The following is a 54,596-nucleotide window of genomic DNA, read 5'->3' as shown; positions in this document are numbered from 1 at the left end:
ACCGTCCGGCCCGATCAGCCCCACACGGCAGCCTGCGGGCAGGTCCAGCGTGATGTTCGCCAGCGCCTGGGTGTTGCCCAGCTTCAGGCTGACCTTGCTCAGGCGGGCGCAGGCGCCAGCCGGAATCGTTGCAGTCACTGAGGCACCTTCACCGCCAGCTCAGTGGGCCAGGCGGCCTGCGGGTCGAGCTTGAGCCATGCCACGCCGGGCAGGCCGGTCTTGACCTGGGTGAGGTACTTGCGCAGCAGCTCGCGGTCTATCTGCGCCTTGACCTTGAACATCAGCTTCTGGCGTTCGCTGGCGGTCTCCACCGTCTTGGGGGTGAACTGCGCGGTAGACGCCACATACGACACCTTGGCCGGAATCACGTACTGCGGCGCGGCGTCCAGCACCACATGCACCTCGCTGCCCATGGCCAGTTTGCCGGCCACGGTTTCGGGCACAAAGAAGTCCATGCTCACATCCGACAGGTCCACCAGATTCAGCACCTTGCCGCCACCGCCCAGCACCTCACCCGGCTGGGCCACGCGGTACTGCACACGGCCACTGCGCGGCGCCTTGAGCGTGCCGTCGTCAATCTCCACCTGGATGCGCGCCACGGTGGCGTCGCCCGCCAGGGCCACGGCGCGGGCACTGGCCACCTGGGCACGGGCTGCGGCAATGGCGCTGATGGCAGCAGCCTCCTGTGCGCGCGCTGCCGCTGTGGCGGCACTGGCGCTGCGCACGCGGGCACGGTCATCGTCCAGCTCCTGTTGCGAGGCGGCGCCGTCGCGGCTGAGGTCGTCGGATCGGGCCAGGCGCCGTTGGGCGGAATCCAGCTCGGCCTCACGCGCGCTCACCACCGCATGGGCGGCAGCGGCATCGCTCTCGCGCACGGCCACCTGCGCCTCGGCGCTGGCTATGGCGGTTTCGGCCTGGCGCTGGTGGGCGCGGGCTTCATCGCGCTGGGCTTCCAGGCTCTGGATCTGCATGTGGGCCAGGGTCTGGCCTTCGGTGACCAGGTCGCCTTCGCCCACCAGGATATCGACCACGCGCCCTGGCGACTTGGTGGCGATGTCGATCTCGGTGGCTTCGATGCGGCCGTTGCCGCTGGCAAAGCCCGGGCCGGGGCCGGTGTTGCGCCAATGGGTCCAGCCATAGCCCGCGATGGCAACGCCGACGGCCAGGGCCAATGCAATGGGGATGAGGTATTTGGGTTTGTTCATGGTGCTATCTGATCCATGGGACTGCGCGCATCAGGGCTGAGCGCCGCTGCTCTGCGCTTGCGAAAGGGGAGAGGTGTTGGCAGCCAGCGAGCCGCCGCCCAGTGCCGCATACAGCGTCACCCGGCTGGCCAGCACGGCGCGGCGCACCTGCACCAGCTGCTGGGTTGCGGCGAGCAGGTCGCGCTGGGCGTCCAGCACTTCCAGAAAGGCGGCAGAGCCGGCCTCAAAGCGGCGCTCGGACAGGCGTGCCCGCTCGGACTGCGCCCGCACGGCGGCTTCGGCAATGCCTTGCTGCACTTCCAGCCAGTGGCCGTCGCTCAGCGCGTCGTTCACTTCGCGGAAGGCGGTCTGAATGCTTTTTTCATACTGGGCCACGGCCTCATTGCGGCGGGCCTCTTGCAGGTCCAGATTGTTCTGGCGGCGCCCGCCATCAAAGATCGGCAGGTTGATGCTGGGCGAGAACAGCCAGGCCCGGCTGTCGCTCTTGAAGAGCTTGTCCAGGTCTTCGCTGGTATTGCCCAGCACCGTGGTCAGCGTGATGCTGGGGAAGAAGGCTGCACGTGCCGCGCCCACCTGCGCATGGGCCGCGCGCAGCTGGTGCTCGGCTGCCACGATGTCCGGGCGCGCCTGCAAAAGCTCCGAGGGCAAGCCGCTACGCAGCCGTGCAATCGGGGGCTGGATGCTCAGGGCATTGGCGCGCTCGGGCAAGTCCAGCGAAGTGCCCACCAGCAGCGTCAAGGTCTGTACCAGGGTGGCGCGCGCCTGCTGCAACTGCGCCACCAGGCTTTGCGCCTGCGTCAGCAGCGTCTGCACCTGCGTGAGCTGCAAGCGCGAGCTGGAGCCCACCTCCACCCGCCGGGTGAAGATGCGCGTGCTCTCCACGCGGCTGGCCTCGGTCTGGCGCGCCAGTGCCAGGCGCTCATCCAGTTCACACAGCGCCAGGTAAGCCTGCGCCACCGCAGTCGTCAGGCTCAGCGTGGCTGCGCGGCGCGACTCTTCGCCAGCCTGCGCCGTCTCAAACGCTGCATCCTGCAACTGGCCCAGCCGGTTCCAGAGGTCAATCTCCCAGCTCACAAACCCCAGGCCCACGTTGTAGCCCGTGCCCTGTATGGGCGCGCCCAGGGGGTTGATGTTGGCCGGCAGATGCGCCCGCGAGGCACCCAGTTGGCCGGACACCGAGGGCAGCGTAGCCGCATGCTGCAAGCCCAGGGCGGCCTGCGCCTGCTGCACCCGCGCTGCGGCAATGCGCAGGTCGCGGTTGTTGGCCAGTGCCTGGTCAATCAGGCGCTGCAGGGCTGGGTCGGTAAAGAAGTCACGCCAGGCCAACGCAGCAGCGCCTGGCCCATCCGCACTGCGGCCTTCCGCATAGGCATTGGCAATGGGCGGCGTGGGAAGCTCCACCGTGGTGGGCTGGTGCGCACAAGCGGCTAGCAGCAGCGAGACGGCCAGCGGCATGGCTGCAAGACGGCCACGTACTGAGCAGGGAGTGCCCGCTGAAGCGGGAACATGCGAAATCATAGGGGGCGCCATCTGAAGTTCGGGTCGATGGCTTCACTCTACGTGGGGGCGAGCAAGAAAGTATTGATCTAAGTCACGATGGGAGGTACTTTAACAACCGGTGGGTCAGTAAAGTGTTTTTGGAGTGGTTTGCTATCGGCTGCGCTTGAATCGAAGCGGAATTCGGTGGGCATAGACTCATTGCCATATAGCGGGAAAGTGTGAAAGCCTTGGTTGAGCGCTTGACCAGCCAACCAATCTGAGGGTGCTTTCATCGGCTTCACTGGATTGAACCAGTAAAGCACCCCTGGCTTGGGGCCTCACCTACGCGTCAAAGTACGGGAATCAAGTCCGCACCTATCAGCGATCTCATCCTGAAGAGTTGCATCCAACGGACAGCTACGTGAGCATTGCGTATTTCTTTCGTCAGTCTATTGGCAGCAGCAAAGTTTTCCGTTCGCCAGCGAACATTGGCCGAGGCAAGTTCTTTAATTTCATGGATTCCCGGAGGGGCCAGTCCCCATTCCACCGGGTCCTGGACCAGGTCCCTTACCTTTACCCATGGCTGGAGGTAATTCAGGCAAGGTAAGGCCTTTTTCACGTGCACGCTCCTGCATGAGCTTGTGGTGCTCGAGTCGGTATGCTTCGCGTTCCTGCTTGGTCTTTAGACTGCGCATATGAATGCGGTATTCGTTGCGCTCGGCATTGGTCATCAATTGCGATCCGTAGATGGCGTACGTCGAGCTATCTTTGGCACGCATTTGCCCCGGTGTTTTGCTTTGAACATTGTCTTGTGCAAGTACGCTGCCTCCAGCAAATGCAAATGCTGCAATTGCCATGGCAATTGCAGAAATTCGTGGAAACTGAAATTTAATTGTTTTCATTTTGAAATCCTTTGGCAATCGGTTGGAATTTTGAAATGGCCACCGCGATCAAGTTGCGCAATCAATTCTTTCTTTGATGCACGCAATGACCCGCTTCGAATACTCCGCCCAAGTGAAATAGAACCCATTGATTCATCTCAATGCGTGCAAGTATTTATTTTCATGGGGTTGGCAATTGACATAGTCGGCTTGGGGCTTAAATGTCCGGCACAAGGTTAAGCATTGCTTAAGCGTGATGACTGATCACTCAAAACATGACGGGTGTCAAGATGTGACTCAGGCTTTAGCACCAAACTGGCCTTGTGACTGCTTCCACACTTCTTCTATACATCGGCATGGCCTTGATGGCTCAGATCATGCTGGGCATAGCCTATGCCTTGCTCAAGCGCAGGGCGACGGCACGTTTGCCTGCCCCGTCACCTGCGATATCACAGCCTGGCGTGTCGCCCCTCGCATGGATCGGTCTCAAGGCCTTTCGGGTGGCAAAGCGCAGCTTCGAGGACGCTGCCCAAACCCAGTGTTCGTTCTATCTGGAGCCGGTTGACGGATTGCCACTACCGCCCTTCAAGCCAGGTCAGTACCTCACCTTCAGTTTGCCACTGCCCGCACTGCCCGGCGGTGCAACACGTACCGTCACCCGCTGCTATTCGCTATCGGATAGTCCTGAACCAGGCTATTACCGGGTAACTATCAAGCGTGTACCGGCACCGACGGAGCCCTCAGGGCTTCCGCCTGGATTGGCATCCAATTACTTTCATGACCATATACATACCGGTGACACGCTGCAGCTGCGCGCCCCAGCCGGGCACTTCCATCTGGATACCGCGACACACACACCGGTGGTACTGATTGCTGGTGGCATTGGCATTACGCCCATGCTCAGCATGCTGCGCTGGTGTGCGCAGCATCAACCCGAGCGCGCGGTGCATTTGTATTACGGTGTGCGCAATAGTGCCGAACAAGCCTACAAGGCTCTGCTGGAAGACATGGCTGTCAAATGGCCGCAGTTCACGCTGCATGTGGTCTACAGCAATCCCCTCACGGAAGATCAGCATCGGTTGGACTACCAGCACGCAGGACGCGTCAATCTGGACCTGTTGAAGCTGACGTTGCCCCACGGTCCGCACCAGTTCTACATCTGTGGTCCGACCGCCATGCTGGAAAGCCTAGTGCCAGCACTGGTGGAGTGGGGCGTGGCAACCTCGGATATTCACTTCGAGGCTTTCGGCCCGGCCAGTGTGCGCCTTCCTGCGCAAGAGGCCATGGAGAAGGCCACCTTGCCGGTCGATGGGCTGCAGATCCAGTTCACACGCAGTGGCCGTAGCCTTGCTTGGAATGCAAAGTATTCCAATTTGCTGGACTTTGCCGAGGCGCACGGCATTCAGATTGAATCCGGCTGCCGCTCTGGTAGTTGTGGCAGTTGTGTGACTACGCTGGCCGAAGGTTCGGTGGACTATGCCAACCCTCCAGACTATGAAGTTGCACCTGGGCACTGTCTGCTCTGCGTGGCAAAGCCCCGCACACCTCTGACATTGGAAGCATGAGCACTATGAAACCCCGGCTCATTACGCGCGAAATCATCCCGTTCCTGCTGTCGTTTGCGACCCTGGTGGGGGGAACATTGTTGCTGGATGCCCTGCTGCATTGGCTTGGACTGGTGTGGATTGGTCGCTACCTGGGCATTGTCGGCTTGTTGCTGGTCCTGTACTCCTTCCGCTATTCGCTGCGCAAGAGAAAAATAATTTCCGGAGGGAGTCCCCTGGCGCTGCTGCGCTGGCATGAGTACCAGGCCTGGCTGGGCTCTTTGCTGATCCTGGTACATGCCGGAATCCACTTCAATGCAATCCTGGGCTGGCTGGCCGTAGGCGCCATGCTGGTCAATGTCGGCAGTGGCTTGGCAGGCAAGTTTCTGCTGGATCGTGCACGCAAGCGCATGCTGGAGGCGCGCCAGACGATGTTGCGCCGGGGTGTGCCGGAAGCGGAGCTGGACGAGCAAGTCTATGTGGATAGCCTGACCTTCGATGTGGTCAAACAGTGGCGTGCAGTGCATTTCCCCATCACTCTGGCGTTTGGCGTGCTGGCACTGGCGCACATCGTCGCCGTCTTTCTTTTCTGGGGTTGGAAATGACGCGCCGTTGGGTCCTGGCTTTGGTCAGTCTGAACCTGTTGCTGCTACTGGCGCTGGTGTTCGTCTACCCGCACCTGATGGTGAGCCCCGGCCCGCTGATCGCGGGACACGCCAACATTGCCACCGACTGCTTTGCCTGCCATGCACCCCTGCGCGGGGCCGCATCCAGCCGTTGCATCGCATGCCACGCCCTGCCTGACATTGGCTTGCGCAACACACAGGGAAAGCCAATTGCGCGCAAGACCTTGAAAGTCTCCTTCCACCAGGATTTGCTGGAACAAAACTGCATGACATGCCACAGCGACCACGCTGGCCCCAAGCTGACGCAACGCAGCCGCAAGCCGTTCTCCCATGGACTGTTGCGCAGCAACGTACGCGAGCAATGCCAGACCTGCCACCGCGCGCCTGCCGACAAGCTGCACACCAAGATCACCGGCAACTGCAGCCAATGCCATGCACAAACCGCCTGGAAGCCAGCCAGCTTCGACCACGACAAATCGTTCGTGCTGGACCGGGACCACAATGTGGAGTGCGTCACCTGCCACGTGGGCAATGACTACAGTCGCTACACCTGCTATGGCTGCCACGAGCACACGGTGCAAAACGTTTTGCGGGAGCATCGCGACGAGGGCATACGTGATCTGGACAACTGTGTGCGTTGTCACCGTAGCGCCGATGGTGAAGGAGGCGAGGGCGGAGGGGACGATGACTGACGGAGGAGGCTGAACCATGAGAAAGCATGTGCCGCCTGTGCACCAGATTGAATTGCGGATTGACAAGCTCTCGGAGCTCTTCAACTCGATGGACCCGACGCCGTTTCACCACTGCGATCTGGACCGCGATGCGCAGGAATACCTCGAGAGTTGGGCCATGGAATTTCCGTCCGACAGCCATTTCCGCATCATCGTGCACATGGAACAGATGCCGGATCAAGACCCCACGCCTCTGGTGGCAGAAGCGATTCACAACTTCTTTGACTACAAGACCACCATCACCAAACGCCAGTTGGGGCTGCTGCTGCGTGAGGGGCGCGTCAGTTTGTTGATCGGGTTGGCTTTCCTGTTGCTTTGTCTGCTGGGTGCAGATCTGCTGTCCGGCAATGTGGGCAACACCTTTTTGCGGGTCCTGCGGGAGAGCTTGATCATTGGCGGCTGGGTGGCCATGTGGCGCCCATTGCAGATATTCTTGTATGAGTGGTGGCCGTCGGTTCGACACGGAAGAATCTATCGCAACCTGGCCAAGGCGCTGGTGCATGTGACACCTGCAACGCCCAAGTAATGAACTGACATTTCAACAGGGACTTAATCAATGTACACACAAGACTTTCTGATCATGACCATACCGGCAGTGGTTGCACTGCTGGGCGGCATATTGGCCGCAGTCTGGACGCCAAGCCATCAGGCACGCAGTCTGATCCAGCACTTTGCTGCGGGTGTGGTGCTGGCGGCGCTTGCCGTAGAACTGTTGCCCGAGATTGAGCGCGAGCATGCTCCCAGCCTGGTACTGATTGCATGCTTTGCGTTGGGTAGTCTGTTCATGTACGGCATCAAGCTCTGGACAATGCGGCTGGAGCACCAAGCCCAGTTGATGGGGGCTGCTGCTGGCGTGGGGAGTGGCCTGTTGCTGGCCACATTTATAGATGTGGCAACCGATGGCTTCATCATTGGCGCCGGCTTTGCGGCTGGCGGCCAGACCGGCACCATACTGGCGCTAGGCCTATCCGTGGAGTTGCTGTTCCTGGGGTTGGCGTTGGCATCTGGCGCCACGTCGGGACGGCGCATCATCATCCTGTCCGGCGCACTGGGCGTTACTGTGTTGCTGTTTGCACTGTTGGGCACCGTATTGTTGAGCGGCGCCTCGCACGCGGTTATCGGAGGGACGCTGGCATTCAGTGCAGCAGCCCTGTTGTACTTGGTGACGGAAGAGTTGTTGATTGAAGCCCACGAAGTGCAAGAAAAGCCCGTTGCTACCCTGGTCTTGTTTGGCGGATTTCTGGCTTTTTGGAGTATCCAACTGCTGGGAAGATGAGTGCTTCAGCGCACCTTAATTTGAGCACCCTAGGATTGGCATATTCAATTGAATCAATGGAGTATGCAATGAATACAGATCTCAAAAATTTTGTTGTCGCCTACCTTCGCGTGGTGGTGATGGCTTTGGTTCCCATGGTGCTCACTGCATTTTTGAGCATTCCGTACAGCCTGGGCGGGAATCCTGGAGATATATATGCACGAGAACAGACTTCCGATCAGCACATGACGTGACCAAGCATATCCCTAGGAAAGCCCGGACTCCATGACGGATCGCCTCCGTGTTGAAATGGACTACTGCCCTCAGTGCAGGGGAGTCTGGCTTGACCGGCGTGAACTCGACAAAATGCAGGAACTCTTTGACTGAACCAGTTGACAATGCGAGCAATTTGATTGGAATGGTGTGCCTACAGAATCACTCACCGGGTTGACCCAAGCTGAGGCACTGAATCGCCTGAAAAGCGAGGGGCCCAATGAACTGGGTGTGAACCAGAGCAGAACGCTTCTGGACATCACGGGTGAAGTCATGCGCGAGCCGATGTTCCTGCTTCTTATTGGAGCCGGACTTATCTATTTGGCCATGGGTGATCCTCATGAGGCATTGATCCTCCTCGGATTTGTCGTCGTCATCATTGCAGTGACGGTTCTACAGGAGAGGCGCACCGAGAACGCACTCGAGGCATTGCGCGATCTCTCCAGTCCCCGCGCACTGGCCATACGGGATGGTGCACCATCCCGAATTGCTGGGCGCGAAGTGGTTCGGGACGATGTGCTGATTCTCTCGGAGGGCGATCGCATCCCGGCCGATGGTTGGGTATTGCAGGCGCACGAACTGGCAGTGGATGAGTCCATGCTGACAGGTGAATCTGAAGCAGTGGCAAAGTTTGAAGGCCCGGACAAGGTCTTCGCAGGAACCATGGTGGTGCGTGGTCAGGGCGTGATGCGCGTTACGGCAATTGGCCAATCCACCGAATTGGGTCACATTGGCAAGTCGCTGCAAGACATCCATCTGGAGTCTTCTCCATTGCGCGATGAAATTGGTCTTTTGACACGGCGCCTGGCTGTCATAGGCGTCATTGTCAGCGTGGTTTTCGCATTGCTCTATTGGAGTTTGCGCAGCAGTTGGCTTGATGCACTACTGGCTGGCATTACGCTAGCAATGGGACTCCTGCCGCAGGAATTCCCCGTCATCATGATTATTTTCTTGGCACTGGGCGCACGCCGCATTGCAAGAAAGCGGGTATTGACGCGCCGACTCAATGCCATCGAGACGCTTGGTGAAACGACGGTTCTTTGCGTCGACAAAACCGGTACGCTGACAGAGAACCGAATGACAGTTGCAGCGTTGTCCGTACAGGGCGTTCTTCTGGATACGGTGAGTCTTTCCGACGGCGAATTGCCAGACTCATTCCATGAGCTGCTTGAGTACGTGGTTTTGGCCAGCGAGATTGAACCGCACGACCCGATGGAAGTTGCGTTTCATAGCATGGCCCGGAATATGTTGGCCAATACCCACCATTTGCACCCGAACTGGTCTTTGGCACGGGAATATGAGTTGTCTTCCGCCTTGTTGGCCATGACACATCTTTGGCGACATGACACGTTGAATTACGACGTTGTTGCGACAAAGGGGTCTCCAGAAGCGATTGCTGAGCTCTGCCATTTGGATGAGGAGCAACGCAGGAAGTTGGCCCAGGACACATTGGCGATGGCTGACAAGGGCTTGCGGGTGCTGGCGGTTGGGAAAGCCCAGCACAACGCACAGACGACTTGGCCCGACGCACAGCATGGCTTCGACTTTGAATTTGTGGGGCTGATTGGATTGGCTGATCCGCTGAGGCCAGAAGTACCCAGTGCTGTGGCGGAGTGTTTAAAGGCTGGCATCCGCGTAGTGATGATTACTGGTGATCACCCTCGCACGGCGCGTGCCATTGCATCTGGAGCTGGTATTGACAGCAAGGAAGTGATTACGGGGGCGGAACTGGATGAGTTGGACGGCACGTCCCGTAGTGAAAGACTTAGCAGAACAAACGTCTTTGCGCGCGTTTTGCCTCATCAAAAGCTTGCAATAGTTGAAGCGTTGAAAGGGCAACACGAAGTCGTTGCGATGACAGGGGACGGTGTCAACGATGCTCCGGCCCTCAAGGCCGCGCATATTGGCATCGCAATGGGCAAACGAGGCACGGACGTGGCGCGTGAGGCTGCTTCATTGGTTCTGCTAGATGATGACTTCAAAGCGATTGTTTCTGCCATTCGCCTGGGACGCCGCATTTTTGCAAATCTCCGCCAGGCATTGGTCTACACGCTTGCCGTACACATTCCCATCATTGGACTTTCCATCTTGCCACTTCTGTTTGGTTTGCCACTCGTACTTGCACCCATTCATATTGCCTTCCTGGAGCTGGTCATTGATCCGGCGTGTTCCGTTGTCTTTGAAGCCGAATCGGGTAGCACACGATTGATGGAACAACCACCACGTTCGTCCAAAGAACACCTTATTTCTGCACGGCAACTGGTACTGAGTTTGCTGCAAGGGTCCATAGTGACTGCTTTGGTACTGGCTTGCTATAGCTGGTCTTTGCGTGCTGGTGTTGATATCGGTGAAGCTCGCGGAATGGCTTTTATTGTGCTGGTTGTAGCAAATGCTGCGCTCATCTTCCCTTCACGTTCTTCGGACTTTGGATGGCGCCAGATGTTCACAGGTTTGAAGCCCATAGTGGGCTGGATTCTGCTTGCAACCCTGGTCGGGCTGTTGTCGATTGTTTATTTGCCATTTGCTTCATCTGCTTTTTCTTTCAGACCGCCCGCAGCGTTGTTAGGTACCGCAGCGTTCATGGTCGGCATCGGTTCAATTGTCTTTTCCCAGATGGCGAAGCTGGCAATAGGTAGGACATCGAAGGTGTACTGATGAATGCGTAGCTCAGCCTTTCCTAAATGATTACTCACTCGGGGTCTTGCGGTAGAAGGCTGGTCTTGGAGCTTCGACTCAATCCTGAAACGCTGGGTGTCCGGCAATACGCAAAGGCGACAGTCTCAATGAGCTTTGATGCTTGCGATCTCTGAACATAAGGGCATTGGCCTCGCAGTCTGAGATACTCCGTATAGCACCTCCGTATTTCAACCCAATTCAATAAAATATGGGGAAGTTGCTTAAGGGAGAGGAATATAAAAATGGCAAAGACACCGTGCCAAGTTTTTTCGGTCAGTAGGTCTTTCGCGTTGAAGTTGTGCGCACTTCGTTTCGCTGCACTACTGTCCAGCGTGCTCGTGACTGTGTCACTTGCTGCCTGTGGCGGCGGAGGTGGCGGCGGGAACGTAGGGAGTGGAGCAGGGTCTACCGGTGGCAGCAATCCGACGGTTGCGAGCCTCAGTGGCGTTGTGGCGGTAGGAAATCCGGTTGTCAACGCCGAAGTGCATGTGGTTTGCGCCACAGGTGTTGCCCCACCACCGTCCAGAACCGATGCAAATGGCAACTGGCAAGTCGTATTGAACGGGCAAGGTCTCCCGTGCGCTGCAGAAGCCAGCGGAGGAACGGTAGCTGGGGTGCCCAATTCGAATGTCTACCATTCGGTGACGATCAGTAGCGCAACCGTCAATGTCACACCGCTCACGGATCTGCTGGTTGCCAACATGGTGGGCAATCCAAGTCCTTCCACATGGTTCTCATCTCTGGCTGGAAGTTCTGCCGGACTATCTGCATTGACACAAACCCAAGCGGACACCGCGCTTGCCAATCTCAATGCGGCATTTCCGACGCTCCCCATGTATGCTGATGGCAACAACCCCTTCTTCTCCGTGTTTTCGCCGACTCCGGGCAATCCCCAGGACGACATGCTGGAGGCCCTCCGGGTAGCGATGACCAACTCCGGGGTTTCCCACGCGAGTTTGCTAGGCAGCGCTGCGGCCTCGCAATTCAGTCCACCGGCAGCATTGGTAACTGCTTTGGCAACGGCATACCGCAGCACCGGCAGTGGCAGTACCGCGGTCTACTTTCCGGTGGACCTCGCCTTTACTACGCTTCAAACCAGTGCCCTGACCATCAATATGACAGGCACCTATCAGGGCAACACAATCACGCTGAACCAAACCAATACACCCTTGAACGGTCCGCAGACATTTGCTGGACAGCCGGCCCTTGCGGCCAGCCAGACTGGCTACGTCAGCTATCAGGGCAACACTGTGCAGTTGCAACCCAGCACCTTGTATTTCGGCGTGGCGCCCTACAAGAGTCTGGGGAGCGTGAGCTCCAATTCCTACACGGTGTTCTCGAATCAGATTCCTCTGCCCCGCAACGCAACGGTTGGCTCTTCAGGAAGATTCAGCGTGGGCATCGACTACACGGATGCCACGCGATCCAATTCTGTAGATCAATTCGAGGAGAGTTGGTCTTTGCAGACTGGCACAGCTCCTGGTACGGCCAATCTGTGCATCAGCGTCTCGGCGACTCCAACAGGTGCAACAAAAGGAATCCCAACGACGAACATCACCTGTTTGACCATCGACACCAACGGGAAAATCTTGCGTCTGCAGTCGGTTGGTCCCGTGAATGGAACGACGCTGACACTGACCAGCACTTCAATCACATTCCCTGCGCCCAGTGTGGTGAGCACCACACCACTCAGCGGGGCAACGGGTGTCGCAGTAACAGAACCGATTACGCTTACATTGAGCGTTCCCGTGGATGTGAGCACGGTTACGGGTACAACTTTCACACTCACCTCTGGCGGTACTCCCGTTACGGGAACCGTTTCCGCGTCGGGCTCGACTTTGACGTTCACCCCCTCCGCGCCATTGGCGGCCAACACGTACTACACAGCGACTGTCTCGGGTAATGTGAAAAGCCAATCGGGGGCTTCCTTGGGTAACAACTATTCCTGGTATTTCTATACCAAGAACAGAGTAAGCGTTGCTGCGACCAGTCCGACTCCGTATAGCTATCCGGTTGCACTAAACGCAGTGGTGACCGCCACTTTCAGCGGCACTGTAGACGCCAGTACAGTGAACAACAGCAATTTCACGGTGTCCGACCCTTCGGGGCCCATTTCGGGAACCGTTGGCTATTCCGGCACAACTGCCACCTTCACGCCGACCACACCGTTGACCGTGAATACGGTGTACCGAGCCACCGTCAGCAGCAGTGTCAAAGATGTGGCGGGTGATCCAATTGCGGCTAGCCGCTCCTGGACGTTTCAGACTTTTGCACCTGGAACCGCCACCACACCGCAGCCGTTTACACCCATACCGAGTGGCCTTTGGCAACCAGCGCCTGGTGCGGTACCAAGTTCCGGCAATTTTGTCTATCTGCAGAGTGACTCCGGCGACTACATTGGCCAAGGAAGGGCCTATACATACACTCCACTCAATGCACAACTAGCGCTGCACTCGTCCTCCGGTGGAGTACAGGTCACAATCAATGGAAATGATTGGTGGTCTGGAAATTTCGTCGGCCCGAACTCCATCAGCCAACTGCAAGTTGGCTACTACTCTGGGCTCATACGCTATCCCTTTAACAACCCGGTATTGGGAGGGTTGGATTGGAGCGGGAACGGGAGTGGTTGCAATACATTGCTGGGATGGTTTGCCGTTGACAGCGTGACCTATGCCAACGGTGCGGTAACTGCGTTGGATCTTCGTTTTGAGCAGCAATGCGATGGAAGTCAGAATGCCTTGCATGGATTCATCCATTTTGGCCCGTAAGAAATTGAGAGGGGTTTTCTTGGCGGCCCTTAGCTACTTCGCTGCAAGGCCGCAATCTCTGCTTCCAGCTCGGCGATGCGCTGATCCCGCGCGTCCAAGGCAGCCTGAACTTTGGCTGAATCAAAGCGGGTTGGAATGTGCTGGTTGCAGTTGGCATCCCAGGCCGATACGGAAAAGACAATGGCCTGTTCCGCCTTGGCCTTGTAGCCTGGGGGCATGAGGGCACTGACAAGCGCATCGTCATGCTCGACCACTTTGGCCCGGCCCCATATCTTGACGCGTTGCCTGTGCTCGTAGTCCATGAGGAACAGATGCGCGTTGGGGTTCTCTGACAGGTTGCCCGCAGTGATGTACTGCTTGTTGCCGGCGTAGTCCACAAAGGCCAATGTGTGTTCGTCCAGGACGCGCAGAAAACCTGCTGGCCCTCCGCGGTGCTGGATGTAGGGCTGACCTTGCAGGTTGGCTGTCGCCAGGTAAAAGCTGGTCTGCTCGGCAATGAAAGCCTGAAGCTCTGGGGTGATGGTGGTTTCCCACGACCCGCCGAGCTCCATGCGCGAATAGGCGTGGCGCGACCCCTTGCGGGTCTGGATGGCCTTGACTGCCGGCGTGAAGGCGACATCACTGCTGTACGCGGGTTGTGTCGGCATGGTGCTACAAGCCCATCTCAGAAAGGGACGGCCAGGTGTCCGGCCTACGACCGGCAGGCCACAGCAGCTTGCGATCTGCTTTCGCAATGGGCAGGTCATTGATGCTGGCTAGGCGCGTGCGCATCAAACCGTTGGCATCAAATTCCCAGTTCTCATTGCCATAGCTGCGAAACCATTGACCATGCTGGTCGTGCCACTCGTAACAGAAGCGAGCAGCAATGCGGTTTTCATGAAAGGCCCAAAGTTCCTTCACCAGCCGGTATTCCAGCTCGCGTTCCCATTTGGATGTCAGAAACTTCTGGATCGCTTCGCGGCCTGTGACAAATTCCGAGCGATTGCGCCAACGGCTGTCGGCTGTATAGGCCTGTGCTACACGCACTGGATCGCACGTATTCCATGCGTCCTCCGCCAAGCGTACTTTGGCAATGGCGGTTTCGCGGGTAAATGGTGGTAGCGGCGGGCGCACTGTTTCTGCGGTGGCGTTCATCGTATTTCCTTTCAAGGAGGCCTTCAGACACCGGCCCATGTGTTTGACGGGGGAGCACCGTTTGGTGCTCCAGGGATATCAGGCTGCCATGCGGGCGTGGACAACTGGAAAGTCGATCGTGGTCTGTGCCACGTTGTTGATGTAGTTGGTCAGCACGTTGACGGCCACATTGGCAACGATCTCGATGACGCTGGCTTCGTCAAAGCCGGCCAGACGCAGGGCGGCGATGTCTGCATCGCTCACGCGGCCGCGCGATTGGGCCACGCGCAAGGCAAATTGCAGTGCGGCCTGGACGGTTGCGTCCTCAGAGCGTGCATCCCGTGCGGCGTCCAGCTCTGCGCCGCTGATCTTGGCCACGTTGCGTCCCAGGTAGTCGTGGGCCGAGAGGCAATAGTCGCAGCCGTTGTACTCGGCAATGGCCAGGGCAATGCGTTCACGCAATTGCACGTTGAGCTTCCCCTTGCCCAATGCGCCGTTGAGCGAGAGATACCCTTCCAGGGCGGCTGGGCTGTGGCCCACGAGCTTCATCAGGTTGGGCACAACACCGAGTTGCTTTTGAACGGCAGCCAGCAGAGGCTTTGCGGCTTCAACGGATTGGTCAACGGTGGGGATGCTGATACGGGACATGGTGGTTTCCTTCAATGTAGTGGCGGTTTGGGGTGGTCTTCACCGCAATATGCAGCGAATGGATGAACTGTATTTAGTTCGTTCAACAAAGAGAATGACCGCTACACTCAATTCACTATTCCACTTGGCGGAAGACTATGGACCGATTCCACCTCATCAATGTGTTCGTCGCCGTTGTTGACACCAACGGCTTCGCGGGTGCTGCACGCAAGTTGGGCATGTCGCCGCCAGCCGTGACGCGCGCCGTCAATGAACTGGAGTCCCACCTGGGGCTGCGCCTGCTCACGCGCAACACCCGCACGGTGCGCGTCACGGACGCAGGGGAGCGCTATGTGCAGGACTGCCGACGCATCCTGGCGGATATGTTGGAGGCGGATGAGTCTGTCAGCGGCATGCATGCGTCCGTGCGTGGACGTCTGACGGTCACGGCGCCGGCGCTGTTTGGTGGGAAGTACGTTGCGCCCATCGTCACGGAATACCTGCAGCGCTACCCCGAAGTCAGCGCGTCGTGCCTGTTTCTGGACCGTGTTGTCAACCTGCTGGATGAAGGCGTCGATGTGGCCATCCGCATCGGTGAGCTGGCGGACTCCAGCCTGCAGGCCATACGCGTCGGCAAGGTGCGGCGCGTGATTTGTGCGTCACCCGAATACCTCGCGAGAGCGGGCACGCCGCGTACTCCGCAAGACTTGCAGTCGCACACCGTCGTATCTGCCAGCAGCGTGACACCCAACCCGGAGTGGAAGCTCTTGCGGCAAGGTGAAGCCGTCACGGTGCGTTTGCATGCCCGCATGATTACCAGCACCAACGATTCGGCTGTCACTGCCGCGCTGGGTGGCTTTGGCCTCACCAGGCTGCTGTCCTACCAAGTGGCGGAGCACCTGCAAAGCGGGCTGCTTCAGGCGGTGTTGTCAGACTGTGAGCCCGCACCCTTGCCTATCCATGTGGTGCACCGTGAGGGCCGACAGGCACCGCAGAGAGTGCGGGCCTTTCTGGATCTGGCCATCGATCGTCTGCGCCAGAACCCGCTGCTGCAGTAGGCGCGTGCCAGGCTGCATCAGGAGACCAGCAGGGCACGCGCGGCGGTTCGTACCACGTCGCCAATCACGTCGGGGTCTACCTTGGGCTCCAGGTCAGCAGGGGACCCGTTGCAGCCGGTGGCCGTCAATTGCAAGATGCCACCGGAGCGGCTCGTTTCATATTCCGCAGTGCACGAGGGGCAGTACAGGCGCGTACCCATTTGATGCGAGCGTGGAACGGCAATCGTGGGGCCACACATCAGGCAGGCCTGCAACGGAATTCCGGAATCGCTATGCCCTACGATGTGATCAAGCTCGCCTGCCTTGCCCAGCGCCACAAACCTTTCCCCCATCTCCCGGTCGAACTGCGTTCCCAGGTTCTGCGCAATGATGTCCAGTGCCTGGGGCACGGGCATGCCAGTGCGGTAGGGGCGGGTGCTTGTCATGGCATCAAAGGCGTCGCATATGCCCACAATGCGCGCGTCCACGGGGATGTCCTGGCCAGCGAGCCCTCTGGGGTAGCCCCGTCCATCGGGTGTCTCGTGGTGCGCCCGGATGGCCGCTTCGGCCAATTGCGCCAAGGGGTGACTGGAGAGCATGCGCCAACCCACCTCCGGGTGCGTCTTGATTACCGCGTACTCCTCGTCCGACAGCCGGTCCTTCTTTCCAAGAATGTGGTCCGGAACGCTGATCTTTCCCAGGTCGTGCAAGAAGGCGCCCACGGCAATGCCTGAGACGTCATCGGCATGCAGGCCTGCTCTCGTGGCCAGCAGTTGTGAAAACTGGGAAACGCGCCACAGGTGTCCCCCCGTGTAGGGGTCTCTGGCTTCGACCATCCAGGCCATGACCAACAGAGAAGTCAGCAGATCCTCCTGGTGGCGGATGGGATCTCCGGGTTGCACAGTGGTCAGCAGACCTTTGATGTGGCTTAGCAGGCTCAAGACATTCCTCCGTTCACTAATTCAATGTTCATGCCGTTGGTCTTCAGATTCCGGGATTTCTTACACCGTACAAGAAGATGCTGGCTCCGGTGGGAAATGTGAGGGCAACCACCTTCCTGGCATTCAAATTGCATTTGTTACCATGTAATTTTGAAATGGACCCATCTCCACTGGAATGCATACCGTATGAGCCCTCAGCCTCACATTGGACGAACCCTCCGGAAGGAACTTTCCGACTGGCGGCGTTGGGTCGGGAGGACACTCGTTCTGGTCTTTGCTTCAACCGCCGGACTGACCGTCGTAGCGTTCACCTGGCTTAGCGAGCGGGCCCTTGCTGCTTTTCACGTTTTGCAGAGCACCTATTGGTGGGCACCGTTGCTCTGGACGCCCTTTTGCACCATGGCCATCGCGGCGATCACTAGGCGTTGGCTCCCAGGCATTGCGGGTTCTGGCATACCTCAGGTAATTGCAGCCCTTGAGCCGGAGGCCACGGGCAGCAATCGTGGATATTTTGTTTCGCTACGGCTCTCTATTGCCAAGATCGCCATGACGGCCTGGGGTCTATTGGCGGGACTGTCGTTGGGGCGCGAAGGGCCGTCGGTTCAGATAGCGGCGGGAGTTTTGCACCACGCCAGGCGCTGGATCCCGGAGTCCGCCCGGGTATCCGATCAGGCGCTGCTGATCGCCGGAGGTGCTGCAGGCATTGCTGCCGCCTTCAATACGCCACTAGGAGGGGTGATGTTTGCCATAGAAGAGTTGTCGAGGAGGCCCGAGCAGCGTAGCAATGGTTTGGTCCTTGCCGCTATTGTTTTCAGTGGCCTGATGGCCGTTTCCATCTACGGTAATGCAACTTACTTTGGGGTCATTCGAATTGATGGCTGGAGTACTGCTTTGATCTGGCCAGGACTGGTCATTGCCGTGGTGAGCGGAGTGCTGGGGGGTATCTTTTCCAGACTCATGCTCACCTCCATGACACCGAACGCAAAGGGTTGGTGCATGAATCTACGAAGAAACCGGCCCATTGCCTTTGCCGGTTTGTGTGCGCTGCTGATTGCCCTTATGGGTGTGACCAGCGATGGTTCCATCTTTGGCAGTGGATATATGCACACGCGTCAGCTGTTGGAGTCCGGCACGGAAACCTTCGACTTATTTGTGCCGTTCAAGTTCCTTGCAACTTGGCTGACCACATGGTCAGGTGTTCCGGGGGGGATTTTTGCCCCATCTCTGGCCATTGGAGGCTCCCTTGGACAAGAGGTGTCGCAATGGCTTGGCGTTGCCAGTACGCCCGCATACATTGCGCTGGGCATGGCCGGCTTTCTTGCCGCAGTGACGCAAGCCCCGCTGACTGCTTTCATCATTGTGATGGAAATGGTGGACGGACATGCCTTGGTGCTGAGCCTGATGACCTGTGCATTCGTTGCATGCGGAGTCTCAAGATTCATCAGTGTCCCCTTGTACCCCGGTCTTGCGCTGCTACAACTCAAGCGTTTGCCGGCGCAGAGCCAAGGCATTGATCGCAATTGAGGTGAGCCCTATTGGGGAACCAACACAGGCATATCTCTGTACAGCGACGGGAACGTGCTCTTCAGGTTTTCCACTTTGGGTAGGTCAAAACGCACAATGTACGGCGATTCGGGATGCGCGGTGGCGTAGTTCTGGTGGTAGCGCTCTGCCGGGTAGAACCCGTCCAGCCGGTTTACCGTGGTGACAATCTTTTGCTCAAACACCTTTGCTGAATCAAGCTGGTCGATGTATCGCTGAGCCAGGGATTTCTGCCTGTCATCGCGGTAGAAGATCGCCGACCGGTATTGGCTTCCCACGTCTGGATATTGGCGGTTCCATTGTGTCGGATCGTGGGCCACCGAAAAGTAGATCTGCAGCAGTTGTGCATAGCTCACTTGTTGAGGGTCAAAAGTAACTTGCACGGCTTCGGCGTGACCCGTGCCACCGCCGCTGACTGTTTCATAGTCTGCTTGGGATGCCTTCCCTCCGGCATAGCCCGACACCGCGTTGAGAACGCCTTTGGTGTGCTGGAACACTGCCTGTATTCCCCAAAAGCAACCTCCCGCAAAAACAACCGAGTCCTGCATCGCCCCAGTGCCCACGGGACTGGAAATGATTTCCTGGTTCGGTGGCGGCAGTGACCTGGCCTTATCCGCCTTGGCAGCAGGCCCCAGGTACAGCATGGTCAGCAACAGGAACACGGTAATGGCCAGAAACGGCCAATTGCCCGTTCTAGCTGACTGCGCGGAAGGATTGGGTATTTGCTTCGACATGGCACTTCCTCCTGGATAGGCGTAGGGCGACTGGTGACCCTACAAGGTTTTGGTCGTGAAACTCAGGCGTCTCTTACAGCCTCTTGCATGTTCGCCCTCCAACCTCAGCATAGACAACAAACCATAGAAGCACTCGCAGCGCAGTTTCTGGCGTTCATGCCAGCAAAAAAATCAGAATGCCTGTAAGAAGTCGGCCTCCTGCCGGACTAACGCCCAACAACGCTCGGAACTTACGCAATGACGACAACTTCTACCCAGGCATCCATGAAAGGTCGCCCATGACCCCCGCCACGGAAGTCATCCATCCGGTGTGGCTTCGCGTCACGCACTGGACCAATGCACTTGCCGTGCTGGTACTGGTTGCCAGCGGCTGGAAGATCTACGACGCAACCGCCTTTCTGGGATTTGCGATTCCCGGCACGCTCACGCTGGGTGGCTGGCTGGGCGGCGCACTGCTGTGGCACTTTGCAGCCATGTGGGTTCTGGCCGCAAACGGTGTGGTGTACCTGCTGCTCAACGGCTTTACAAAGCGGTTTGCGCGGCGGTTCTTTCCGCTGTCCTTCTCGGCCCTGCTGGGAGACTTGGCTGCTGCTTTGAGAGGGCAGCTGGTGCACGCAGACCCGCGCCACTACAACACCGTCCAGCGCGTTGCCTACCTGTTTGTGATGCTGGACAGCATGGTGCTGGTGCTATCCGGCCTGGTGCTCTGGAAGTCCGTCCAATTTCCGCTGTTGCGCACCTTGCTCGGCGGTTACGAAGGGGCGCGGCTGGTTCACTTTGTTGCGATGTCCGGCCTCGTATGTTTCATTGTGGTTCATCTGGCGATGGTCGCGCTGGTACCCCGCACCCTGATCGCCATGGTTCGCGGTCGCTAGGAGACAAGCACATGAAAATCCGAGTCCCTTCCGTCTTGTCTGTGGATGGCAAAGCCGCCCTTCAGGAGGCCGTTGATCGACTGGCACACGCCAACCCATCCATGGACGCCTCCAGGCGAAACTTCTTGCGTCGAACCATGACGTTGGGCGGCCTGAGCATGCTCACCGGCTGCACGCTGGTCGACGAGGACAGTGTGGAGACCGCACTCACGCGCATCTCACGCCTCAATGACAAGGCACAGGCTTGGCTGTTCGACCCCAATCGGCTGGCGCCCACGTATCCGGATTCCATGATCACGCGGCCGTTTCCCTTCAATGCCTTCTATGGCGAAGACGAAGTGCGTGCCATCGACGGAGACAGCTTCCGCCTGGAGGTCACAGGCCTGGTGGCGGACAAACGCAGCTGGACCTTGCCCGAGTTGCGTGCAATGCCGCAGATCGATCAGGTGACCCGCCACATTTGCGTGGAAGGTTGGAGCGCCATCGGCAAATGGGGTGGTGTGTCCTTCGCGGCCTTCTTGCGACGCGTGGGCGCAGACCTCAGCGCAAAGTATGTCGGGTTCAAGTGCGCTGACGACTACTACACCAGCATCGACATGCCCACGGCCCTGCATCCCCAGACTACCCTGGCGCTGACCTATGACGGACAGACTCTGCCCGCCAAGTATGGCTACCCCATGAAGCTGCGCATACCTACCAAGCTTGGCTACAAGAACCCCAAGCACATCCAAGCGATTTTTGTCACGAATACCTACCCTGGCGGTTACTGGGAAGACCAAGGGTACAACTGGTTCGGAGGAAGCTGAGTCCGCTCGGCTTGTTCCAAACATCGGCACTTTTGCCACATACATCACTCTGTGAATTGAAGGAAAAAACCATGAACAAACTGACCGCAACCATCCTGTCCGCCTGCATGCTGATCGCCACAAGCGGTGCCATGGCCGCTGACGAAATGAAGAAGGACGCCATGGGCAAGGATGCCATGACCAAGGACTGCATGAAAAAGGACTCCATGGGCAAAGACGCCATGGGCAAGGACTGCATGAAGAAGGACACCATGGGCAAAGACGCCATGAAGAAGGATGCCATGGGCAAGGACGAGATGAAGAAATAAGTCGTATCGTTGGTGCCGCAGCCGATGCCAACGGCCCAGCAATGGGCCAGGCGCATCGCGGTGCGGGCACTGATGCGGTCCGCTACGCAGGTAACTTCTATCGTGTCTTTATCAGCACTCTCCGGCACTTCGTCCATCGGGCCTGGCAACGGTGGGGGCGGCGCACCGGTCGCACTGCAAGCCAAACTGGCCCAATGCGAAAGACAGTTGGGCGACTGGCAAGCGTGCCCCTCAGGAAAAACCCCCGAAGGAAAACGCATCATCGAGAACCTGCAGTCTCAAATCAGAAACATCGAATCCCGCATGGCAGACGCGGACAGCGTGAATGCACGCTCGCCGTCAACTGGTTCGTCCGGTTCAGCGCTTTCGTCAGCACCGGTTGCTGCTCGGCCTGTGGGTCTTGGCGCCATCGGTGGTCTGGTAGACGTATTTGCCTGACCGCAACGCGCCCTTATGAGCAGGAAAGGCTGACCGCCTGCAGGGTTTCACCGGTCTGGATGTCGGAGACAACCAGGTTGATTTGGCGGGGGTGATCCGCCTGCGCGGGGATTGCATAAAACGTCAGTGTCTGGGCTCCCTCGTAGCGACCTACGGGCGCGTACTGCCGGACGACAAAGTCATGCTTCAGATACTCACCCGCGTTCTCACCTGCCTTGACGTGTGAGCTGTAGTTGTGCTCGGTGGTGGTCCAGTATGCGGTCCACGGGCCCGAACCTGCCACAGGGGTTACGCGTGCTTCAAAAGCGTTGGCGCGTGTACCGCCTTGCAAGTGAATCGTTGCCTTTGCGCTTGCGTTGAAATCGACGGCCTGCAAGGATTGCCTCCAGTTGGCCCAGTCACGCCCGTTGCGCACCAGTTGGGGGGTGTAGATGCCGCTCAATCGATTGGCGAATGCAATTTCCCTCTGGCGTACGGTGAATGCGGGATTGGCAAACGGATCCTTCCAGCCGATGTAGTCCCAATAGGCAACGTGGAAGGCCTGTGCCACCACGGGCTTGCCTTTCATGGTGGATAGCCATTGGTCTGCTGGTGGGCAGGAGCTGCAGCCCTCCGACGTGTAGAGCTCAATCACCGGGGTCAGTCGATCACCGGAGGTGACCTCACACGACGTGGGTGCAGCCCATGCCACGGCAGAGATCACCGCTGAAGAAAACCACAAGGCCAAGGGCCTAAAAGTAGGGAGGTGCATATGGAAAACATAGTTGGTGGAGATGCTCATTGGTCGGCCAACGCCTGCATTTCTTACTCGCATAACTACGTATAGCTAGCTATGTTTTTGTATGCATACATGGAAGTGGTCTTGCCATGCAATGCGAAAAAAAGAGCGCCATTGCAAAAAATGTTCTGCTAACATCCGCCCACGTTAAAGGTGTTCCCTGACTGTTCAGTTGAGGGAATTAAACGGGAAGTCGGTGCGTTGGTTCCATACAGGGGCCAACAATCCCAACGCTGCCCCCGCAACGGTAAGTGAGACAAGCTTGGTACGACAGCCACTGTGCGAAAGCATGGGAAGGCACCAAGTAGGTGATGCAAATCTCCACTCACGAGCCCGGAAACCGGCCTGTAACGCATACGTGCGGCATTGCGGTGGGCGATGTGGGCTGGTTGCAGGTGCTGGTGCACTGCTGCTGTCTCTCATTCTTTCTCCAACGTGTTCGCGTTTTGCATCTTGTACGCGGGTGTGCGTCTGGAGAGTTGGAATGAATATCCATTGGGCGTGCCTGCCATGAGCGGCACTGTCTGGTTTGTGGGCGCCGGTCCGGGTGACCCGGATCTGATCACGGTCAAGGGCCGCGACCTGGTCGCGCGCGCCGGTGCCATCCTCTATGCGGGTTCGCTGGTGAGTGCTGCGGCCTTGAGCTGGGCCGCGCCCGACTGCGTGGTGGCCGACAGCAAAGACATGACGCTGGAGCAGATGTCGGACTGGTTGATTGCGCATGCCAGCCGCTGCGACACCGTGGTGCGTCTGCAGACCGGCGACCCCGGCTTGTATGGCGCCTTGATTGAGCTGGTGCAGCCGCTGGACGCCGCGGGTGTGCCGGTGCAGGTGGTGCCCGGTGTGTCATCGGCGATGGCGTCTGCTGCCGCAGCGGTGGAGAGCCTGACGCTGCCGGAGGTCACGCAGACCATGATCTTCACCCGCGTGGAAGGCCGCACGCCCATGCCTGATGGCGAGTCGCTGGAAGAATTGGCGGCGCACCACTGCACGCTCTGCATATTTTTGAGCATCACCCTCATGGGCAAGGTCACTGCATCGCTGCGTGCGGCGGGCTGGTCGGAAGACGCACCCATCGTCGTGGTGCACAAGGCCAGCTGGCCGGGTGAAGAAAAAATAGTTCGCGGCACGCTGGCCACTATCCAGGCGCTGTGCCGCGAGGCCAAGATCGTCAGCCAGTCCATGATCATCGCAAGCCCCACGCTGGGCGCGCGCCACTGGACCACGCTGGCCAAGTCCAAGCTGTACGACGCCAGCTTCACGCACCGCTTTCGCCGCGCCAGTGTGCCCAGCGCAGCACTGGTCGCAGACCCTCACGCATCTTCCATGAAGGAACTTCCATGAACACAGAAACCATTCTCTTGGTGGGCCACGGCTCGCGCGAACCCTCCGGTAACGCAGAGATCGAGGCCTTTGCGGAACAGTGGCGCGCGCGCAAGCCGGGCTGGCGCATCGAGGTCTGCTTCATCGAGTTTTCTGACATCACCCTGAGTGAAGGGCTGCGCCGTGCGGCGCAGGGCGCCACGCGCGTGCTGGTGGTGCCGCTCATCCTCAACGCGGCGGGCCATGTGAAGATGGATATTCCGCAGGCCATTGATGGTGCGCGGCTGAAGTTTCCGGGTGTGCATTTTTCTTACGCGCCGCACCTGAGCGCATGCGACCCGATCCTGCAGATACTGCGCCGCCGTCTCAAGGACGCCATGCAGACGCTGGACATGCCCGACCCCACCAGCACCGGTGTGGTGGTGCTGGGCCGCGGCTCGTCGGACCGGCAGGCCAATGGCGACATGGCCAAGATGGCGCGCTGGCTGATGGAAGAGACGGACCACGAGCTGGTGGACCTGGCCTTTACCGGCATCACCTATCCCCGCCTGGAAAAGGTGGTGCAGCGCCAGAGCCTCTTGGGCATGAAGCAGGTCGTGGTGATTCCCTACTATCTGTTCAACGGCACGCTGGTGGAACGCATCACCCGGCAGGTGGAAAACCTGAGGGCGCAGTACCCCACGCTGCGGCTGATCTCCACAAAATATTTTGGTTTTGAGCGCGAGGTATTCGAGCTGCTGGAAGAGCGCGTTCAGGCACTGCGGCAGGGTGCGCCCATCCAGCTTATGCCCTGCGATGGCTGCAAGTACCGCAGCTTTGCCGAGGAGCACGGCATGGGCGGCCACCACCACGACGACACGTTGCCGCACGACCATGCACATGATCACGCCCACCCGCATGCACATGACCATTCGCATGCCCACGGACACGCTGCGACCGGAGCCCACGCATGAGCGGGATCAACACCAACGTGGTGACCGAGCAGCTCACCGCTGCAGGCCGCGCCATCGAGCACGACTCCTTTGCGGTGATCGACCGCGAGGTGCAATCGCACAACTACAGGCCCGAGCAGTGGCCGGTGGTGCGCCGCATGATCCACGCCAACGCCGACTTTGACTTCAACGGATTGACCGAGTTCCACCCGGTTGCGGTGGGGGCTGCGATCAAGGCCATTCGTTCGCGCACCACGCGGGTGGTGGCCGATGTGGAGATGATTTGCGTGGGTCTGTCGGCGCCGCGGCTGCAGCACTTTGGCATCACTACACACCACTTCATCAGCGACCCGGATGTGATCGACGCGGCTGCCCTGGAGGGCACCACGCGCGCCGTGCAGGCCATGCGCAAGGCCCACCGGCAAGGGCTGCTGGACGGCGCCATCGTGGGTATTGGCAATGCGCCCACGGCCTTGATTGAAATCGTGCGGCTCATTGAAGAAGAGGACGCCAACCCGGCGTTGGTAGTGGGCATGCCGGTGGGCTTTGTGTCCGCTGCAGAGTCCAAGGCCCTGATGGCCCTGAAGATCGATGTGCCGTGGATCGTCATCCGGGGCCGCAAGGGCGGCTCCACGCTGGTGGTGGCGGCCATCCACGCACTGCTGGGCTTGGCAGAGGCACAGGAACTGGGTGCATGATGAACAAAGACGCGCCACGCGGCACGCGCACCGGATTCACCACCGGTGCCTGCTCTGCTGCGGCTGCGCGCGCGGCGGTGCTCGGCCTGGTGACAGGCGAAGTGCCAGCCACCGTGGAGTGCCTGCTGCCCAATGGGGACGTGGTTACCTTTGCCGTGCAGGATGGTCGCGTGGACGTGAGCGCCGGTGTGGCCCACGCTATGGTCATCAAGGACGCGGGCGACGACCCCGACTGCACCGACAAAGCCCACCTGACGGTGGACGTGCGCCTGCTGCCGCACAAGGCTGGGCAAGTGGTGCTGACCGGCGGCTTTGGGGTAGGGCGGGTCACCATGCCGGGCCTGGGGCTGGAGGTGGGCGGGCCCGCCATCAACCCGGTGCCACGCCGCAACATCGAAGCCAATGTGCGCGCCGCAGGCCACAGCCTGCTGGACGAAGTGGGGCTGGAGGTCTGCATCTCGGTGCCGCAAGGTGTGGAGATGGCCAAGAAGACGCTGAACGCGCGCCTGGGCATTCTGGATGGCATTTCCATCCTGGGCACCACCGGCATCGTCAAGCCGTACTCCACCGCTGCCTACCGCGCCAGCGTGGTCCAGGGCGTGCAGGTGGCGGGCACGCTGGGCCATGGTGTGGTGGTGTTGACCACTGGCGGGCGTACCGAAAAATTCGTGATGGAAGAGTTGCCCTCGCTGCCGCAGGCCGCGTTTGTGCAGATGGGGGACTTCCTGCGCTACGCCCTGGGTGCAGCCGTCAAGGCCGGCATTGAGAAAGTGGTGATAGGTGGCATGGTGGGCAAGCTCACCAAGATCGCGCAGGGCGAGACCATCACCCACGCCGGCCGCGCCGAAGTGGACACCGGTCTGCTGGCCGAACTGGCCGCTGGCGTGGGCGCGGCACCCGATGTGTGCGAGGCCATTCGCGGCAACGAGACCGCGCGCTACGCCGGTGAGCGCATGGATGCGCTGGGCCTGGGTGCGGCGTTTCATACCGCGCTGGCGCAGCGCGTCATACAGACGCTGCGCGCGCGCTACCCCGATCAATTTGAACTGCAAGTGCTGGTCTGCGACTTTGATGGTCGCAAGATAGCGGAGGCTTCGTGAACACCGACAACGTATTGGAAAAATGCCGCATCCTGGGTGTGCTGGACGATGGCGCAGCCAGCCTGGGAGCGCAAGCCCGGCAACACCTGTGGCATGCCGATCTGGTGATTGGCGCTGAGCGCACGCTCAAGCTGCTCGCCAAGGAGATTGCACCGCATGCCGAGCAGCGCGACCTCACGGGTGCGCTCAGCCAGGTGCCCGAATGGATACGCGCCGCGCAGGCTGACGGCCGGCGTGTGGCGGTGCTGGCCACCGGCGACCCGCTGTGCCATGGCATTGCGGCTTACCTGGCTTCGCGCCTATGCATAGAAGCCATCGAGGTATTCCCCAACGTATCCACCCTGCAACTGGCGTGCGCGCGCCTGGGCCTGCCCTGGCAGGAGATGCGCTTTGCCTCGGTGCACAGCAAGGACGCGGGCGAGTGGCAAGCGGGCGCAGCGCCTGACCACGGCCTCTATGCCTTGCTGCGCGACATTCGCCAGCACGACCGCCTGGCGGTGTTGACCAGCCCTTTCAACACGCCGGACCGCATTGCCCGCATGCTGGTGACCGAGCAGTTGGATGGCGAGTGGGAGATGGCCGTAGCCGAGCGCCTGTGCCAGCCCGAGGAGCGCGTGGTCAGCGGCGTGACCATCGCTGCGGCTGCGCAGTTGCAGTTTGCCGACCCGAACGTGGTGCTGCTGTGGCGCACGCGCCAGCGCGCGCCGCAGGTGCTGTTTGGCCTGCCGGACGCCAGCTTTGAGCAGCGCCACCCCGAGAAGGGCCTGATCACCAAGAACGAGGTGCGCGCCGTGTCGCTGGCGCGCATGCAGCTGCGTGCCGACAGCGTGGTGTGGGACATAGGCGCAGGCTCTGGCAGCGTGGGCCTGGAGGCGGCGCGCCTGTGCCGCAACGGCCATGTGTATGCCATCGAAAAAAATGAGGACGACGCAGCCATCGTGCAACGCAACCGGCTCGCCATGGGTATCAGCAACCACAGCCTGGTGCACGGCAAGGCGCCGCAAGGCTTGCAGGACTGGGCCGACCCCGACGCGGTGTTTGTGGGCGGCTCCGGTGGCGAGCTGGCGGAGCTTATTGCGTTGATTCTGCAGCGCCTCAAGCCACAAGGCTGGCTGGTGATGAACTTTGTGACGCTGGAAAACCTGGCTGCTGCGGTGGAGGCCCTGAAGGCCAACGGCGCCACCTGGGACGTGCTGCAACTGCAGGCCGCGCGCAGCAAACCGATTCTGCACATGCACCGCATGGCAGCCGAAAACCCGGTGTGGATTGTCTGCGCCCAGGCAGGAGAGCGCGCATGAGCACACACCACAAGGGCACGCTGTACGGCGTCTCGCTGGGGCCGGGTGACCCGGACCTGATCACCCGCCGCGCCTGGGCGCTGCTGCAGCAGCCAGACACCATCTGGACCTACCCGGTGCGCAGCCTGCGCAAGGAGAGCTATGCGCTGGACATCGCCCTGCGTGCGGGCCTGACGCCACCGGCACAGCACCAGTCGCTGCTGTTCCCCATGACGCATGACGCAGAGAAACTGGCACGCCATTGGCTCAAGGCCGCCGAGACGGTGCGTGACCTGTTGGCTGGCGGCCAGGACGTGTTGTTTCTGGTGGAAGGCGACGCCTCCACCTATGCCAGCTTTTGCTACCTGGCCCGCGTGCTGCGCGAGCTGGACGCCGATGCACGTGTGAACATCGTGCCGGGTGTGACCTCGTTCAACGCGGCCTGTGCGCAACTGCAGATGCCGCTGTCCGAGCAGGACGACACCATTGCCATCGTGCCGGCGGCCTATGGCATTGAGGCCGTGGAAAAAATGCTGGACGACTTCGACACCCTGGTGCTGATGAAGGTCAAGCCGCTGCTGGATGACCTGATCGACCTGCTGCAGCGCCGGGGCCTGCTGGCGCATAGCCGCTTCATCGAAAAGGCCGGTTCACCCGTGGAGCGCATTGTCACCAACGTGGCCGCGCTCAAGGGCACCAAGGTTAACTATCTCTCGCTGTTGCTGGTCAAGAACCCCGACCGCCCGCGCGGCGAGCTGCTGCGCGGCTGCCGCAAGAAATCCACCGCCGACTCGGAAGAGGAAACACAGGAATGACGACCCCCGTAACGCTGCATGCAGCCCACGACGCGGACACACCGGTGCGCGTGGTGCTGGTGGCCATCACCAAGCACGGTGCGCAGCAAACCGCCGCGCTGGCGCGCCAGATGCCCGCCGCCAGTGTGTGCGTGGCCGAAAAATTTGCACCCCTGATGGAAGGGCTGCACAACCCGGTGCGCGCCTACAGCGGTGCGTTCCGTGACGAGATGGAAGCGCTGTTTGCAGACTTTGACCAGATCGTATTCTTTGTATCGCTGGGCGCCGTGGTGCGGCTGATTGCACCGCACCTCAAGAGCAAGGACGAAGACCCCGGCGTGCTGGTGGTGGACGATGCGGCGCAGTTCGTCATCCCAGTGCTTTCCGGCCATGTGGGGGGTGCCAATGCCATGGCCGAGACGGTAGCTGCCATGCTGGGCGCCACGCCGGTGCTGACCACCGCGTCCGATGTGGGCAAGACCATTCCCGTGGACATTCTGGGGCGCGAGCTGGGCTGGAAGGTGGAGGCGCCCAAGATCAACATCACGCGCGTGTCGGCCCATGTGGTCAATGGCGAGCCGGTGGCCGTGGTGCAGGAGACCGGCAGCCACCACTGGTGGACCCGTTCGACAGCATTGCCAGCCAACATCCACACCTTCACCCGTTTCGACGAGGTGGACCTGCAGTATTTCAAGGCGGTGCTGTGGATCACCGATGCGGAGATTCCCGTGGCGCGCTGGGTGGAGCTGCATGAGCGGCTGGTGGTCTACCGTCCTCCTCTAGGGCAAGCGGCATGAGTCTTCGGCGCGAACCTGCAGCAACAGTGTCACTCGGCATAGGGTGCGACCGCGGAACCTCTGTGTTGACGCTGGAGCAGGCCTTGCATGGCGCATTGATGCAAGCCGGGTTGCAGCTATCGCAGGTCGTCGCCGTGTCCAGCATAGATCTGAAGGCCGACGAGCCCGGCCTGTTTGGTTGTGCCGCCTTGTACGGCTGGAACGTGCACTTCTATGCCGCACTGGAGCTGGCCGTGGTGCAAGTGCCCAACCCGTCCGAGACAGTGCGCAAGCACACCGGCACACCGTCCGTCAGCGAGGCTGCCGCACTACTTGGGGCCGCCAGGTATCTGGGGCGAACTCAGGCCTTGGACATGTCGGCCTTGCTGGTTGAGAAATTCAAACACCGTGGCGCAGATGGGCGCAACGCCACGGTTTCCGTAGCCATGTGCGACCCGATGTATGCAACCCTTCAGGAGTAACCATGACCTCTTCCGCAACTTCCCCTCTCTCCATCGGCCACAGCACCAGTGCCATCCGCAGCCTGATGCTGCAACTGGCAGCAGGCGCACTGCTGGGCATGGTGGTGCTCTATGGCGTGGCCTTCGCCGAGAGTCCGTTTGCGCACAACGCTGCGCACGACGTGCGCCACATCACCGTCAAACCCTGCCATTGATTCACCCACCCGCTGGAGACCTCCATGATTTTTCATCGCTTGATTTGGGCGGCACTGGGCACGGCCCTGCTGGTCGGCTCGGTGCAGACCGGCGTGCAGCACTGGCAGGCAGCACCGCTGATCCTGGCAGCGGAAGCGTTCGAGGAGCAAAAGGCAGATGCGCCGCAGGTTCACGACGCGGTCGAAGCGCCTGCCCATGCCAGCATGGCAACGGCGCACGAGCATGAACACGATGCCGCAGCGTGGGAGCCGCAAAACGGCGCCGAGCGCACCACCTGGACCTGGGTTGCCAACGTGTTGCACGCATTCAGCATGGCATTGCTGATGTTTGTGGTCATGGGCATCTGGCACCTCAAGCGCGGCGCGGCCCTGGGCTCGCGCGCCCTGGCCGGACTGGTGGCCGTAGCGGGGTGGCTTAGTTTTCATCTCTGGCCCACGCTGGGCTTGCCGGCCGAGGTGCCCGGCATGCAGGCCGCATCGCTGCATGCGCGCCAACTCTGGTGGCTGTTGGCGGTGGGCAGCGCCTGCATGGCGTGCGCCATTGCCGGATTTGCCCGCGCGCGCTGGCGCTGGGCCGTGGCAGTCGTGCTACTCGCAGTGCCGTTTGTTGTGGGAGCGCCGCAATTGCAGGGTGATGCCCTGGCCGGCTATGACGCCACGGCGCATGCGGCGCTGGCGCAACTGGCAGACCAGTTCGTGTGGGCGACGACCTGGGTGTCGCTGTCGTTCTGGGGCAGCATGGGGCTGGTCGCCGCCCCGGCGTTCCAGCGCTGGCTGCGGCCTGTGCTGGCTGACATCTCAGGCGGCCAATCGACGCGCCTTACCGGGGAAATGGGAGCCTCACAATGAGCGAGACGCAGGGCAAGATCATGCTGGTCGGCATTGGTCCGGGCAGCCATGACCACATGACCCACCGGGCCCGCGCCGCCATTGCCGAGGCTGACGTGGTGGTCGGCTACGTCACCTACATCAAGCTGGTGGCTGACTTGCTGGAAGGCAAGGAGGTGGTGCGCAAGGGTATGACCGAGGAGCTGGACCGTGCGGTGCATGCGCTGGCCAGTGCCCGCGAGGGCAAGAAGGTGGCGCTGATCTCCAGCGGCGATGCCGGCGTGTACGGCATGGCTGGGCCGACGTATGAAATGCTGTTTCAGGCGGGCTGGACTCCAGAGACGGACGTGGCAGTGGAAGTGGTGCCGGGGGCTTCTGCCATCAACGCCTGTGCAGCGCTGGTGGGTGCTCCGCTCACGCACGACTTCTGTTCCATCTCGCTCAGTGACCTGCTCACGCCCTGGCCGGTGATTGCGCGGCGGCTGGATGCCGTGGCTGCTGCGGACTTTGTGGTGGCGCTCTACAACCCCAAGAGCGGCAGGCGCACTCAGCAGATCGTGCAGGCGCAGGCGCTGTTTCTGCGCCACCGCAGGCCGGACACGCCGGTGGCCGTGGTCAAGTCGGCCTACCGGCGGCGCGAGCGCATCGAGTTCACCACGCTGGACAAAATGAGCGAGTGCGACATCGGTATGCTCACCACCGTGCTGATCGGCAATAGCCACACTTTTGTGCAGCATGGATTGATGGTCACGCCGCGCGGCTATGCCAACAAATATGATCTGGACGATGGCGGCAGTACCCGCGTCGGTGAAAAGGCCGGGCGCTCGCTGTCCACAGGTCTGCTGGGCTGGATGGAGAATCTGCGCCTGGACTATCTGGAGGGCGCCAGCACGCTGAGTCTGGCAACCCGGCACGGTCTGCCGCAGGACTATATTGAATGGGTGCTGAGCACGCCGCAGGAAGTGGAAGAAGCACTGCCTGCCGAGCAAGAAGGAACGGAATGAGTGAGTTGCAGAAACCCAAGATCGCGGCGTACAAGCGCCATTTGCTGGTGTGCACCGGCCCGCGTTGCACCGAAGACGGCGCATCGCAGGCCTTGTTTGACAGCCTGGGCGACAAGTTCAAGGCAGCGGGCGTGCACGAAGGTGAGCTGCGCGTCAAACGCAGCCGCGTGAACTGCTTTGCTGCCTGCAAGGGGGGGCCGGTGATGTGCGTGCAGCCCGATGGCACCTGGTACTACAACGTGACGGACGTCAATATGGACCGCATCGTCGAGGAGCATCTGGTGCATGGACGTGTGGTGCAGGACCTCGTGTTTCACCAAGGGCCACAAGCATGATCAGCGGATTGTCGGAACAGGCACCGGGCACGGTGTCATTGGTGGGCGCCGGACCGGGCGACCGTGAGCTGCTGACCCTGCGCGCCCTGCGGCGTTTGCAGATGGCCGAGGTGCTGGTCTATGACAACCTGGTGGGGCCCGGCATTGTGGAGCTGGCGCCTGCGGATTGCGAATGCATCTACGTGGGCAAGGCTGCGCGCAACCACACCCTGTCGCAGGAAGAAATCTGCCAGTTGCTGGTGGACAAGGCCAAGTGGGGCAAGCGGGTGGTGCGCCTCAAAGGCGGCGACCCGTTTGTCTTTGGCCGGGGCGGTGAGGAACTGGACGTGCTGGTGCAGAACGCCATCGAGGTGGAAATCGTGCCGGGCATTACTGCGGCCCTGGGGGCTGCGGCAGGATTTGGCTTTCCACTGACACACCGGGACCTGGCGCAGAGCTGCGTCTTCGTGACGGGACACCTCAAGGACCACAGCATCGACCTGAACTGGAAAGCGCTGGCGCAACCCAATCAGACCATCGTGATCTACATGGGCGTCACCGGACTGGAAGTGATAGCGCGCGAACTGCAGGCTGCGGGCCTGGATGCGCAGACACCCGCCGCACTGATCTATCGCGCCACCTGGCCGCAGCAGAAGATCTGGACCACGCGCCTGTGCGAGCTGCCGCAAACGGCCAAGACCCATGCGGTCAAACCGCCAACCTTGCTGGTCATCGGCAAGGTGGTGACACTGGCGCACTTGACCGCACCTGGGCTGTCATGACGCGTTGGCGTCCCGCCAGGCAATGCGGCCTTGCCCCGCTTCATTCAAATGGGCCACCAGGGCATCCGCTGAAGTTTCTGCCAGACTGAACGCAAACTCGACATCGCCACTGTGCTGCACGTCTAATAGGGCACCACCGGCTGCTTCGATCTCCCGGCGCAGCATGCCCTCCAGTGCATAGGGCACGGCACAGTGCAGCGTCTTGCTCTTGACAATGGGAACCCTGACGGCGTTCTTCAGCGCCTGCGCCACGCAATCGGTATAGGCCCGCACCAGGCCACCTGCTCCCAACTGGATGCCACCGTAGTAGCGCACCACGGTCGCCAGCACGCCCTCCAGGTCCTGGTGGCGAAGCACTTCCAGCATGGGTTTTCCTGCCGTGCCACTGGGCTCTCCATCATCCACCGCAGCCGAGTGTCCCCCCGCCATCAACGCCCAGCAGACGTGTGCCGCACCGGGATGCTGCGCTTTGAGGCTGGCAACAATGGCCTGCGCGGCTGCGCGGTCGGGCACCGGTTGCACACAGCCGATGAAGCGGCTTTTCTTGATGAGCAGTTCGCTCTCGACGGTGGATGAAAGGGATTGGGGCATGGGGTGTAGGGTAAATCAGTCGCGGACCCTTGCGTGCCCGCCAGTGGCTCAGTGCATATGATCGTGGCATGTCCCGATCCGAACGTCTTCTAGCTCTGTTGCAGGTTCTGCGACGCCACCGGCGACCGGTGAGCGCACAGACCCTGGCCGCCGAAATGGGTGTCAGCATCCGCACACTGTATCGCGACATCGCCAGTCTTCAAGCGCAGGGCGCTGGCATCGAGGGGGCGGTCGGGGTTGGGTATGTCATGAAGCCGGGCTTCATGCTCCCGCCCTTGATGTTTGCCTCCGAAGAGCTTGACGCGTTGGTGCTTGGGATGCGCTGGGTTGCCGACCGCGGTGACCGAACGCTGGCCAACGGGGCATTGAGCACCCTGGCCAAGATTGCGGCCGTACTGCCACCGGATCTGCGTCGGGAGTTGCAGGAGTCGGCCTTGCTGATCGGCGCGGGAAAAGAGATCCCGCTCCATGCAGTAGCCCCGGACCTCTTGCGCGCGGCCATCCGTCAACAAAGCAAACTTCAAATTGCCTACAGTGATGGGGCGGGAACAAATACGCAGCGCACCGTCTGGCCTTTTGCGCTTGTCTATTTCGACCAGGCGCGCGTGTTGATGTGCTGGTGTGAACTGCGCAACGGATTTCGCAACTTTCGCGCAGACCGGATCACCGAGGTTGCGCTGCTCGGCGTGCGTTATCCCAAAAGCAGGCAGGAGCTGCTGAAGGCGTGGCGTCGCTCGCAAACCATGAATGGTCAGACAATACTGCCAGAAATTGACAGTAGCTGAGACTAAGCTGCAAGGCTCTTTCAACTTGGAGCCCAATATGAAGTTTGCATCTGTCCGTCTTGTCACCCATGCGTTCGAGCGCCTCGTAACGTTCTACCAAAACCTGTCTGGAATAGAACCCACGCGTCTTGCCGACGGGTTTGCCGAAATACGGTTTGAAGGGGTGGTGCTGGCCATTTCCTCCGAGCAGCTGATTCGAACCTTCAACGCCGGGGCTGCCATTGCGGCTTCCAATCGATCTGCAATCCTGGAGTTTCAGGTCGAGGACGTGGACGCCGTTTCTGACCGCATGGCCGCCGCCGGCGCGGAAATTGTCATGCCAACGACGCGTATGCCTTGGGGCAACCTGTCGTTGCTGCTACGTGATCCGGATGGCAGTCTGGCGAACATCTTTTCGAAGCCAGCGCAATGAGATCGTGTCAGGAAGTACCCGTTTCGGCAATGCCAGCAGTTCGTTGACAGTGGCTTGACACCGATTGTGGCAATCCACATATCATTTTTTGAACTTGGTTTGCATAATCCGAAGGGACGTTGGCAGACACAATACAAAGATGACATGAACTTCAGCATTCAACCCGAGACAACCCGCCGTGCGATGCTACTTGGTGCGCTCACACTAAGTCCTTTGAGGGTACTTGCAGCCGAAAAGGTTGCCATCATGGTGGGTGGCTACGAAAAGCAGATTTACCTTCCGGCCAAACTGGCTGAGAGTTTGGGCTATTTCAAGTCTGAGGGAGTGGAAGTTGAACTGCTGAATGAACCTTCCGGTGTTGACGCCGAAGATGTGATGCTGGCAGGCTCGGTGCAAGGAGTCATAGGTTTTTATGACCACTGTATCGACCTTCAGACCAAAGGCAAGTTCGTCCAGTCAGTGGTGCAGTTTAGTCAGGCACCGGGTGAGGTACTGCTAGTGTCCAATAAGCACCCGGGCATCAAATCGGTGGCCCAGCTGCGTGGCAAGACCATAGGTGTGACGGGTCTTGGTTCCTCCACCACATTTTTGACCCAGTATCTGATGGGTAAGGCGGGCGTTCCTCTGGGGGAGTTCAGCACCTTGCCGGTGGGTGCGGCAGAAAGCTTCATCACCGCCATGCAGAACAACCAGATACAGGCTGGTATGACAACAGAACCCACCATCTCCAGGTTGTTGAAAACGGGCGAAGCTCGGGTGTTGGTTGATATGCGTGTGAACGAAAACACGAAGGCGGCGCTGGGCGGCACTTATCCCGCGGCTTCCTTGTATATGCCTACCGGGTGGGTGCAAAGGAATCGGGTCACGGTACAGAAGCTGGTCAATGCACTGGTAAAGACACTGAGGTTTATCCACAGCCACAGTGCCGCTGAAATCGCCGCACACCTGCCCAAGGACTTTTTTGTGGGTGACCGGGATGGCTATATACAGGCATTGGCAGACGGAAAAAGCATGTTTACGCTTGATGGCCGAATGCCTTCAGGGGGGCCGGAAACGGTGCTTGCCGTGTTGTCGGCATTCAACAAGAACGTCAAGGGCAAGTCGGTGGACTTATCCAAGACATTCACCAGTGAGTTCGTCAGCGCTGCCAAGTAGCGTGTACCATCTAGTGCGTGTCCAGCAATGGCGCTGGGCGCCAGCGGGCCAACCGGTTCTCCAGTACCGTCATCAAGTATTCGGCAGCTAATGCCACCACCATGATGATGACGATTGCGGCATACATGCCGGACGCATCAAACGAACCCTTGGCCACGTTGATGAGCAGGCCGATGCCATAGCGTGAGCCGACAAATTCACCAACGATTGCGCCAACTATGGCAAATCCGAAGCTCACATGCAACGAGGCAAAGATCCAGCTCATCGCCGAGGGGATAACCACCGAGCGCGTCAGTTGCCAGCCCTTGGCACCCAAGATCTGGGCGTTGGCCAGCAAGTTGCGGTCCGATTCGCGCACTCCCTGGAAGGCGTTGGAGAACACCACAAAAAAGACCATCACAAAAGACAGCGCTACCTTGGAAGAAAGCCCCAATCCAAAGATCATGATGAAAATCGGGGCAAGAACCACCCGCGGCACTGAGTTGATGACCTTGATGTAGACCGAAAAAATATCCGAGAGCATGCGCTTACGGCCCAGCGCGATGCCAACCACAATGCCAGCAACAGAGCCGGTGAAAAAGCCCAGAAGCGATTCTTCCATCGTTACCCACAGGTGATACCAGAGTGGGCCTTCTGATGTGCCGACAGTGGCCCATTCGTAGAGCCGCTCCCAAATGGTGGAAGGTCGAGAGTAGAAGAACTCGTCAATCAACTTGCTGCGGGAAAGCCATTCCCAACTCGCCAGGAACACAATCAAAATGGCGAATCGCCAAAAGTAGACGGTCTGAGTGCGGCGGCGTATTTTCTTTGCGGCTGCCAGTTCAATCTCGGCGTCCGAAGTGCCAGCTTGCAAAGCAATGCCGACTGTCAGGGAGGTATCAGTCATGAGCGGTTTATTTGGGGAGTTCTTTTATGCAATGGAGGCTTCTTCTCGGACCGCGCTACGTTGAACTTCATCACGCAAGTCTTCCCAGATGGTGTGGGAAATATCGATAAAGGCCCGCTCGTAGCGAATTTCGCTGACCACGCGCGGTCTGGGCAAGGAAACCGGGTAAACCGACTTCACCGCGGCGGGTCCGGCCGTCAAGACATAGACCTTGTCAGCCAAAGCAATGGCTTCCTCCAAGTCATGGGTGACAAATACCACCGATGCGCGGGCTTGTGACCAGAGTTTGAGCAACTCTTCATGCATCAGCACACGCGTCTGTACATCCAGCGCTGAGAACGGCTCGTCCATCAAAAGAATCTCGGGCTCGTTGATAAAAGTCTGCGCCAGAGATACACGCTTGCGCATACCGCCCGAAAGCTGGTGTGGAAACTTGGACTCGTGGCCGCCAAGGTTGACACGGTCCAGCCACAAGCGAGCCTTCTCATACGCTTGCTTCCTGGGCACACTGCGAAACAGCGGACCAGCCGCCACGTTGTCAATCACGCTTCGCCAGGGAAACAGCGCATCGGTCTGAAATGCAAAACCAATGCTGGGGTCTATTCCGTTCACGGCTCTGCCATTGATGCGTACCTCACCACTGGACGGCGTGGCCAGCCCGGTGATGAGATTCAACGTGGTGGATTTGCCGCAGCCGGTGGGCCCCACCACCGCGACAAATTCCCCTCGGGCCACGGACATGTTGAAGTCACGCAGCGCCGTCATTGACTTGCCATCAGGCGTGACAAAGCGTCGACTGACATTGATCAATTGGATAGCTGGTTCACTTTGCATTTTTCACGAACTCGGTGGTGTAGGTCTTCTGCAAATCAACCGTTTTGCCTTTTACATTTTTGGAAAAAGACGACAACACCGACAGTACGGTTTCGGGTCCACCCGTTGGCATGACACCATCACTGGTGAACATCCCCTTGCCATCGGCCAGTGCCTTGATATAACCATCGCGGTCTGCAGCAACGAAGTCCTTGGGCATCTTGTCGGCGATTTCAGCCGCACTGTGGGTGCTGATGAATTTCAGGGTTTTGACAAAAGCGTTGGCCAGTTTCTGCACCGTGGGCTTGTTCTTCTCGACCCAGTCCGTGGCCATGTAAAGGGACGCAGCAGGGTAAGGGCCTCCCAATGCCTGCTTGGTTTTTTCCAATGTTCGCAGGTCAATCAGCACCCGGGCCTCGCCAGACTTGAGCATCCGAGAAATGGTCGGCTCAGTCGTCATGCCAGCCTGGATCTTGTCCTGCTGCATGGCGGCAATGAAGGTTGTACCTGCGCCCACCGGAAGGTTGCTGAATTCGCCCAGCGGTACGCCAGATTTGACCATCAGGAATTGGGTCAGGAAATTGGTGGAAGAGCCCAGGCCGGTAACGCCCAGGTTCTTGCCACGCAAATCTGCCATGCTTGCAACGTTCGGGTATCGTGAAGACACCAGCTCAACCTCGCCCGGTGCCTGGCTGAACTGAACGACCGATTCGACGAACTTGCCCTTGGTCTGCAAGTCCACGCAGTGGTCGTAGAAACCAACTACCCCCTGGACTGCACCCGCAAGCATTTCGTTTTCGGCGTCCACACCGGATGCTTCGTTGAGCAGCTCAACATTCAGACCTTCAGCCTGAAAGTAGCCCAGACCCTCTGCCAGCTTCGCCGGCAGATAGATTTGCTTTTCGTAGCCGCCAACAATGATGCTGATCTTGTCTGCTGCGAGCGCAGAAGTAGACATCACAATGGCTGCACACAAACCGGTCAGCCGGAATGCCTTCAAAATACCTTGAACAGATTGCATGGATGTTTCCAATCAGAATTTGAAACGCATGCCAACGCCGACTTCATCAGCAGATTTGGCTCCACCGGCTTGGGCAGCCAAATAGGTATCGGTGGTGTTCAGATGGTCAAAGGCGGCATAGATTTCAGTGGCTGAATCCAGGTGGTAAAAGACCGATCCGTAAACCGTGCTGCGATTGCCACTGCCTACCGCCGTAACGCCACTTGCATCGGCGAACGCATTCAGCACATAACCGGAACCGTTCAATCCGGCGTTGTTGGCCGTCATGACCTGGTATCCCAATTCGTAGTCAAAGGCGCCTCCAGGAGTCAGTTTGGTGGAAAGGGTCCAGGCTGAGTCCTTGCGGTCACCAACTGCGCTGGCTTGTTGGGCCGTGTAGTTGTAGTAGCCGGCGTTCAGCTTCACCAAAGGGTTGATCTGAATGGACCCGCCAACTGAATAGCTCTGGTGCGTAAGATTGGCCACATTGGCACTGGTGGCGAATCCGGCGACCGTGAACATATCGCCGTTATAGGCAAGCGAAGCGGTTCTGGAAGTTCCAGTGTTGAAACTATCCGGTACACCACCAAAGGAGTACTGCAAACCAGTCACGAATCCGTTGGAAAACGCCTTCTTCCAGGTAACGCCATTGTTGACACGTGTACCGTTGGCGCTACCCGCGTAAAAGATCAGCTGTTTGAAGTTGTTGTTGTTTGAATAACCGCCTTCTTCCAAGCTTGCCTTGGCCGGACCATACGCATCACCGTAAATGGCAGAAGCTGCTGGGTCGCGACCCAGTGCGTTTTGGCGACCAAAGGTGAGCTTGCCGAGCGACTTGCTTTCCAGACCGAGCCATGCGTCGCGGTTGAAGAGAACTCCCGGGGTATCCATATTGCCGGTTTCGGATTCGAATTCGCTTTCCAAACGGAAGATGGCCTTCAGGTCGTTATCGCCGCCCAGTTGGCGTGCACCTGTAATACCCCAACGATTACCACTAAACCATGCCACGTCAGGCGATGTGGTGGTGTGTCCATTGGCGTTCTTGTTGAAGAGCGTTATATCAATCAAGCCGTACAGCGTTGCGCTGACAGGTCCGCTGTTGAAAGTCAGTGCACCGGATGTATTGGGCTTTGCCGCGGGTGCTGCCGCACTGTTGCTGGCTTTGGCGCTCTCAGCGGCAGCTTGTGCTTGTTCCAGGGCGGCTTGTGCCTGCTTGGCCGCGGCTTGCGCTTGGGCGGCTGCGGCCTGCGCCTGAGACAGCGCTTGCTGAAGTTGTTCGTTGCTTTGTGCATGCGTGGCCATGGATGCCATGCCCAGTGCTGCGCTCACCAAAATAAGACGTTGTGCTTTCATCAATCGGGTCTCCTATAAATCATTAAATGTCGTCAAAGCCAAAAGGGGTGACGCAACCAGTCAATGCGCGCAAGTGCTGTTAACACCTGTGCTGACCAATCGAAGGGCAATGTATTTGGGGCCTGCTTTCAGTCCGCTTTCAGTCTGTATCGACTAGGGAAAGTACTGAGGACATCTGTCATGTGTCATCTCGGCGATATCATGGAAGCCATGAGAATCCTGGTAGTTGAAGACAATGAAGACCTGGCGCAGTGGCTGATTCGTGCGCTACGTCAGCAACAGTACGCGGTGGACTGGATCAACAATGGGCTTGATGCAGACTATGCGCTGAAGGCGGAAACCTACAACATCGTGATCCTGGATTTGGCCTTGCCCAAGCTGAGTGGTACCGAAGTGTTGCGCAGGCTCAGAAGCCGCAATGATTCCACCCCTGTGCTGATCTTGACGGCCAATAACTCTATCCAGAGTCGTGTTGGGGAACTCGACCATGGTGCCGACGACTACGTGGCCAAGCCCTTTGAAATGGAAGAACTGGAGGCTCGAATCCGCATGCTTCTGCGGCGTAGCGCAGGTCACTCCAATCCGGCTATCGCCTGCGGAAATCTAAGTTATGACACCAATAGCCGTGAGTTTGCGATTGCACATCAGCCCTTGTCTCTTACGCCGCGTGAACGAGGTGTCTTGGAGATTCTGATGCGCAAAGAGGGCAGCACGGTATCGAAGGCGGCGCTGGCACAGAGCATTTTTTCCTTGAGCGATGAGACCTCGGTGGATGCCATTGAAATTTATGTGCACCGTCTGCGGAAGAAATTGGATTCCAGCAATGTGCGCATTGTCACGTTGCGCGGCCTTGGCTATTTGTTGCGCGCAACCGGTCATGACACGTAGTCTCAAAGGCAAGTTGCTAACGTGGGTGCTTTTCCCTTTGCTAGGGGCTGTGGGCCTGAACATGTGGGTCAACTATCGCAGCGCAGTACAAACTGCCACCGTAGTTCAGGATCGACTGTTACAGGGATCTGCGCGCATCATCGCAGAGCAGATTCGATTTGAAGACGGGTCATTTCAACACTTGATTCCGCCTGCCGCACTTGAACTGTTTCAGTCGGAAGATGTGGATCGGATTTTCTACAAGGTCACCGTTGAAGGCGGCCAATTGCTGTCTGGATACACCGATCTGGCGCGACCGGAAGTCACTGCTCCACAGGATACGCCCTTCTTTTTCAACAGCCAGATGCGTGGCAAGGACGTACGAGTCGTGGCACTTTGGCAGCCCGTCATTGGCAATCCGACTGCAGCGCCAGCGGTGGTAGAGGTTGCGCAGACCACCAATGCAAGACAGCAACTGATTCACAAGCTTTGGCTTCAATCGGTAGTTCCACAGCTTTTCATTCTGGCAATGACCATGGTGCTCATCGTGTTTGGGTTGAACCGTGGATTGCTGCCTTTGCGCCGCCTGCGTGACGTGATTCATTCACGCAAGCCGGGTACGCTCGAGCCCGTGATTGCGCATGAATTACCCAACGAATTGACGCCGCTCGTGGACTCGCTGAACGACTACATTCGAAGATTGGAGGAGCACGTCAATACCCACGAAGTATTTATACAGAATGCGGCGCATCAACTACGGACTCCATTTGCAGTGTTAAGTACGCAATTGAGCTATGCCATGCGCAACAGCCAGGGCGTTGGACATACCGAATCCCTGGCCGCGGCCAGGCGCACTTTGAGCCGTGCCATTCGATTGGTAAATCAGCTGCTGTCGCTATCGCTGGCGCAGACGCTGGATCAAAACAAGGACGGAGCTAGTTCGGAAACTACCCAACTGACGGTAGTTGTGCAGGAGGTGCTTGAGAATCTCGCAGGGCTGTCACAGGAAAAGAACATCGATCTGGGATTCGAGGATCATGGAGATGGGGCGGTCGTGCAAGGGCGTTCCCTGGTGATCAGTGAAATGGTGATGAATCTGGTGGATAACGCCATTCGCTATACCCCAAGCGGTGGTCATGTAACGGTTCGTCTTCACTCGACGCAGGACACAAGCACATTGGTAGTGGAGGACAGTGGACCAGGAATTGCTCCTGAGCTACGGGAAAAGGTCTTCGAACGATTCTTCCGCATTGACAACCACGACTCGCAGGGAAGTGGCCTGGGATTGTCGATTGTTCGAGCCTTTGCCGAGCGCACTGGCGCCAAGGTTTCTCTAGATACCATTGCCAATGGAAGTGGGCTGAGAGCCTGTTTGCAGTTTTGCAATGCGCAGGTTTAATCACTGTGCCCAATAGGGCTGCGCTCATGGTCTGATACCTGCAACCAGATCCATATTTACGAGCTTTTGCCTTGGCGTGCGGCCGGAGTGACCAGCTTCATTTGCTCACGTTGCGTGCGGCGTCCAGCGGGTAAGTTCCACCAGGCGCTCCAATGCAAATCCTCCCAAGACGGAGTTTCCTTTTGCGTCGAGCTCCGGCGCCCAGACTGCGATCGTTCCGATGCCGGGTGCCACCGCCACGATGCCTCCACCCACTCCGGTTTTCACTGGAAGCCCGATGCGGTAGGCATAGTCTCCGGCCGCGTCGTAGGCACCACAGGTGAGCAGCAGGGCGTTGACCCGGCGGGCATCATCTGCATTCAGGAACTGCGCATTTGCTTGCCCGCTCTGGCCCAGGTTGCGACCACTGTGGGCGAGGAACATGGTGGCTTGAGCGAGCTGAACGCAGTTCATCTCAACGGCACATTGCCGACAATAGTTGTCCAGCACCAGTTCCGGTGCGTTGTGGAAGTTCCCACAACTCTTCATGAAATAGGCCATGGCCATGTTGCGGTGTGAGGTGCCACGCTCTGATTTGGCAACCTCGGTGTTCCAGTTGAGCATGGGTGCATCGGCCAACTTGCGCAGTGCACCCAAAAGTGCGTAGTCCAGATGCGCGTAGTGGCTGGTCAAAATGTCCGTTATAACCAGTGCACCCGCATTGATGAATGGGTTACGCGGGATTCCGTGCTCCGTCTCGAGTTGCACCATGGAATTGAAGGCAGCTCCAGAGGGTTCGCGGCCGACCCGCTTCCAGACATCATCGCCAATGGCCTTGAGTGCAAGCACAAACGTGAAGAGTTTGGAGATACTTTGCAAGGAGAATGGAACGTTGGCATCGCCCACCGAACAGGTTTGCCCATCAGTGAAGGCCACTGCGATGCCAAATTGACGGGGATTGACCTTGGCAAGGGCAGGTATGTAGCTTGCCACCTTGCCTTGGCCAAACAGGGCGCGTGCTTCATCGCTAATTTGTGCAAGTATGTCCTGCATGTGGGATGGCTCCGTCGTGCGATTGTTCCTGCTGGATTTGTTCATCGCGCGGATTCTAAGATTGCCGCCGCACCATGTATGCACGAAACACATTGCGCAGATGCGCAATGTGCATTTGTGGAGTTGGTGATTTGCCTGTTCGACGCTAGCCCCCTGGCTAGTAAGCAGGAGCTAGATGATCGGCCATTGAATAGACAAAGGCTTGCTGCAGACTCGCAGCGATTGGTGCCCCCCTTGGGTTTGTGTCAAACACTCCGCCGTTTCGCAACCTTACGCTGCAACCGCAACCCTCGCAACGCGACGGCGCCCGTACAGCATGAAGACCGAGGCCAGACCGCAGGCTGCGGCAAAGGTCATCCAGTAGCCGGGCGCCGCCTTGTCGCCGCTGACCTCAATCAACCAGGTCGACAGCATGGGAGTGAATCCGCCAAATATGGCAGTCGCCAGACTGTAGGCCAGCGAAAAGCCTACGGTGCGCACATGGACCGGCATCACTTCTGTGAGTGCAACCACCGCTGCGCCGTTGTAGCTGGCGTACATGAAGGAGAGCCACAGTTCGGTCACCAGCAGGTTCTCAAAGCTGATGTTGGCCACCAGCCAGGACAGGATGGGATAGGCAGTCAATATGGGCAGCAGGGTAAAGGTCACCAGAATTTTCTTGCGTCCCACCTTGTCTGACAGCGCGCCCATGACGGGCAGCCAGAAAAAGTTCGACATACCGACACAAAATGTGGTGAGCAGGCTGTCGGCAGTACTGAGCTTGAGCACGCTCTTGCCAAAGGTGGGTGTGTAGACCGTGATCAGGTAGAACGACACGGTGGTCATCACCACCATCATCATGCCGGCCAGCACGATGCGCCAGTTGGCACCGATGGATTGCAGGATTTCCTTGAAGGTAGGATGGTGCTTTCGCGCCAGGAATTCATCGGTTTCCTGCAGTGAGCGACGGATTACAAATATCACCGGAACGATCATGCAGCCGATGAAGAATGGCACGCGCCAACCCCATGCGCCAATTTGGGCAGGAGTCAGCCATTGGCTCAGCAGGTATCCGATGATGGCTGAAGCCATGATGGCGACCTGCTGGCTCGCGGACTGCCAGCTGACATAGAAGCCTCGGTTGCCAGGGGAGGCCATTTCGGACAGGTAGACCGATACACCGCCGAGCTCCACGCCGGCAGAGAAGCCCTGCAGCAAGCGGCCAATCAGGACCAGAATGGGCGCAGCAATGCCTATGGTCGCGTAGCCGGGCACAAAGGCAATCAGCACGGTACCCAGAGCCATGATGCCCAGCGTGACGATGAGCCCCTTGCGGCGCCCGATCCGGTCTATATAGCTGCCCAGAATCACAGCCCCCAGAGGCCGCATCAGAAAGCCGGCCCCGAATGTGGCAAAGGTCAGGATGAGCGACGCATACTCGTCATTGCTGGGGAAAAAGGTTTTGGAGATGTAGGTGGCGTAAAAACCATACAGAAAGAAATCAAACATCTCCAGGAAGTTGCCGCTCGTCACCCGCAACACGGTTGACAGTCTGGATTGCGCAGGTTTTTGGATATCTGTCATGGTGACCTCATTCAGTGTGCTGTGGAAGCGGCGGGCGTGAGGCCGGTCTTCCGGATGGTGGGGGCTACCTCGTTGGATGTGAGGTAGTCGATCAAAGCCTGCGCTGGCGCGTGCTCTTTGGAATTGGCCACGATGCCGGCAGAGAATGGCGTGAGTTGCTGTGTTTCTTCGGGGATCTCACCGATGAAGTCAATTCCTGGAATCGGCAGCAGTTCGCTGACCTGCTGGAAGCCAAGATCCGCCTCGCCGCGTGCCACTACCTGTGCCACGGGTTCGGCCGGGATCATGCGACTTTTGCCCTTGATTTGGTCAGCAATACCCAGGCGTGGGAACAAGACTTTCGAGAGGTACTCGCCACTCGCGCTGTCGGAGTAGGCAATGGAGCGCGCATTCAGCAGAGCCTGTTTCAGACCCTCCACGGTACTCACATTGGGCTTGGCTGATCCCGCAGGCACTGCGACGCCAATCTTTGAGTTGGCCAGCAGGCGGTGGCTGGTATCTTCGACGCGGCCTTGCTGGACAAGCTTGTCCAGGGCATCGCCCACCATGATGACCACGTCTATTGGCTCTCCGCGCTCCAGACGTTTGGGGATTGCGCCGCTGGTCTCACCCATCGATGGACCCCACACCGCGACCAGTTTGTGTCCCGTGCGCGCTTCAAAGCCGGGAGCCAGTGCGCGATATGCAGCGGCAAATCCGCCGGAGCTTGCCACATGGATTTCGTCTGCAAAACCAAGTGACACCATTGCCGGTGCCATTGCCAGGAATAGAAGACGCGCCGTGCGTCCACGCTTGAGCCCAAGTTTCATGTCATCTCCTTTTGTGCTTGTATGTGGCTTGGGGGCGGATGATGCGTGGCCGCAATTGAAAACACAATTGCATTAATTTGATATATTGATGTGTTATGCGCATTAATACAGAAATCGGCGAACTTCAAGCCTTCCTAGCGGTTGCCCAGAAGTCCAGCTTCCGGGCGGCGTCAGAGAGTCTGTTTATTTCGCAGCCAGCCTTGAGTCGGCGTATTGACAAGTTGGAGAAGGACTTGAAATGCCAATTGCTGGAACGAACCACGCGCAGGGTGTCCCTGACCGATGCCGGGCGCCAGTTTTTGTCCCATGCGCAAGCGGTCATCGATGAACTGGAGCGTGCCTACCAGGGCTTGGAAGCCAGAGCGGTCGCGCGCACCGGCAAGGTGACCATCGCCTGCGTTCCCTCGGTGGCCAATCATTTGCTTCCATCGGTCCTAAAGGACTTCGCCAGGACCTATCCGTCTGTGCGTGTCAAAGTGATCGATGAAAGTGCGCAAACAGTGCTAGACAGCGTACGGGAAGGGCTGGCAGATTTTGGCTTGAGCTTTCTTGGAAGCCAGGAGGCTGAACTGGACTTTACGGCCATCCGGGCAGAGCGCTATGTTGTCGTAGTCCCCAAGGAGCATGCATTGGCGCGGCGCAAGACAGTCGCTTGGCGGCAGCTTGAAAAGGAGCCTTTGGTTTCCGTCTCCAGCACCAGCGGCAACCGTTTGCTCATAGACAGTGCTTTTGCAAAAACCAGCAAGAGACCGACCATCCAGTATGAAATCAACCACGTCACGGGGGCCATCAATCTGGTGGCTGCCGGACTGGGCATTGCCATCATTCCGGGCCTGGCGTTGGATGCCCAGCTTCACCCCGGACTCATGGGCGTGCCATTGGTCGACCCGGCCATCACGCGGACCCTGGGCCTGATCGTGCGCAAAGGGGACAAGATCCACGACATGGCGCGGGTATTGGCCGACACGCTGTCAGCGGCCATTCGGGACTCTTAGCTCTTGGGTGACAGTCGTGAGAGGGCAATGAAACCCTTCACTTCCATCAGCCCCAGAGGCACGACCAGCCCTTAGTGCTTCATCCCACAGAACTTCCCAAACGCAATGCCCTTGCATGCGGCCAGCAGTGCGCCTTCGCAAACCTCATCAGGCTTGCCGGATCGCAGGCACTTGGCAGCTTCGGTGTGGGCGGCGGCAATGCGTTCGTGCTTGGCAATGTCGTCCAGCGTCTCCTGGCTGAGTTCAGGCGTTGCCGCGAATGCGTGCGCCGACAGGGCCAACGAAGCGAAGATCAGAAGCCAGGATTTCATAGTTCACCTTGATTGAAGAAGTTCCAGAACACTTACACGGTAGGCGCCCACTGCCGGCAGGATGGCTGCGGCCAGTGATACGCCGCAAGCCATTGCGGGCACCCACAGCAATTCGATGGGCCAGACCATGCCACCAATCAGCAGCGAGTTGTCGAGCTGCAGCATCCAGCCGATCAGCGCGGTGAGCCCCTGACCGGCGGCCACGCCTATCACGGCCGACAGCACGCCCAGCCATAGCGCCTCGCCCATCAGCAACGCAGCAATCTTGGCCGGTGGTGCACCCAGCATGCGCAGCAGAGCCAGGTCTGAGCGGCGCTCACGCACGGCGCTCCACAATGCAATGAACACGCTCAGGCCCGCGGTCAGCAGCAGCACGCCGGCAAAGGCGCGCAGCACGTCGGTGCCAATGCCCAGCATGTTGAGTAGGCGCGATATTTCCACGGCGGGTGCGGCGGCCTGCATCTCGGTGGTGGTGTTGACCATGCGCGGGAAGCTCATGGCGGCCAGCGGTGTCTTGTACTGGATGAGGGCCATGGTGACTTCGCGCTCGTCTTCCATGATCTTGCGGTCTTCGTCGTCCACAGCGGTGTAGTCCTCGTGCACCTTCCACACCGATGCGGTGTCGGTCACGATCAGACGGTCGATCACGGTGCCGCTGGGCTGCAATATGCCGACTACGGTGTAGGGGTGGTCACCGTGCAAGTGGCCGCCAGCGCCCAGACCATGCGAGCCCACAAAGGTGTTGCCCACCTGGATGCCGAGCTTGCGGGCCACGATGGAGCCAACCACCACCTGCATGGGCGCGTCCCAGGTGCGCCCCTGTGCCAGCGTGGCACCGTAGTGGTCCACATATTCATGCGAGCTGCCCACGATGCGAAAGCCGCGCAGGTTGTCCCCCAGGCTGATGGGGATGACAGACGCCACCATCGGGTTCTGCTGCAGCGCCTTGACCGCCTTGAGCGGTATGTTGCCCGGTGGCACATCGATATGGAACACGCCGCACAGAATCAGCTGCATGGGGCTACCCTTGGCACCCACCACCACGTCGATGCCGGCCAGGTCCTTGTCAAAGGCCTTGTTCAGTTGGAAGCTGACCAGCAGCAAGAAGGTGATGGAGGCCAGGCCCAGGCTGAGCAGCAGCACGTTGAGCGACGCGCCCAGTGGGCGGGACCAGAGGTAGCGCCAGGAGAGTGCAATGGTCTTCATGCTGCGGCACCTTCGGTCTGGCGGGTGAGCTTCAGGGCGGTAAAGCCGGGTTGTCCGTCGGGTGCGGGCTGGATCATGGGTGCAACGCGCCCGTCGTGGGTGGCAATCACCAGAGTGGCGCCGAATTGCCTTGCGGTCTGTACCAGCATTTCCACGGCTGAGGCGGCGGCTTCATCATCCAGGCTGGCAGTGGGTTCGTCGGCCAGTATCACCTTGGGTTGCAGAAGCACGGCGCGCGCCAGCGCCACGCGCTGCGCCTGGCCACCGGAGAGTTGCGAGGGTTTGCGTGCGCCAAGGTCTGCCACGCCCAGGGCTTGCAGCGTGGAGCGGATGCGGCTCGTGTCCTCTGCCTGACCGGCGGCCCACTGGGCCATGGCCAAGTTCTGCGCTACCGTGAGCGCTGCGCTCAGGTGCAGCTTTTGCGGCAGAAAGCCGATGGTGGTCGCGCGCCAGGCATCGGCGGCTACACCACTGAGATTGCCCAGCGCCTGACTAGCCACCGTGAGGCTGCCTGCGCTGGGCTTGACCAGTGCGGCGACCAGCGCGAGCCATGTGGATTTGCCGCAACCCGAGGGGCCGCTGAGCAACACGACTCTGCCTTGCGTCACGTCGATGTCGGGAAACTGGATAGGGCTGCTGCCCGGATAGCTGTATGTGAGGTTGGAGGTCTGTATCACGAGGCAGCTCCGGTGGCGCAGTCGGCACAGACGCCACGTACGGCAAAGTCCATGCTGTAGCCCTGGTAGCCCAGTGCGCGCAGGGCCTCCAGCGCGTTTTGCGCGGCGCGCTCCAGGTCGTTGGCACTGGCCTTGAGCGCTCCGGCCAGAGGGCTGTCGCGGTGGCAGCTCTGGCACTCGAAGTGGGGGATGGCATGCACGCTGGCGGGCATGGCCTGGAAGCGCCGCACGCGGTTCACATCCACGCGGCACAGCAGCAGGCCGACCTGGGTCAGGCGATCAATCAGCCGGTACAGCGTGACGCGGTCCAGCTCGGTGGATACGTCTTCCGTCAAGGCCGCCAGCAACTGGGCATGCGTGTAGCTGGTATCCGGATGTGCCAGAAACCAGCCCAGCACCAGGCGCCCGGTGGCGGTCTTGCGCAAGCCGTGGGCGCTGAGCAGGGCGTCGATGGGGTCTTCGGCTTTGGCGGGCGGCTTCAACTTGGTCATGGCGGGAATGTAAAGTAACGCAACAAAGTTGCGTATAAAAATTAAAGCAACATATTTGCGTTAGACTTTAACGCAATTTGATTGCAATTCTATGAATCTGCCTCCGGATATTTATCAAGCCCTTGTAAAGATCGTCTCGTAATGAGCTCTAAACCCTTGTCTTTCTTTCTCCGTGCGCCTTCGTTTCTGGCCTGGCCAGCCTGGTTGCGCATCGCGGCGGTGGCGCCGCTGTTGATGCTGTTGTGGCTGGCCGTGAACTGGGCGAATGCGCCGCTTGCACCATGATCCGTCTGGACAACTTGTGTGTGGGCTACCGCCGCCAGACTGCCTTGCAGCAAGTCAGCGGTTTTTTTGCGGCGGGCTCGCTCACTGCGGTGATGGGCCCCAATGGGGCAGGCAAGAGCAGCTTGCTCAAGGCCCTGGTGGGCGCCTTGCCTCTGCGCTCGGGCATGCTGCAACTGAGCGTGCCGATCAGTCGAGTCGCTTATCTGCCGCAGCTGGCGGAGATAGACCGCAGTTTTCCCATCCATGTGCGCGACTGCGTCATGCTGGGCGCATGGGGTGCCGCAGGCGCTGTGCGGCGTATCGATGCCGACCTGCGTGCACGTGTGGACCAGGCTTTGCATACCGTGGGTCTGGAGGGGGTGGAGCAGCGCGCTATCGGAACGCTGTCAAGCGGGCAGTTGCAGCGGGCTTTGTTTGCGCGGCTGCTGGTGCAGGATGCGCCGCTCATCCTGCTGGATGAGCCCTTCAACGCCGTAGATGGCCGCACCACGCAAACACTGCTGGAGATCGTGGCGCAGTGGCATGCGCAGCAGCGCACCGTGGTTGCCGTGATCCATGATGAAGTGCAGGCACGCCTGCACTTTCCACAAACCCTGCTGCTGGCACGCGAGGTCGTGGCCTGGGGCAAGACTTCGGACGTTCTGCAGGACGTGCATCTGCAGCGTGTACGCCGCCTGGCGGAATCCTGGGAATCCGATGGCGCCGGTGCAACCCACGAGGGCGCCTGGGGAACGCCAAGGGCGGTGGGCGCATGACATCCATGGTCCAGAGTCTGTGGGATTTGGCGGTCGGCCCGTTTGCCGAATTTGCTTTCATGCGTCGCGCGCTGGTGGCCAGCATGGCGCTCTCGATGAGTGCTGCGCCGCTGGGCGTGTTCCTGACCTTGCGCCGCATGAGTCTGTTGGGGGACGCGCTCAGCCACGCGGTGTTGCCGGGCGTGGCCATGGGCTTCATGCTGTGCGGGCTGTCCTTGTCCGCCATGGCACTGGGGGGCGTGTTGGCTGGGATTGCCGTGGTGGCGGTGGCAGGCGTGGTCAGCAATGTCACCACGCTCAAGGAAGACGCCAGTCTGACGGCCATGTACCTTGTCGCGCTGGCTCTGGGGGTGGTGTTGATTTCTCGCCAGGGCAGCCAGCTGGACTTGCTGCACATCCTCTTTGGCAGCGCGCTGGGTGTGGATGGGGCGGGCTTGCAGTGGGTGGTTGGCGTTGCCAGCCTCAGCCTAGTGGCGTTGGCCGTGCTCTACCGGGGGCTGGTGCTGGAGAGCTTTGATCCGCTGTTTCTGGCGGCCTCGGGGCGCCGCGGCTGGCTATGGCAGCAAGGCTTTCTGATTCTGGTGGTGCTGAACCTGGTGGCAGGCTTCCAGACCCTGGGCACGTTAATGGCGGTCGGCCTGATGATGCTGCCCGCCGTGTCCGCCCGGCTCTGGCATGACAGCCTGCCAGCACAACTGGTCAACGCCAGTGCGCAAGCGATGGCTGCAGCAGCCAGCGGGTTGCTGCTTTCCTACCACTTCAACACGCCCACAGGCCCCACCATCATCGGCTGTTGCGGCGCCTTGTATGGGGTGTCGCTGGTCCTGGCGCCGGGTGGCTGGCTGCAACGCGCCGCACCGCTACGGGCGCGACCGGCCTGAGCACGCTTTTCTTCTTTTTTCAACAATCTCTATTTGGGTGATATCCATGAAACGTCTTTCGCAATGGCTACTGGCGCTTGCCGCCTTTGTCTTTCTCAACGCCTCTGCCCTGGCGGCGGGCAAGGTTCAGGTCACCACCAGCTTCAGCGTCCTGCAGGACTTGGTGCAGGTGGTGGGGGCAGACCGGGTGGAGGTGCATGCCCTGGTTGGACCGGATGAGGATGCTCACGTGTTCGAGCCCAAGCCCACACATGCCAAACGCATCCTGCAGTCACAACTGGTGGTCACCAACGGTCTGGGGTTTGAGCCCTGGATGGCCAAGCTGGTGAAGTCTTCCGGCTACAAGGGGCTGGTGGTGCAAGCCTCGGACGGTGTGACTGCACGTACCATGCCGGCTGAAACGGGTGGTGGAGTGGAGACCGACCCGCACGCCTGGCAGGACCCCACCAACGTGATTCTGTACGTGCGCAACATTGCAGCGGGACTGTCCAAGCTGGACCCCGATGGCGCTGCCATCTACCGTGCCCATGCGGAGAGCTATGTGGCCGAATTGCAGAAGCTCGACACCTGGGCCCAGGAGCAGATTGCCACCATCCCGGCACCCAAGCGCAAGGTGATCACCAGCCACGATGCGTTCGGCTACTTCGGTGCGCACTTTGGTGTCACCTTGCTGGCACCCCAGGGCATTTCCACCGAAGCCGAGCCCAGTGCCAAGGGCGTGGCCAAGCTCATACGGCAAATCAAGCAAGAGCAGATCAAGGCCGTGTTTCTGGAGAACATGAGCAACTCCAAGCTGATCACCCAGATCGCCAAGGACACCGGCGTCATCCTGGGGCGTCCGCTGTTTGCCGATGCGCTATCCAAGTCCAACGCCGAAGGTGCCAGCTACCTCCAGCTGATGCGCTACAACGTCAAGGCCCTGGTGGAAGGCATGCAGATGAATTGAGCGTCAGCGTTGCTGTGCAAACTCGACTGCGTCAGCAACGCTCCAGAACATGCGCTGCTCCTGGCCCAAACCTGATGGGTCCCAGTTGGCCAGCAAGCTGCGCACGGTGGTCTTGGCTCGGGCGATGTAGAGCGTGGTGCCCAGGGACTTGAGTTGCTGATCCAGCTCCACCAGGCAGTCCACCGCGGTGCTGTCGAGGTCGCCGCTTTCCTCCAGGCTGAGGATGACGGCTTTCACGCCTGGCCGGGCACGCAGCAACTTGCCGATCTCGGCGGTGACGCGCTCGGCGCTGGCAAAAAACAGGGGCTCCTCCGGGCGCAGAATGAGCAGCCCCGGTTTTGCGAGGGCACCTTGCTGCACATGGATATCGACAAAGTTGCGTGAGCTGCCCAGCTCCCCCAGCTCATGTACCACGGGCTGGCTGAAGCGGTTCAATGCAATCACGATGGACAGCCCCACCGATGCCAGCATGCCGTCCAGCACGCCCAGAAACAGCACGGCCAGTGCCGCACCCACCAGCAGCACCCGGTCGCGGTTCATACGCCAGAGGCTGATCAAGGGCTTGATGGACAGCGCATGCCACAGCGCACTGATGACGGCCACGGCCAGCACGGGTCGGGGCAGGTAGTGCAGGGCGGGCAGGGCAAAGATCAGCGTGGCAAGCACTGCCACCAGCGCCACGGCGCCGGATTTTCTGGAAACTGCGCCGGCAGCCGCATTGGCCGAGGTCGCGGAAAAGCCGGCGCCCACTGGCATCCCATGCAGCAGTGCGGAGGCTGTATTGCACGCTCCCACCACCAGCAACTCGCGGTTGGCATCCAGCGTGTCGCCATGCGCAAGTGCCATGGGACGCATGCTGCCCCAGGACTCGGCAAACACCAGCATGACCAGCCCGAATGCCAGTTCACCAGCGCGCATCCACTGGGGCATGCTCAGATCAGGAAAGCCAAACTGCAGGGTAACCGCCTCTATGGCGCCGATTTCCTGCACCCCCAGCGCCTTCAGGTTCCCCAGATAGGCCGCCGCAATGGCCAGCACGATCACCAGCAGCGAAGCGGGAATCTGCGGTTTGCGATGCAAGGCAGCGATGAGCAGCGTAGCGGCCACGGCAATGGCCACGCTGGGGCCATGCCAGAGTTCCATGTGGCCCAGCGTGAAGTACAGGACATGGACCGGGTCCGTGACCAGTTGGGCCGGTAATGGAAAACCGAATGCGTCGGGCAGTTGCTTCACCGCAATGGAAATTGCCAGGGCAAAGGCAAAGCCCTTGAGTACCGGGCGCGAGATGAAGGACGACAGTTGTCCCTGCTTGGCAAAGGCCAGCAGGATCAGCATCACGCCACACAGCAGCACCAGTGCCAACACGGCCTGCACATAGGCCGCGCCATCTTGCAGTACGGTGCTCCCGCTTACGGACACGGCCGCCGCTGCAACCAGTGTGGCCGTGCTGGACGTCGGGGAAACAATGGCAAAGCGGCTACCGCCAAAAAGCGCATAAAGCGCCAAACCCACCAGCACGGCCGTCAGGGCGTGCGTCACCGGAAGATGGGCCAGGCCTGCGTAGGCGACCGCTTCGGGCAGCAGCAGGCCGGCTACGCACAAGCCGGCAACCAGGTCGCGCCAGCGTGGTGCGGGCTGTGCCACCACCTCAGCTGGAGTGGACATCGAACTCCCCACGGTCGTAGGCCTGGTTGAACAGAACGGCGTCCTGGCGCACCTGCTGGGCACAGCGCTTGGCGCTTGCCAGCAGCGGCGAGCGCCATGCCTTGCGTTTACCAAAGGCGATCAATTCGTCCGCACCGGCAGAGCCTTGGCGGGCACAGGTGCGCAGGTGGGCCCAGGCAACCATCTGGCCCATGGCATGGATCAGATCTTCCTGCCCACCGGGTGCCAGTGTGGACTCCGAAATGCGGATGCGATCTTCCGAGGGTTGCAGGGCGCGCAACACGTAGGAGGCCTTTGCATCTTCAATGGAATTCAGGAAGGCCATGGGCACGGCCTGTATGCGCTGCTGCAGTGTCACCACCCTTTGCCCCTCACTGGGCCAGCGCGGCTGTTTTGTCTTCAGATACGGAGTGAGCGAGGAAGGCACCGCGCGCTTGAGGTCCAGCAGGTAGTTGCCATCCACGCCGCCCTTGCCCTGCACCAGCACCATGTAGCGCTCCAGACCCAGGCTGCCGGTTCCCGCGATGCGTCGCGCCACGTCCAGCACGCGGTAGAAGCCTGGAGTGGACAGTGTTGAT

61 protein-coding genes, 1 pseudogene and 1 riboswitch (2 of these 63 cut by a window edge) are annotated in these 54,596 nt (G+C 59.6%); of the genes and pseudogenes, 38 read left to right on the top strand and 24 right to left on the bottom strand.

Going from position 1 to position 54,596, the window contains the following annotated elements:
- The 4 genes from rbbA to AAGF34_RS25835 all read right to left on the bottom strand — a co-directional run.
- Positions 1-138, bottom strand: partial view of a ribosome-associated ATPase/putative transporter RbbA gene (gene rbbA, locus AAGF34_RS25850; protein WP_342618579.1) — the start only. The gene continues 2,619 nt to the left of window position 1, outside the view; 138 of the gene's 2,757 nt are visible here — the first part of the coding sequence; its start codon is at positions 136-138; its stop codon lies off the left edge, out of view.
- The gene (locus AAGF34_RS25845; protein ID WP_342618578.1) at positions 135-1,205 is read right to left on the bottom strand and encodes an HlyD family efflux transporter periplasmic adaptor subunit; all 1,071 of its coding nucleotides are present in this window, start codon (positions 1,203-1,205) and stop codon (positions 135-137) included. The genes rbbA and AAGF34_RS25845 overlap by 4 nt, the downstream gene beginning before the upstream one ends.
- Before the next feature lie 30 nt (positions 1,206-1,235).
- On the bottom strand, positions 1,236-2,723 hold the full coding sequence (locus AAGF34_RS25840) for an efflux transporter outer membrane subunit (protein WP_342618577.1): 1,488 nt from the start codon (positions 2,721-2,723) through the stop codon (positions 1,236-1,238).
- A gap of 473 nt (positions 2,724-3,196) precedes the next feature.
- Positions 3,197-3,586, bottom strand: a complete 390-nt coding sequence (locus AAGF34_RS25835; protein WP_342618576.1) for a hypothetical protein — start codon at positions 3,584-3,586, stop codon at positions 3,197-3,199.
- Positions 3,587-3,888: 302 nt separating this feature from the next.
- On the opposite strand from AAGF34_RS25835, the gene AAGF34_RS25830 reads away from it, so the two are divergent.
- The 9 genes and pseudogenes from AAGF34_RS25830 (at position 3,889) to AAGF34_RS25790 (ending at position 13,438) form a co-directional block, all read left to right on the top strand.
- Positions 3,889-5,130, top strand: coding sequence for a 2Fe-2S iron-sulfur cluster-binding protein (locus AAGF34_RS25830; protein WP_342618575.1), 1,242 nt, complete (start codon positions 3,889-3,891; stop codon positions 5,128-5,130).
- Positions 5,127-5,714 carry a hypothetical protein gene (locus AAGF34_RS25825; protein WP_342618574.1) on the top strand — a complete coding sequence of 196 codons (588 nt, stop codon included), beginning with the start codon at positions 5,127-5,129 and terminating at the stop codon, positions 5,712-5,714. The genes AAGF34_RS25830 and AAGF34_RS25825 overlap by 4 nt, the downstream gene beginning before the upstream one ends.
- The gene (locus tag AAGF34_RS25820; RefSeq protein ID WP_342618573.1) at positions 5,711-6,427 is read left to right on the top strand and encodes a cytochrome c3 family protein; all 717 of its coding nucleotides are present in this window, start codon (positions 5,711-5,713) and stop codon (positions 6,425-6,427) included. The genes AAGF34_RS25825 and AAGF34_RS25820 overlap by 4 nt, the downstream gene beginning before the upstream one ends.
- Positions 6,428-6,443: 16 nt before the next feature.
- Positions 6,444-6,992 carry a hypothetical protein gene (locus AAGF34_RS25815; protein ID WP_342618572.1) on the top strand — a complete coding sequence of 183 codons (549 nt, stop codon included), beginning with the start codon at positions 6,444-6,446 and terminating at the stop codon, positions 6,990-6,992.
- 30 nt (positions 6,993-7,022) lie between these two features.
- On the top strand, positions 7,023-7,742 hold the full coding sequence (locus AAGF34_RS25810; protein WP_342618571.1) for a zinc permease: 720 nt from the start codon (positions 7,023-7,025) through the stop codon (positions 7,740-7,742).
- Between the two features lie 68 nt (positions 7,743-7,810).
- A complete protein-coding gene (locus AAGF34_RS25805) occupies positions 7,811-7,975 on the top strand; it encodes a hypothetical protein (protein WP_342618570.1) in 165 nt (54 codons plus the stop codon).
- Between the two features lie 31 nt (positions 7,976-8,006).
- Positions 8,007-8,096: pseudogene (locus AAGF34_RS25800) on the top strand (zf-TFIIB domain-containing protein); the annotation flags it as partial.
- Positions 8,097-8,168: 72 nt separating this feature from the next.
- Positions 8,169-10,649 (top strand): cation-translocating P-type ATPase, encoded by a 2,481-nt coding sequence (locus AAGF34_RS25795; protein ID WP_342618569.1) that lies wholly within the window; start codon positions 8,169-8,171, stop codon positions 10,647-10,649.
- Between the two features lie 263 nt (positions 10,650-10,912).
- Positions 10,913-13,438 carry an Ig-like domain-containing protein gene (locus AAGF34_RS25790; RefSeq protein ID WP_342618568.1) on the top strand — a complete coding sequence of 842 codons (2,526 nt, stop codon included), beginning with the start codon at positions 10,913-10,915 and terminating at the stop codon, positions 13,436-13,438.
- A 29-nt stretch (positions 13,439-13,467) separates the two neighbouring features.
- Here the strand turns inward: AAGF34_RS25790 and AAGF34_RS25785 are convergent, their stop codons facing one another.
- The 3 genes from AAGF34_RS25785 to AAGF34_RS25775 all read right to left on the bottom strand — a co-directional run bounded on the left by AAGF34_RS25785 (position 13,468) and on the right by AAGF34_RS25775 (position 15,199).
- The gene (locus AAGF34_RS25785) at positions 13,468-14,085 is read right to left on the bottom strand and encodes a pyridoxamine 5'-phosphate oxidase family protein (protein ID WP_342618567.1); all 618 of its coding nucleotides are present in this window, start codon (positions 14,083-14,085) and stop codon (positions 13,468-13,470) included.
- 4 nt (positions 14,086-14,089) lie between these two features.
- Positions 14,090-14,572, bottom strand: a complete 483-nt coding sequence (locus AAGF34_RS25780; protein ID WP_342618566.1) for a nuclear transport factor 2 family protein — start codon at positions 14,570-14,572, stop codon at positions 14,090-14,092.
- A 78-nt stretch (positions 14,573-14,650) separates the two neighbouring features.
- Positions 14,651-15,199 (bottom strand): carboxymuconolactone decarboxylase family protein, encoded by a 549-nt coding sequence (locus tag AAGF34_RS25775; protein WP_342618565.1) that lies wholly within the window; start codon positions 15,197-15,199, stop codon positions 14,651-14,653.
- A 137-nt stretch (positions 15,200-15,336) separates the two neighbouring features.
- Between AAGF34_RS25775 and AAGF34_RS25770 the strand changes: the two genes are divergently transcribed.
- Positions 15,337-16,236: a LysR family transcriptional regulator gene (locus tag AAGF34_RS25770; protein WP_342618564.1), complete on the top strand. Its 900-nt coding sequence runs from the start codon at positions 15,337-15,339 to the stop codon at positions 16,234-16,236.
- A 17-nt stretch (positions 16,237-16,253) separates the two neighbouring features.
- Here AAGF34_RS25770 and AAGF34_RS25765 read toward each other — a convergent pair whose 3' ends face one another.
- On the bottom strand, positions 16,254-17,156 hold the full coding sequence (locus AAGF34_RS25765; RefSeq protein WP_342618563.1) for an HD domain-containing phosphohydrolase: 903 nt from the start codon (positions 17,154-17,156) through the stop codon (positions 16,254-16,256).
- A gap of 186 nt (positions 17,157-17,342) precedes the next feature.
- On the opposite strand from AAGF34_RS25765, the gene AAGF34_RS25760 reads away from it, so the two are divergent.
- Positions 17,343-18,680, top strand: coding sequence for a chloride channel protein (locus AAGF34_RS25760; RefSeq protein WP_342618562.1), 1,338 nt, complete (start codon positions 17,343-17,345; stop codon positions 18,678-18,680).
- Positions 18,681-18,688: 8 nt separating this feature from the next.
- On the opposite strand, the gene msrA is transcribed toward AAGF34_RS25760, so the two are convergent.
- Positions 18,689-19,432, bottom strand: coding sequence for a peptide-methionine (S)-S-oxide reductase MsrA (msrA, locus tag AAGF34_RS25755; protein ID WP_342618561.1), 744 nt, complete (start codon positions 19,430-19,432; stop codon positions 18,689-18,691).
- 278 nt (positions 19,433-19,710) lie between these two features.
- Here msrA and AAGF34_RS25750 point away from each other — a divergent pair, with 278 nt between their 5' ends.
- From AAGF34_RS25750 to AAGF34_RS25735, 4 genes are all read left to right on the top strand, one after another.
- Positions 19,711-20,307 carry a cytochrome b/b6 domain-containing protein gene (locus tag AAGF34_RS25750; RefSeq protein WP_342618560.1) on the top strand — a complete coding sequence of 199 codons (597 nt, stop codon included), beginning with the start codon at positions 19,711-19,713 and terminating at the stop codon, positions 20,305-20,307.
- An 11-nt stretch (positions 20,308-20,318) separates the two neighbouring features.
- Positions 20,319-21,113, top strand: a complete 795-nt coding sequence (locus AAGF34_RS25745) for a molybdopterin-dependent oxidoreductase (protein ID WP_342618559.1) — start codon at positions 20,319-20,321, stop codon at positions 21,111-21,113.
- Positions 21,114-21,184: 71 nt separating this feature from the next.
- Complete coding sequence (locus AAGF34_RS25740) at positions 21,185-21,421, top strand: pentapeptide MXKDX repeat protein (RefSeq protein WP_342618558.1); 237 nt, start codon at positions 21,185-21,187, stop codon at positions 21,419-21,421.
- 102 nt (positions 21,422-21,523) lie between these two features.
- On the top strand, positions 21,524-21,859 hold the full coding sequence (locus AAGF34_RS25735) for a hypothetical protein (RefSeq protein WP_342618557.1): 336 nt from the start codon (positions 21,524-21,526) through the stop codon (positions 21,857-21,859).
- 13 nt (positions 21,860-21,872) lie between these two features.
- Here the strand turns inward: AAGF34_RS25735 and AAGF34_RS25730 are convergent, their stop codons facing one another.
- On the bottom strand, positions 21,873-22,580 hold the full coding sequence (locus AAGF34_RS25730) for a DUF1223 domain-containing protein (RefSeq protein WP_342618556.1): 708 nt from the start codon (positions 22,578-22,580) through the stop codon (positions 21,873-21,875).
- 191 nt (positions 22,581-22,771) lie between these two features.
- Positions 22,772-23,001: riboswitch (cobalamin riboswitch) on the top strand.
- A gap of 146 nt (positions 23,002-23,147) precedes the next feature.
- On the opposite strand from AAGF34_RS25730, the gene cobM reads away from it, so the two are divergent.
- The 13 genes from cobM to cobA are packed head-to-tail and all read left to right on the top strand — an operon-like array spanning position 23,148 to position 33,141.
- Positions 23,148-23,981 (top strand): precorrin-4 C(11)-methyltransferase, encoded by an 834-nt coding sequence (cobM, locus tag AAGF34_RS25725; RefSeq protein WP_342618555.1) that lies wholly within the window; start codon positions 23,148-23,150, stop codon positions 23,979-23,981.
- A complete protein-coding gene (locus AAGF34_RS25720; protein ID WP_342618554.1) occupies positions 23,978-24,913 on the top strand; it encodes a sirohydrochlorin chelatase in 936 nt (311 codons plus the stop codon). Before cobM ends, AAGF34_RS25720 begins: the two co-directional genes overlap by 4 nt.
- Entirely contained in the window at positions 24,910-25,590 is a 681-nt protein-coding gene (locus AAGF34_RS25715) for a precorrin-8X methylmutase (protein ID WP_342618553.1), read from the top strand. Before AAGF34_RS25720 ends, AAGF34_RS25715 begins: the two co-directional genes overlap by 4 nt.
- Complete coding sequence (locus AAGF34_RS25710; protein ID WP_342618552.1) at positions 25,587-26,690, top strand: cobalt-precorrin-5B (C(1))-methyltransferase; 1,104 nt, start codon at positions 25,587-25,589, stop codon at positions 26,688-26,690. The genes AAGF34_RS25715 and AAGF34_RS25710 overlap by 4 nt, the downstream gene beginning before the upstream one ends.
- Positions 26,687-27,988, top strand: a complete 1,302-nt coding sequence (gene cbiE / locus AAGF34_RS25705) for a precorrin-6y C5,15-methyltransferase (decarboxylating) subunit CbiE (protein WP_342618551.1) — start codon at positions 26,687-26,689, stop codon at positions 27,986-27,988. The genes AAGF34_RS25710 and cbiE overlap by 4 nt, the downstream gene beginning before the upstream one ends.
- Entirely contained in the window at positions 27,985-28,782 is a 798-nt protein-coding gene (gene cobI / locus AAGF34_RS25700) for a precorrin-2 C(20)-methyltransferase (RefSeq protein WP_342618550.1), read from the top strand. Before cbiE ends, cobI begins: the two co-directional genes overlap by 4 nt.
- Positions 28,779-29,558 (top strand): cobalamin biosynthesis central domain-containing protein, encoded by a 780-nt coding sequence (locus AAGF34_RS25695; RefSeq protein ID WP_342618549.1) that lies wholly within the window; start codon positions 28,779-28,781, stop codon positions 29,556-29,558. Before cobI ends, AAGF34_RS25695 begins: the two co-directional genes overlap by 4 nt.
- A complete protein-coding gene (locus tag AAGF34_RS25690) occupies positions 29,555-30,019 on the top strand; it encodes a cobalamin biosynthesis protein (protein WP_342618548.1) in 465 nt (154 codons plus the stop codon). The genes AAGF34_RS25695 and AAGF34_RS25690 overlap by 4 nt, the downstream gene beginning before the upstream one ends.
- Positions 30,020-30,021: 2 nt before the next feature.
- Positions 30,022-30,213, top strand: a complete 192-nt coding sequence (locus AAGF34_RS25685; RefSeq protein WP_342618547.1) for a CbtB domain-containing protein — start codon at positions 30,022-30,024, stop codon at positions 30,211-30,213.
- A gap of 24 nt (positions 30,214-30,237) precedes the next feature.
- Complete coding sequence (locus AAGF34_RS25680) at positions 30,238-31,062, top strand: CbtA family protein (protein ID WP_342618546.1); 825 nt, start codon at positions 30,238-30,240, stop codon at positions 31,060-31,062.
- Complete coding sequence (gene cobJ / locus AAGF34_RS25675; RefSeq protein ID WP_342618545.1) at positions 31,059-32,045, top strand: precorrin-3B C(17)-methyltransferase; 987 nt, start codon at positions 31,059-31,061, stop codon at positions 32,043-32,045. Before AAGF34_RS25680 ends, cobJ begins: the two co-directional genes overlap by 4 nt.
- Positions 32,042-32,380: an NAD(P)H-dependent oxidoreductase subunit E gene (locus tag AAGF34_RS25670; protein ID WP_342618544.1), complete on the top strand. Its 339-nt coding sequence runs from the start codon at positions 32,042-32,044 to the stop codon at positions 32,378-32,380. The genes cobJ and AAGF34_RS25670 overlap by 4 nt, the downstream gene beginning before the upstream one ends.
- Positions 32,377-33,141 (top strand): uroporphyrinogen-III C-methyltransferase, encoded by a 765-nt coding sequence (gene cobA, locus AAGF34_RS25665; RefSeq protein ID WP_342618543.1) that lies wholly within the window; start codon positions 32,377-32,379, stop codon positions 33,139-33,141. The genes AAGF34_RS25670 and cobA overlap by 4 nt, the downstream gene beginning before the upstream one ends.
- Here the strand turns inward: cobA and AAGF34_RS25660 are convergent.
- A complete protein-coding gene (locus AAGF34_RS25660; protein WP_342618542.1) occupies positions 33,136-33,732 on the bottom strand; it encodes a YigZ family protein in 597 nt (198 codons plus the stop codon). The genes cobA and AAGF34_RS25660 overlap by 6 nt on opposite strands.
- A 68-nt stretch (positions 33,733-33,800) precedes the next feature.
- Between AAGF34_RS25660 and AAGF34_RS25655 the strand changes: the two genes are divergently transcribed.
- The 3 genes from AAGF34_RS25655 to AAGF34_RS25645 all read left to right on the top strand — a co-directional run bounded on the left by AAGF34_RS25655 (position 33,801) and on the right by AAGF34_RS25645 (position 36,084).
- Positions 33,801-34,517 (top strand): YafY family protein, encoded by a 717-nt coding sequence (locus tag AAGF34_RS25655; protein WP_342621185.1) that lies wholly within the window; start codon positions 33,801-33,803, stop codon positions 34,515-34,517.
- 37 nt (positions 34,518-34,554) lie between these two features.
- Positions 34,555-34,929 carry a VOC family protein gene (locus AAGF34_RS25650; RefSeq protein WP_342618541.1) on the top strand — a complete coding sequence of 125 codons (375 nt, stop codon included), beginning with the start codon at positions 34,555-34,557 and terminating at the stop codon, positions 34,927-34,929.
- A gap of 183 nt (positions 34,930-35,112) precedes the next feature.
- Positions 35,113-36,084, top strand: a complete 972-nt coding sequence (locus AAGF34_RS25645; RefSeq protein WP_342621184.1) for an ABC transporter substrate-binding protein — start codon at positions 35,113-35,115, stop codon at positions 36,082-36,084.
- Between the two features lie 10 nt (positions 36,085-36,094).
- On the opposite strand, the gene AAGF34_RS25640 is transcribed toward AAGF34_RS25645, so the two are convergent.
- Genes AAGF34_RS25640 through AAGF34_RS25625 form a run of 4 tightly spaced genes read right to left on the bottom strand, consistent with a single transcriptional unit; the run spans position 36,095 to position 40,136 of the window.
- Entirely contained in the window at positions 36,095-36,970 is an 876-nt protein-coding gene (locus AAGF34_RS25640) for an ABC transporter permease (protein WP_342618540.1), read from the bottom strand.
- 24 nt (positions 36,971-36,994) lie between these two features.
- Complete coding sequence (locus tag AAGF34_RS25635) at positions 36,995-37,804, bottom strand: ABC transporter ATP-binding protein (protein ID WP_342618539.1); 810 nt, start codon at positions 37,802-37,804, stop codon at positions 36,995-36,997.
- Positions 37,794-38,804, bottom strand: coding sequence for an ABC transporter substrate-binding protein (locus AAGF34_RS25630; RefSeq protein ID WP_342618538.1), 1,011 nt, complete (start codon positions 38,802-38,804; stop codon positions 37,794-37,796). Before AAGF34_RS25630 ends, AAGF34_RS25635 begins: the two co-directional genes overlap by 11 nt.
- 12 nt (positions 38,805-38,816) lie before the next feature.
- The gene (locus tag AAGF34_RS25625; RefSeq protein ID WP_342618537.1) at positions 38,817-40,136 is read right to left on the bottom strand and encodes a porin; all 1,320 of its coding nucleotides are present in this window, start codon (positions 40,134-40,136) and stop codon (positions 38,817-38,819) included.
- Positions 40,137-40,346: 210 nt separating this feature from the next.
- Between AAGF34_RS25625 and AAGF34_RS25620 the strand changes: the two genes are divergently transcribed.
- Both AAGF34_RS25620 and AAGF34_RS25615 read left to right on the top strand, forming a co-directional pair.
- Positions 40,347-41,024 (top strand): response regulator, encoded by a 678-nt coding sequence (locus AAGF34_RS25620; RefSeq protein ID WP_342621183.1) that lies wholly within the window; start codon positions 40,347-40,349, stop codon positions 41,022-41,024.
- A complete protein-coding gene (locus AAGF34_RS25615; RefSeq protein ID WP_342618536.1) occupies positions 41,014-42,402 on the top strand; it encodes a sensor histidine kinase N-terminal domain-containing protein in 1,389 nt (462 codons plus the stop codon). Before AAGF34_RS25620 ends, AAGF34_RS25615 begins: the two co-directional genes overlap by 11 nt.
- A gap of 105 nt (positions 42,403-42,507) precedes the next feature.
- On the opposite strand, the gene AAGF34_RS25610 is transcribed toward AAGF34_RS25615, so the two are convergent.
- From AAGF34_RS25610 to AAGF34_RS25600, 3 genes are all read right to left on the bottom strand, one after another.
- Positions 42,508-43,434: a glutaminase gene (locus tag AAGF34_RS25610; RefSeq protein ID WP_342618535.1), complete on the bottom strand. Its 927-nt coding sequence runs from the start codon at positions 43,432-43,434 to the stop codon at positions 42,508-42,510.
- Positions 43,435-43,704: 270 nt separating this feature from the next.
- Positions 43,705-44,997 carry an MFS transporter gene (locus AAGF34_RS25605; protein WP_342618534.1) on the bottom strand — a complete coding sequence of 431 codons (1,293 nt, stop codon included), beginning with the start codon at positions 44,995-44,997 and terminating at the stop codon, positions 43,705-43,707.
- Between the two features lie 11 nt (positions 44,998-45,008).
- Positions 45,009-45,806: a substrate-binding domain-containing protein gene (locus AAGF34_RS25600; RefSeq protein ID WP_342618533.1), complete on the bottom strand. Its 798-nt coding sequence runs from the start codon at positions 45,804-45,806 to the stop codon at positions 45,009-45,011.
- A gap of 95 nt (positions 45,807-45,901) precedes the next feature.
- Between AAGF34_RS25600 and AAGF34_RS25595 the strand changes: the two genes are divergently transcribed.
- Positions 45,902-46,801, top strand: coding sequence for a LysR family transcriptional regulator (locus tag AAGF34_RS25595; protein WP_342618532.1), 900 nt, complete (start codon positions 45,902-45,904; stop codon positions 46,799-46,801).
- Positions 46,802-46,872: 71 nt separating this feature from the next.
- On the opposite strand, the gene AAGF34_RS25590 is transcribed toward AAGF34_RS25595, so the two are convergent.
- From AAGF34_RS25590 to AAGF34_RS25575, 4 genes are read right to left on the bottom strand one after another with little or no spacing between them, the layout of a single operon-like run.
- Positions 46,873-47,112, bottom strand: a complete 240-nt coding sequence (locus tag AAGF34_RS25590) for a hypothetical protein (protein WP_342618531.1) — start codon at positions 47,110-47,112, stop codon at positions 46,873-46,875.
- 3 nt (positions 47,113-47,115) lie between these two features.
- Positions 47,116-48,318 (bottom strand): FtsX-like permease family protein, encoded by a 1,203-nt coding sequence (locus AAGF34_RS25585; RefSeq protein WP_342618530.1) that lies wholly within the window; start codon positions 48,316-48,318, stop codon positions 47,116-47,118.
- Positions 48,315-48,995, bottom strand: a complete 681-nt coding sequence (locus AAGF34_RS25580) for an ATP-binding cassette domain-containing protein (RefSeq protein WP_342618529.1) — start codon at positions 48,993-48,995, stop codon at positions 48,315-48,317. The genes AAGF34_RS25585 and AAGF34_RS25580 overlap by 4 nt, the downstream gene beginning before the upstream one ends.
- Positions 48,992-49,486: a Fur family transcriptional regulator gene (locus AAGF34_RS25575; protein WP_342618528.1), complete on the bottom strand. Its 495-nt coding sequence runs from the start codon at positions 49,484-49,486 to the stop codon at positions 48,992-48,994. Before AAGF34_RS25575 ends, AAGF34_RS25580 begins: the two co-directional genes overlap by 4 nt.
- Positions 49,487-49,642: 156 nt before the next feature.
- Between AAGF34_RS25575 and AAGF34_RS25570 the strand changes: the two genes are divergently transcribed.
- Genes AAGF34_RS25570 through AAGF34_RS25555 form a run of 4 tightly spaced genes read left to right on the top strand, consistent with a single transcriptional unit; the run spans position 49,643 to position 52,353 of the window.
- Positions 49,643-49,771 (top strand): hypothetical protein, encoded by a 129-nt coding sequence (locus AAGF34_RS25570; protein WP_342618527.1) that lies wholly within the window; start codon positions 49,643-49,645, stop codon positions 49,769-49,771.
- The gene (locus tag AAGF34_RS25565; protein ID WP_342618526.1) at positions 49,768-50,526 is read left to right on the top strand and encodes an ABC transporter ATP-binding protein; all 759 of its coding nucleotides are present in this window, start codon (positions 49,768-49,770) and stop codon (positions 50,524-50,526) included. The genes AAGF34_RS25570 and AAGF34_RS25565 overlap by 4 nt, the downstream gene beginning before the upstream one ends.
- Positions 50,523-51,407, top strand: coding sequence for a metal ABC transporter permease (locus tag AAGF34_RS25560; protein WP_342618525.1), 885 nt, complete (start codon positions 50,523-50,525; stop codon positions 51,405-51,407). The genes AAGF34_RS25565 and AAGF34_RS25560 overlap by 4 nt, the downstream gene beginning before the upstream one ends.
- Before the next feature lie 46 nt (positions 51,408-51,453).
- The gene (locus tag AAGF34_RS25555) at positions 51,454-52,353 is read left to right on the top strand and encodes a metal ABC transporter substrate-binding protein (RefSeq protein WP_342618524.1); all 900 of its coding nucleotides are present in this window, start codon (positions 51,454-51,456) and stop codon (positions 52,351-52,353) included.
- Between the two features lie 3 nt (positions 52,354-52,356).
- Here AAGF34_RS25555 and AAGF34_RS25550 read toward each other — a convergent pair whose 3' ends face one another.
- Both AAGF34_RS25550 and AAGF34_RS25545 read right to left on the bottom strand, forming a co-directional pair.
- Entirely contained in the window at positions 52,357-54,018 is a 1,662-nt protein-coding gene (locus tag AAGF34_RS25550; RefSeq protein ID WP_342618523.1) for a SulP family inorganic anion transporter, read from the bottom strand.
- Positions 54,002-54,596, bottom strand: the end of a protein-coding gene (locus AAGF34_RS25545) for a DUF2252 domain-containing protein (RefSeq protein WP_342618522.1). It continues 620 nt past the right edge of the window; the window shows 595 of its 1,215 coding nt (coding positions 621-1,215); the start codon falls outside the window, past its right edge; it ends in the stop codon at positions 54,002-54,004. The genes AAGF34_RS25550 and AAGF34_RS25545 overlap by 17 nt, the downstream gene beginning before the upstream one ends.

Origin of the sequence: Rhodoferax sp. GW822-FHT02A01, from assembly GCF_038784515.1 — a bacterium.
Taxonomy (GTDB): domain Bacteria; phylum Pseudomonadota; class Gammaproteobacteria; order Burkholderiales; family Burkholderiaceae_C; genus Allorhodoferax.
Note: the sequence above shows the minus strand (reverse complement) of the source record. Positions and strands in the feature narration are given on the sequence as shown.

Bases quoted from the DNA above. Each gene is read 5' to 3' on its own strand.
- AAGF34_RS25845 (WP_342618578.1), bottom strand. From the start codon at position 1,205: ATGAACAAACCCAAATACCTCATCCCCATTGCATTGGCCCTGGCCGTC.
- AAGF34_RS25840 (WP_342618577.1), bottom strand. From the start codon at position 2,723: ATGATTTCGCATGTTCCCGCTTCAGCGGGCACTCCCTGCTCAGTACGT.
- AAGF34_RS25835 (WP_342618576.1), bottom strand. From the start codon at position 3,586: ATGAAAACAATTAAATTTCAGTTTCCACGAATTTCTGCAATTGCCATG.
- AAGF34_RS25825 (WP_342618574.1), top strand. From the start codon at position 5,127: ATGAGCACTATGAAACCCCGGCTCATTACGCGCGAAATCATCCCGTTC.
- AAGF34_RS25820 (WP_342618573.1), top strand. From the start codon at position 5,711: ATGACGCGCCGTTGGGTCCTGGCTTTGGTCAGTCTGAACCTGTTGCTG.
- AAGF34_RS25815 (WP_342618572.1), top strand. From the start codon at position 6,444: ATGAGAAAGCATGTGCCGCCTGTGCACCAGATTGAATTGCGGATTGAC.
- AAGF34_RS25810 (WP_342618571.1), top strand. From the start codon at position 7,023: ATGTACACACAAGACTTTCTGATCATGACCATACCGGCAGTGGTTGCA.
- AAGF34_RS25805 (WP_342618570.1), top strand. From the start codon at position 7,811: ATGAATACAGATCTCAAAAATTTTGTTGTCGCCTACCTTCGCGTGGTG.
- AAGF34_RS25790 (WP_342618568.1), top strand. From the start codon at position 10,913: ATGGCAAAGACACCGTGCCAAGTTTTTTCGGTCAGTAGGTCTTTCGCG.
- AAGF34_RS25785 (WP_342618567.1), bottom strand. From the start codon at position 14,085: ATGCCGACACAACCCGCGTACAGCAGTGATGTCGCCTTCACGCCGGCA.
- AAGF34_RS25780 (WP_342618566.1), bottom strand. From the start codon at position 14,572: ATGAACGCCACCGCAGAAACAGTGCGCCCGCCGCTACCACCATTTACC.
- AAGF34_RS25775 (WP_342618565.1), bottom strand. From the start codon at position 15,199: ATGTCCCGTATCAGCATCCCCACCGTTGACCAATCCGTTGAAGCCGCA.
- AAGF34_RS25770 (WP_342618564.1), top strand. From the start codon at position 15,337: ATGGACCGATTCCACCTCATCAATGTGTTCGTCGCCGTTGTTGACACC.
- AAGF34_RS25760 (WP_342618562.1), top strand. From the start codon at position 17,343: ATGAGCCCTCAGCCTCACATTGGACGAACCCTCCGGAAGGAACTTTCC.
- msrA (WP_342618561.1), bottom strand. From the start codon at position 19,432: ATGTCGAAGCAAATACCCAATCCTTCCGCGCAGTCAGCTAGAACGGGC.
- AAGF34_RS25750 (WP_342618560.1), top strand. From the start codon at position 19,711: ATGACCCCCGCCACGGAAGTCATCCATCCGGTGTGGCTTCGCGTCACG.
- AAGF34_RS25745 (WP_342618559.1), top strand. From the start codon at position 20,319: ATGAAAATCCGAGTCCCTTCCGTCTTGTCTGTGGATGGCAAAGCCGCC.
- AAGF34_RS25740 (WP_342618558.1), top strand. From the start codon at position 21,185: ATGAACAAACTGACCGCAACCATCCTGTCCGCCTGCATGCTGATCGCC.
- cobM (WP_342618555.1), top strand. From the start codon at position 23,148: ATGAGCGGCACTGTCTGGTTTGTGGGCGCCGGTCCGGGTGACCCGGAT.
- AAGF34_RS25720 (WP_342618554.1), top strand. From the start codon at position 23,978: ATGAACACAGAAACCATTCTCTTGGTGGGCCACGGCTCGCGCGAACCC.
- AAGF34_RS25715 (WP_342618553.1), top strand. From the start codon at position 24,910: ATGAGCGGGATCAACACCAACGTGGTGACCGAGCAGCTCACCGCTGCA.
- AAGF34_RS25710 (WP_342618552.1), top strand. From the start codon at position 25,587: ATGATGAACAAAGACGCGCCACGCGGCACGCGCACCGGATTCACCACC.
- cobI (WP_342618550.1), top strand. From the start codon at position 27,985: ATGAGCACACACCACAAGGGCACGCTGTACGGCGTCTCGCTGGGGCCG.
- AAGF34_RS25695 (WP_342618549.1), top strand. From the start codon at position 28,779: ATGACGACCCCCGTAACGCTGCATGCAGCCCACGACGCGGACACACCG.
- AAGF34_RS25690 (WP_342618548.1), top strand. From the start codon at position 29,555: ATGAGTCTTCGGCGCGAACCTGCAGCAACAGTGTCACTCGGCATAGGG.
- AAGF34_RS25685 (WP_342618547.1), top strand. From the start codon at position 30,022: ATGACCTCTTCCGCAACTTCCCCTCTCTCCATCGGCCACAGCACCAGT.
- AAGF34_RS25680 (WP_342618546.1), top strand. From the start codon at position 30,238: ATGATTTTTCATCGCTTGATTTGGGCGGCACTGGGCACGGCCCTGCTG.
- cobJ (WP_342618545.1), top strand. From the start codon at position 31,059: ATGAGCGAGACGCAGGGCAAGATCATGCTGGTCGGCATTGGTCCGGGC.
- AAGF34_RS25670 (WP_342618544.1), top strand. From the start codon at position 32,042: ATGAGTGAGTTGCAGAAACCCAAGATCGCGGCGTACAAGCGCCATTTG.
- cobA (WP_342618543.1), top strand. From the start codon at position 32,377: ATGATCAGCGGATTGTCGGAACAGGCACCGGGCACGGTGTCATTGGTG.
- AAGF34_RS25660 (WP_342618542.1), bottom strand. From the start codon at position 33,732: ATGCCCCAATCCCTTTCATCCACCGTCGAGAGCGAACTGCTCATCAAG.
- AAGF34_RS25655 (WP_342621185.1), top strand. From the start codon at position 33,801: ATGTCCCGATCCGAACGTCTTCTAGCTCTGTTGCAGGTTCTGCGACGC.
- AAGF34_RS25650 (WP_342618541.1), top strand. From the start codon at position 34,555: ATGAAGTTTGCATCTGTCCGTCTTGTCACCCATGCGTTCGAGCGCCTC.
- AAGF34_RS25645 (WP_342621184.1), top strand. From the start codon at position 35,113: ATGCTACTTGGTGCGCTCACACTAAGTCCTTTGAGGGTACTTGCAGCC.
- AAGF34_RS25640 (WP_342618540.1), bottom strand. From the start codon at position 36,970: ATGACTGATACCTCCCTGACAGTCGGCATTGCTTTGCAAGCTGGCACT.
- AAGF34_RS25635 (WP_342618539.1), bottom strand. From the start codon at position 37,804: ATGCAAAGTGAACCAGCTATCCAATTGATCAATGTCAGTCGACGCTTT.
- AAGF34_RS25630 (WP_342618538.1), bottom strand. From the start codon at position 38,804: ATGCAATCTGTTCAAGGTATTTTGAAGGCATTCCGGCTGACCGGTTTG.
- AAGF34_RS25625 (WP_342618537.1), bottom strand. From the start codon at position 40,136: ATGAAAGCACAACGTCTTATTTTGGTGAGCGCAGCACTGGGCATGGCA.
- AAGF34_RS25620 (WP_342621183.1), top strand. From the start codon at position 40,347: ATGAGAATCCTGGTAGTTGAAGACAATGAAGACCTGGCGCAGTGGCTG.
- AAGF34_RS25615 (WP_342618536.1), top strand. From the start codon at position 41,014: ATGACACGTAGTCTCAAAGGCAAGTTGCTAACGTGGGTGCTTTTCCCT.
- AAGF34_RS25610 (WP_342618535.1), bottom strand. From the start codon at position 43,434: ATGCAGGACATACTTGCACAAATTAGCGATGAAGCACGCGCCCTGTTT.
- AAGF34_RS25605 (WP_342618534.1), bottom strand. From the start codon at position 44,997: ATGACAGATATCCAAAAACCTGCGCAATCCAGACTGTCAACCGTGTTG.
- AAGF34_RS25600 (WP_342618533.1), bottom strand. From the start codon at position 45,806: ATGAAACTTGGGCTCAAGCGTGGACGCACGGCGCGTCTTCTATTCCTG.
- AAGF34_RS25595 (WP_342618532.1), top strand. From the start codon at position 45,902: ATGCGCATTAATACAGAAATCGGCGAACTTCAAGCCTTCCTAGCGGTT.
- AAGF34_RS25590 (WP_342618531.1), bottom strand. From the start codon at position 47,112: ATGAAATCCTGGCTTCTGATCTTCGCTTCGTTGGCCCTGTCGGCGCAC.
- AAGF34_RS25585 (WP_342618530.1), bottom strand. From the start codon at position 48,318: ATGAAGACCATTGCACTCTCCTGGCGCTACCTCTGGTCCCGCCCACTG.
- AAGF34_RS25575 (WP_342618528.1), bottom strand. From the start codon at position 49,486: ATGACCAAGTTGAAGCCGCCCGCCAAAGCCGAAGACCCCATCGACGCC.
- AAGF34_RS25565 (WP_342618526.1), top strand. From the start codon at position 49,768: ATGATCCGTCTGGACAACTTGTGTGTGGGCTACCGCCGCCAGACTGCC.
- AAGF34_RS25560 (WP_342618525.1), top strand. From the start codon at position 50,523: ATGACATCCATGGTCCAGAGTCTGTGGGATTTGGCGGTCGGCCCGTTT.
- AAGF34_RS25555 (WP_342618524.1), top strand. From the start codon at position 51,454: ATGAAACGTCTTTCGCAATGGCTACTGGCGCTTGCCGCCTTTGTCTTT.
- AAGF34_RS25550 (WP_342618523.1), bottom strand. From the start codon at position 54,018: ATGTCCACTCCAGCTGAGGTGGTGGCACAGCCCGCACCACGCTGGCGC.